General features: G+C 42.0%; 52 protein-coding genes and 1 pseudogene (2 of these 53 cut by a window edge). 48 read left to right on the top strand and 5 right to left on the bottom strand.

Annotated elements, in window-relative coordinates; genetic code table 11:
* From tig to yihA, 10 genes are all read left to right on the top strand, one after another.
* Positions 1–774, top strand: partial view of a trigger factor gene (gene tig, locus BAU14_RS13620; protein WP_161900652.1) — the 3' portion only. The gene continues 510 nt to the left of window position 1, outside the view; only the last 774 of its 1,284 coding nucleotides appear in the window; the start codon falls outside the window, past its left edge; the stop codon is at positions 772–774.
* Between the two features lie 105 nt (positions 775–879).
* Positions 880–1,605, top strand: coding sequence for an alpha/beta hydrolase (locus BAU14_RS13615; protein ID WP_161900651.1), 726 nt, complete (start codon positions 880–882; stop codon positions 1,603–1,605).
* A gap of 206 nt (positions 1,606–1,811) precedes the next feature.
* Entirely contained in the window at positions 1,812–2,285 is a 474-nt protein-coding gene (rimP, locus tag BAU14_RS13610; RefSeq protein WP_161900650.1) for a ribosome maturation factor RimP, read from the top strand.
* A 17-nt stretch (positions 2,286–2,302) separates the two neighbouring features.
* A complete protein-coding gene (gene nusA, locus BAU14_RS13605; RefSeq protein WP_161900649.1) occupies positions 2,303–3,619 on the top strand; it encodes a transcription termination factor NusA in 1,317 nt (438 codons plus the stop codon).
* Positions 3,620–3,631: 12 nt separating this feature from the next.
* Positions 3,632–3,928, top strand: a complete 297-nt coding sequence (gene rnpM / locus BAU14_RS13600) for an RNase P modulator RnpM (RefSeq protein ID WP_161900648.1) — start codon at positions 3,632–3,634, stop codon at positions 3,926–3,928.
* Positions 3,921–4,223 carry a YlxQ-related RNA-binding protein gene (locus BAU14_RS13595; protein ID WP_161900647.1) on the top strand — a complete coding sequence of 101 codons (303 nt, stop codon included), beginning with the start codon at positions 3,921–3,923 and terminating at the stop codon, positions 4,221–4,223. Before rnpM ends, BAU14_RS13595 begins: the two co-directional genes overlap by 8 nt.
* 109 nt (positions 4,224–4,332) lie before the next feature.
* Positions 4,333–7,182 (top strand): translation initiation factor IF-2, encoded by a 2,850-nt coding sequence (gene infB, locus BAU14_RS13590; protein WP_161900646.1) that lies wholly within the window; start codon positions 4,333–4,335, stop codon positions 7,180–7,182.
* A 133-nt stretch (positions 7,183–7,315) separates the two neighbouring features.
* Positions 7,316–7,663 (top strand): 30S ribosome-binding factor RbfA, encoded by a 348-nt coding sequence (rbfA, locus tag BAU14_RS13585; RefSeq protein ID WP_161900645.1) that lies wholly within the window; start codon positions 7,316–7,318, stop codon positions 7,661–7,663.
* 349 nt (positions 7,664–8,012) lie between these two features.
* A complete protein-coding gene (gene clpX / locus BAU14_RS13580; RefSeq protein ID WP_161900644.1) occupies positions 8,013–9,260 on the top strand; it encodes an ATP-dependent Clp protease ATP-binding subunit ClpX in 1,248 nt (415 codons plus the stop codon).
* A gap of 93 nt (positions 9,261–9,353) precedes the next feature.
* A complete protein-coding gene (gene yihA / locus BAU14_RS13575; RefSeq protein ID WP_161900643.1) occupies positions 9,354–9,941 on the top strand; it encodes a ribosome biogenesis GTP-binding protein YihA/YsxC in 588 nt (195 codons plus the stop codon).
* A gap of 43 nt (positions 9,942–9,984) precedes the next feature.
* Here yihA and BAU14_RS14300 read toward each other — a convergent pair whose 3' ends face one another.
* Positions 9,985–10,152, bottom strand: a complete 168-nt coding sequence (locus tag BAU14_RS14300; protein ID WP_202622238.1) for an SPJ_0845 family protein — start codon at positions 10,150–10,152, stop codon at positions 9,985–9,987.
* 206 nt (positions 10,153–10,358) lie between these two features.
* Here BAU14_RS14300 and BAU14_RS13570 point away from each other — a divergent pair, with 206 nt between their 5' ends.
* Both BAU14_RS13570 and BAU14_RS13565 read left to right on the top strand, forming a co-directional pair.
* Entirely contained in the window at positions 10,359–11,702 is a 1,344-nt protein-coding gene (locus BAU14_RS13570; RefSeq protein ID WP_161900642.1) for a hypothetical protein, read from the top strand.
* Positions 11,699–11,917 carry a hypothetical protein gene (locus BAU14_RS13565; protein WP_161900641.1) on the top strand — a complete coding sequence of 73 codons (219 nt, stop codon included), beginning with the start codon at positions 11,699–11,701 and terminating at the stop codon, positions 11,915–11,917. Before BAU14_RS13570 ends, BAU14_RS13565 begins: the two co-directional genes overlap by 4 nt.
* Before the next feature lie 116 nt (positions 11,918–12,033).
* Here BAU14_RS13565 and BAU14_RS13560 read toward each other — a convergent pair whose 3' ends face one another.
* From BAU14_RS13560 to BAU14_RS13550, 3 genes are all read right to left on the bottom strand, one after another.
* A complete protein-coding gene (locus BAU14_RS13560; RefSeq protein ID WP_161900640.1) occupies positions 12,034–13,965 on the bottom strand; it encodes a PTS fructose transporter subunit IIABC in 1,932 nt (643 codons plus the stop codon).
* Between the two features lie 102 nt (positions 13,966–14,067).
* Positions 14,068–14,985: a 1-phosphofructokinase gene (gene pfkB / locus BAU14_RS13555; RefSeq protein WP_161900639.1), complete on the bottom strand. Its 918-nt coding sequence runs from the start codon at positions 14,983–14,985 to the stop codon at positions 14,068–14,070.
* On the bottom strand, positions 14,982–15,737 hold the full coding sequence (locus BAU14_RS13550; RefSeq protein WP_161900638.1) for a DeoR/GlpR family DNA-binding transcription regulator: 756 nt from the start codon (positions 15,735–15,737) through the stop codon (positions 14,982–14,984). The genes pfkB and BAU14_RS13550 overlap by 4 nt, the downstream gene beginning before the upstream one ends.
* 210 nt (positions 15,738–15,947) lie before the next feature.
* Between BAU14_RS13550 and BAU14_RS13545 the strand changes: the two genes are divergently transcribed.
* Entirely contained in the window at positions 15,948–17,474 is a 1,527-nt protein-coding gene (locus BAU14_RS13545; RefSeq protein ID WP_161900637.1) for an alpha-amylase, read from the top strand.
* 375 nt (positions 17,475–17,849) lie between these two features.
* Here BAU14_RS13545 and BAU14_RS13540 read toward each other — a convergent pair whose 3' ends face one another.
* Entirely contained in the window at positions 17,850–19,385 is a 1,536-nt protein-coding gene (locus tag BAU14_RS13540; RefSeq protein WP_161900636.1) for a ClC family H(+)/Cl(-) exchange transporter, read from the bottom strand.
* A gap of 219 nt (positions 19,386–19,604) precedes the next feature.
* On the opposite strand from BAU14_RS13540, the gene pcrA reads away from it, so the two are divergent.
* The 35 genes and pseudogenes from pcrA to BAU14_RS13370 all read left to right on the top strand — a co-directional run.
* Positions 19,605–21,866, top strand: a complete 2,262-nt coding sequence (gene pcrA / locus BAU14_RS13535) for a DNA helicase PcrA (RefSeq protein WP_161900635.1) — start codon at positions 19,605–19,607, stop codon at positions 21,864–21,866.
* Between the two features lie 15 nt (positions 21,867–21,881).
* Complete coding sequence (gene ligA, locus BAU14_RS13530; protein ID WP_161900634.1) at positions 21,882–23,918, top strand: NAD-dependent DNA ligase LigA; 2,037 nt, start codon at positions 21,882–21,884, stop codon at positions 23,916–23,918.
* Positions 23,908–25,014, top strand: coding sequence for a CamS family sex pheromone protein (locus BAU14_RS13525; protein WP_161900633.1), 1,107 nt, complete (start codon positions 23,908–23,910; stop codon positions 25,012–25,014). The genes ligA and BAU14_RS13525 overlap by 11 nt, the downstream gene beginning before the upstream one ends.
* Positions 25,015–25,202: 188 nt before the next feature.
* Entirely contained in the window at positions 25,203–25,508 is a 306-nt protein-coding gene (gene gatC / locus BAU14_RS13520) for an Asp-tRNA(Asn)/Glu-tRNA(Gln) amidotransferase subunit GatC (protein WP_161900632.1), read from the top strand.
* Positions 25,508–26,977 (top strand): Asp-tRNA(Asn)/Glu-tRNA(Gln) amidotransferase subunit GatA, encoded by a 1,470-nt coding sequence (gatA, locus tag BAU14_RS13515; protein ID WP_161900631.1) that lies wholly within the window; start codon positions 25,508–25,510, stop codon positions 26,975–26,977. The genes gatC and gatA overlap by 1 nt, the downstream gene beginning before the upstream one ends.
* Positions 26,977–28,407, top strand: a complete 1,431-nt coding sequence (gene gatB, locus BAU14_RS13510; RefSeq protein ID WP_161900630.1) for an Asp-tRNA(Asn)/Glu-tRNA(Gln) amidotransferase subunit GatB — start codon at positions 26,977–26,979, stop codon at positions 28,405–28,407. The genes gatA and gatB overlap by 1 nt, the downstream gene beginning before the upstream one ends.
* A gap of 208 nt (positions 28,408–28,615) precedes the next feature.
* Complete coding sequence (locus BAU14_RS13505) at positions 28,616–29,671, top strand: diacylglycerol kinase (RefSeq protein WP_161900629.1); 1,056 nt, start codon at positions 28,616–28,618, stop codon at positions 29,669–29,671.
* Positions 29,672–29,866: 195 nt separating this feature from the next.
* Entirely contained in the window at positions 29,867–31,234 is a 1,368-nt protein-coding gene (rlmD, locus tag BAU14_RS13500) for a 23S rRNA (uracil(1939)-C(5))-methyltransferase RlmD (protein WP_161900748.1), read from the top strand.
* Positions 31,235–31,489: 255 nt separating this feature from the next.
* On the top strand, positions 31,490–35,374 hold the full coding sequence (locus tag BAU14_RS13495; RefSeq protein ID WP_161900628.1) for a SpaA isopeptide-forming pilin-related protein: 3,885 nt from the start codon (positions 31,490–31,492) through the stop codon (positions 35,372–35,374).
* 175 nt (positions 35,375–35,549) lie between these two features.
* Positions 35,550–35,864, top strand: a complete 315-nt coding sequence (locus tag BAU14_RS13490) for a YdcP family protein (RefSeq protein ID WP_161900627.1) — start codon at positions 35,550–35,552, stop codon at positions 35,862–35,864.
* Between the two features lie 20 nt (positions 35,865–35,884).
* Positions 35,885–36,268: a YdcP family protein gene (locus BAU14_RS13485; RefSeq protein WP_161900626.1), complete on the top strand. Its 384-nt coding sequence runs from the start codon at positions 35,885–35,887 to the stop codon at positions 36,266–36,268.
* Positions 36,269–36,329: 61 nt separating this feature from the next.
* On the top strand, positions 36,330–37,070 hold the full coding sequence (locus BAU14_RS13480) for a phospholipase D-like domain-containing protein (RefSeq protein WP_161900625.1): 741 nt from the start codon (positions 36,330–36,332) through the stop codon (positions 37,068–37,070).
* 109 nt (positions 37,071–37,179) lie between these two features.
* On the top strand, positions 37,180–38,142 hold the full coding sequence (locus BAU14_RS13475) for a DUF4365 domain-containing protein (RefSeq protein WP_161900624.1): 963 nt from the start codon (positions 37,180–37,182) through the stop codon (positions 38,140–38,142).
* A 3-nt stretch (positions 38,143–38,145) separates the two neighbouring features.
* Positions 38,146–38,544, top strand: a complete 399-nt coding sequence (locus BAU14_RS13470; protein WP_161900623.1) for a hypothetical protein — start codon at positions 38,146–38,148, stop codon at positions 38,542–38,544.
* Positions 38,545–38,728: 184 nt separating this feature from the next.
* Positions 38,729–40,126 carry an FtsK/SpoIIIE domain-containing protein gene (locus BAU14_RS13465; protein ID WP_161900747.1) on the top strand — a complete coding sequence of 466 codons (1,398 nt, stop codon included), beginning with the start codon at positions 38,729–38,731 and terminating at the stop codon, positions 40,124–40,126.
* A 169-nt stretch (positions 40,127–40,295) separates the two neighbouring features.
* Complete coding sequence (mobT, locus tag BAU14_RS13460; protein ID WP_420022097.1) at positions 40,296–41,492, top strand: MobT family relaxase; 1,197 nt, start codon at positions 40,296–40,298, stop codon at positions 41,490–41,492.
* A gap of 62 nt (positions 41,493–41,554) precedes the next feature.
* Positions 41,555–41,689 (top strand): DUF3789 domain-containing protein, encoded by a 135-nt coding sequence (locus BAU14_RS14550; RefSeq protein WP_161900621.1) that lies wholly within the window; start codon positions 41,555–41,557, stop codon positions 41,687–41,689.
* Positions 41,686–41,907, top strand: coding sequence for a hypothetical protein (locus tag BAU14_RS13450; protein WP_161900620.1), 222 nt, complete (start codon positions 41,686–41,688; stop codon positions 41,905–41,907). The genes BAU14_RS14550 and BAU14_RS13450 overlap by 4 nt, the downstream gene beginning before the upstream one ends.
* Before the next feature lie 13 nt (positions 41,908–41,920).
* Positions 41,921–42,421 (top strand): antirestriction protein ArdA, encoded by a 501-nt coding sequence (locus tag BAU14_RS13445; RefSeq protein WP_161900619.1) that lies wholly within the window; start codon positions 41,921–41,923, stop codon positions 42,419–42,421.
* A 58-nt stretch (positions 42,422–42,479) separates the two neighbouring features.
* Complete coding sequence (locus BAU14_RS13440; RefSeq protein ID WP_161900618.1) at positions 42,480–43,118, top strand: DUF6037 family protein; 639 nt, start codon at positions 42,480–42,482, stop codon at positions 43,116–43,118.
* 79 nt (positions 43,119–43,197) lie between these two features.
* Positions 43,198–43,593: a conjugal transfer protein gene (locus tag BAU14_RS13435; RefSeq protein ID WP_161900617.1), complete on the top strand. Its 396-nt coding sequence runs from the start codon at positions 43,198–43,200 to the stop codon at positions 43,591–43,593.
* Positions 43,577–46,027: an ATP-binding protein gene (locus tag BAU14_RS13430; protein WP_161900616.1), complete on the top strand. Its 2,451-nt coding sequence runs from the start codon at positions 43,577–43,579 to the stop codon at positions 46,025–46,027. The genes BAU14_RS13435 and BAU14_RS13430 overlap by 17 nt, the downstream gene beginning before the upstream one ends.
* Before the next feature lie 161 nt (positions 46,028–46,188).
* Positions 46,189–48,315, top strand: coding sequence for a CD3337/EF1877 family mobilome membrane protein (locus BAU14_RS13425; protein WP_237580478.1), 2,127 nt, complete (start codon positions 46,189–46,191; stop codon positions 48,313–48,315).
* Positions 48,312–49,319: a lysozyme family protein gene (locus BAU14_RS13420; RefSeq protein ID WP_161900615.1), complete on the top strand. Its 1,008-nt coding sequence runs from the start codon at positions 48,312–48,314 to the stop codon at positions 49,317–49,319. Before BAU14_RS13425 ends, BAU14_RS13420 begins: the two co-directional genes overlap by 4 nt.
* A 16-nt stretch (positions 49,320–49,335) precedes the next feature.
* The gene (locus tag BAU14_RS13415) at positions 49,336–50,253 is read left to right on the top strand and encodes a conjugal transfer protein (RefSeq protein ID WP_161900614.1); all 918 of its coding nucleotides are present in this window, start codon (positions 49,336–49,338) and stop codon (positions 50,251–50,253) included.
* A 62-nt stretch (positions 50,254–50,315) separates the two neighbouring features.
* Positions 50,316–50,870: a TetR/AcrR family transcriptional regulator gene (locus tag BAU14_RS13410; protein WP_202622237.1), complete on the top strand. Its 555-nt coding sequence runs from the start codon at positions 50,316–50,318 to the stop codon at positions 50,868–50,870.
* A 20-nt stretch (positions 50,871–50,890) separates the two neighbouring features.
* Entirely contained in the window at positions 50,891–51,616 is a 726-nt protein-coding gene (locus BAU14_RS13405; protein ID WP_161900613.1) for a class I SAM-dependent methyltransferase, read from the top strand.
* Between the two features lie 15 nt (positions 51,617–51,631).
* On the top strand, positions 51,632–51,832 hold the full coding sequence (locus BAU14_RS13400; protein ID WP_420022094.1) for a cysteine-rich KTR domain-containing protein: 201 nt from the start codon (positions 51,632–51,634) through the stop codon (positions 51,830–51,832).
* Between the two features lie 290 nt (positions 51,833–52,122).
* Positions 52,123–52,551, top strand: coding sequence for a sigma-70 family RNA polymerase sigma factor (locus BAU14_RS13395; RefSeq protein ID WP_161900612.1), 429 nt, complete (start codon positions 52,123–52,125; stop codon positions 52,549–52,551).
* Positions 52,544–52,771 (top strand): helix-turn-helix domain-containing protein, encoded by a 228-nt coding sequence (locus BAU14_RS13390; protein ID WP_161900611.1) that lies wholly within the window; start codon positions 52,544–52,546, stop codon positions 52,769–52,771. Before BAU14_RS13395 ends, BAU14_RS13390 begins: the two co-directional genes overlap by 8 nt.
* A gap of 409 nt (positions 52,772–53,180) precedes the next feature.
* Positions 53,181–53,327, top strand: a complete 147-nt coding sequence (locus BAU14_RS13385) for an SHOCT domain-containing protein (protein WP_161900610.1) — start codon at positions 53,181–53,183, stop codon at positions 53,325–53,327.
* Between the two features lie 66 nt (positions 53,328–53,393).
* Positions 53,394–55,205 (top strand): recombinase family protein, encoded by a 1,812-nt coding sequence (locus BAU14_RS13380; protein WP_161900609.1) that lies wholly within the window; start codon positions 53,394–53,396, stop codon positions 55,203–55,205.
* Positions 55,206–55,417: 212 nt separating this feature from the next.
* Positions 55,418–55,912, top strand: a pseudogene (locus BAU14_RS14480) (recombinase family protein); the annotation flags it as partial.
* Positions 55,913–55,930: 18 nt separating this feature from the next.
* Entirely contained in the window at positions 55,931–56,548 is a 618-nt protein-coding gene (locus tag BAU14_RS14475) for a zinc ribbon domain-containing protein (RefSeq protein ID WP_337248039.1), read from the top strand.
* Between the two features lie 134 nt (positions 56,549–56,682).
* Positions 56,683–57,671, top strand: partial view of an AAA family ATPase gene (locus BAU14_RS13370; RefSeq protein ID WP_161900608.1) — the beginning only. 2,647 nt of this gene lie beyond the right edge of the window; 989 of the gene's 3,636 nt are visible here — the first part of the coding sequence; it begins with the start codon at positions 56,683–56,685; its stop codon lies beyond the right edge, outside the window.

Raw genomic sequence — 57,671 nt, 5'->3', positions numbered from 1 at the left:
GAAGGCTTTGTTGATGGCACGGCTTTTGAAGGCGGCAAAGGCGAAAACTATTCTTTGGAATTGGGCTCGGGCCAATTTATTCCAGGGTTTGAAGAACAATTGGTTGGTAAGAAAGCTGGCGAAGATGCAGAAGTAACTGTTACCTTCCCTGAAGACTACCAAGCAGAAGATTTAGCTGGGAAAGAAGCAATTTTTAACGTGACTATGCACGAAGTCAAAGGCAAAGAGCTTCCTGAATTGGATGATGAATTTGCAAAAGACGTCGATGATTCCGTTGAAACATTGGATGAATTGAAAGAAAAATATCGTAAAGAACTGACTGAAGCGAAAGAAAAAGGCGCTGAAGATGCTCGTGACGAAGAAGCAATCAAAAAAGCGGTTGAAAATGCTGAAGTTGTTGAATTGCCTCATGTGATGGTTCATGACGAAGTTCACCGTTCAATGGATGAATTCTTGAACAATATGCAACGTCAAGGAATCTCTCCTGAACTTTACTACCAATTGACAGGTTCGACTGAAGAAGATCTGCACAAACAATTTGAAGGCGAAGCTGGAACTCGTGTGAAAACGAATCTGGTAATCGAAGCAATTGCTGCTGCTGAAGGTATCGAAGCAACTGAAGAAGATATCGCCAGCGAAATCAAAGAATTGGCAGAAGCTTACAACATGCCAGAAGAACAGATTAAACGCGTGTTGACTGAAGATATGCTGAAACATGACATTAAAATGAAGAAAGCTGTTGAACTGGTAACCGGGACAGCAGTTGAAAAATAAGTTTTGCGAAACCGCCGACGCTTGCTGTCGGCAGTTTTTTTGACTTATCAGTTGGCGAAAGCATGAGATTGTCGGTATACTGGGGATGAAAGCAGGTGTCGGAAAATGAAGAAACGGACCAAAGTAATCAGCGGTGTGCTGGCAGGTGTAGGAGCGCTTGCTGTGGGAGGAGCCTTTTTATTGCAGCGAAACATCAAAGAACCTTCTGAAAAGGCCCAACAAGCAAAACGCGAGGCTTTGAAACAAAATGAGGGCTGGTATTTTCCAAGCTTAAGTGATGAACTGCCTTTGGTCATTTTTTATCCAGGGGCTCTAATTGATGTGGCGGCTTACAGCATTTGGGCAGCAGAACTAGCTGATGACGGGTACCCGGTCTTTTTAGTGACGATGCCTTTTGAACTGGCGATGTTGGCTCCGCAGCGGGCAGAGCAAGTCTTGGCTCGTTTTCCCCAAAGAGAGTACGTGATTGGCGGCCACTCACTGGGGGGCTATACTGCATCGAAATTTGCTGTTGAGCGTCTGGAAGAAAAGGATTCGCAGCTGAAAGGAATCTTTTATTTGGCCAGCTATACCGAGGAGGCTCCGATTTTAAAAGACAGCGAACTCGCTTCTCTGGTAGTAACCGGTTCACAAGACGAAGACATCAAGGAAAAGAATGTATTGGCTAAAAAGGCTGCCTATCCGAAAAACAGTCAATTTGTCTCCATTAACGGAGGGGACCATCTGGGCTTTGCCAGTGTAGCCGGTCATCAAGAAAAAGGATTATCAGAAAGCCAGCAACAAAAACAAGTTGCGGAAACTTTAAAGAAGTGGCTGTCGACGCTTCGATAAACGAGCAGATTTTATAAAGAAAAAGTAAATCAGAACTGCTTAAATCCGCGAAATAACAAGAAAAACGGTGGGAATGGTTGAGCTTTCAGAAAAAATGTGCTATAGTTTACAACGGTAATGATACTTTGTGGAGTGAGGGATTTTTTCCCTCACTCTTTTTAATGAAAAGCGTCGTTTACGAAATATGCAAAAGGAGGCGAAGTCAATTGAGCAGCGTGATCGAAACGGTGACCGGATTGGTAACACCGATTTTGGAGGAAAAGCATTTTGAATTGGTGGATATCGAATTTTTGAAAGAAGGCAAAAGTTGGTTTTTACGAGTGTTTATTGATAAAGAAGGCGGTATCGATATCGAAGAGTGCGCCTATGTCAGTGAACGCTTGAGCGAAGAATTGGATGCCTGTGACCCGGATCCCATACCCCAAGCGTACTTCTTGGAGGTGTCGTCTCCCGGAGCTGAACGGCCTTTGAAAAAAGAAAGTGATTACGAGCGGGCACAAGGAGAGTATATCCATGTCTCTTTGTATCAACCCGTGGACGGAGAAAAGCACTACGAAGGAACTTTGGCATCTTTTACTCCGGAAGAATTGACATTGAAGGTGAAGATCAAAACGAGAGTCAAAGAAGTGACAATTGATCGCAAAAATATCGCCAAGGCTCGTTTAGCCATTCAGTTTTAAGACGGAGGAATCAGACAATGAGTAAAGAAATGTTGAACGCATTGGACGCTTTGGAAGCGGAAAAAGGCGTGTCAAAAGAGATCGTCATTGAAGCGCTGGAAGCCGCGTTGGTTTCTGCCTACAAGCGTCATTACGGTCAAGCCCAAAACGTTGAAGTGGAATTCAACCAGAAAAAAGGCGATATCCATGTATATTCAGTCAAAGAAGTAACCGAAGAAGTGATGGATTCACAATTGGAAGTTTCTTTGAAAGAGGCATTGAAAATCAATCCGGCCTATGAGATTGGTGACAAAATTCGTTTTGAAGTAACACCGAAAGATTTTGGCCGAATCGCTGCCCAAACAGCTAAACAAGTGATCTTGCAACGGGTACGTGAAGCGGAACGAAATATCATTTATGAAGAATTTTCTCAATATGAAAAAGACATCATGCAAGGGATTGTGGAACGTCAAGATAACCGCTATATCTATGTAAACTTAGGCAAGATTGAAGCGGTTCTCTCTAAACAAGACCAGATGCCGAATGAATTTTATCAACCGCACGATCGGATCAAAGTGTATGTTTCCCGCGTGGACAATACCTCAAAAGGCCCACAGGTTTTCGTGAGCCGTAGCCATCCGGATCTTTTGCGCCGTCTTTTTGAACAAGAAGTTCCAGAAGTTTATGATGGTATCGTTGAAATCGTCAGTATCGCGCGTGAAGCCGGTGATCGCTCCAAGGTTGCCGTACGTTCCAATGACCCAAATGTGGATCCAGTAGGTACGTGTGTTGGTCCCAAAGGCTCTCGGGTCCAAGCAATCGTCAATGAATTGAAAGGCGAAAACATGGATATTGTGGAGTGGGATGAGGATCCAGCGATTTTTATTGCCAACTCTCTCAATCCAGCTGAAGCGGTAGATGTCATCTTTGACTTGGAAAATCCTAAAGCCTGCACTGTAGTGGTGCCAGATTATCAATTGTCTTTGGCTATCGGTAAACGGGGCCAAAATGCGCGCTTGGCAGCCAAATTGACTGGTTTCAAGATTGATATCAAGTCTGAATCCGATATGGAAGATTTCTATGCGAAGCTGGAAGAAGGCGACTACATTGATGCTGGTGAAGAATTTGAATCACTAGAAGAAGCGCTTCAAGAAGATGTTCAAGACGAAGCAATCGTTGCTTCTGATTTGACTAGCGACGAATACGAAGCAATCGCTTTTGAAGATGGAAAAACCGTAGCAGACGCCACAGAAGAAGTAACCGCAGATCTAGCAGCCGAAGAAGAAGCCGTCGCTGAATCAGAAGCCGCTGAACTGGATGCGGAAGTTGCCGCAGACGAAGATGAGGAAGTCTAAGAGGTGACCGCGATGAAAAAACGCAAAGTACCTTTAAGAAAATCCGTCGTATCCGGCGAAATGCTCCCCAAAAAGGAGCTCATTCGGATTACTCGTTCCAAAGAAGGCGCCGTTGCCATTGATCCTACCGGTAAATTGCCTGGAAGAGGAGCCTATGTTGCAATTGAGCCTGATGAGGTTCAGAAGGCGTGGGATAAACGAATTTTAGACCGCGTGCTGGAAACAGAGCTGACAGATGCTTTTTATCAAGAGCTGTTGGATTATGTCAGCCATCAAAAAGCACGGCGGGAGTTGTTTGGAAATGAATGAAGAGAGATTGTTGAATATGCTTGGGCTGGCAATGCGGGCCGGTAAGCTGGTGACTGGTGAAGAAGCGGTAGTGAAAGAAATCCGTTCTCAAAGCACCAACCTGGTCTTTGTTGCCCAAGATGCAGGGAAGAATACCCATAAAAAAATTCAAGACAAAAGCAACTATTATGAGGTCGCCTTTTTTGACGGGCTCACCCAAGCTGCTATCAGTCATGCGATTGGTCGTCCGCGGACAGCGGTCGCAGTGATGGACCAGGGGTTTGCCAAGAAGATGAAGGAATTGATCCAAGGTTAGTTAGGCTGCAACAGTCAGCTGTGCACACATCTCAATTCTAATGAGTCGAGGTGCTGTACAACATGCTGGTAATCTGCCGTTGCGGCACATTTACGAGGAAGGTGATTGCATGGGGAAAAAACGAATTTATGAACTTGCAAAAGAAATCGATCGATCCAGTAAGGAACTTGTGGATAAAGCACAAGCACTGGGCTTTGATGTGAAAAATCATATGGGAGCTATTTCCGATAACGAAGAAAAACAGCTGCGACAAGCAGTGTCAGGAGGAAACACTTCCAAACCCGCACCAAAAGCACCAGCTAACGATCCCAAACCTGCAACCCAACAACCTGCTAACCAAACAAACGATGCTCAGGAAAAACCAGAGCATAAAAAATTCGTAACTCAACGGAATAATCCAAAATTCCAGAATCGTAACAAAGATACGCGCAGCCAAGGTGGCCAAAACCAAGGCAATCGCCAAGGCGGCCAAGGTAACCAAAACCGTCAAGGTGGTTATCAAAGCAATCAGAACAATCAAAATCGCCAAGGTGGTCAGAACCAAAACCGTGGTGGCAATCAACAAAACCGCAGCGGTCAAAACCAAGGCAACCAAAGCCGTCAAGGTGGCCAAAGTACTCAAGGTAATCAAAACCGTCAAGGAGGCTACCAAGGCAACGCAAATAATCAAAACCGTCAAAGCGGCCCAAACCGCAACCAACGACGGGATCGTAACGATCGCAATGACCGTCGTGATCAACAGCCTCGCACCCAAACCGCGCAACAGGCACAGCGTCCACAAGGGGCTGCTAAAATGAGTGCGCTGGAACGGGCAAAAAATCGGGCCGCTGAAATCGAGAATGAAGCACAACAACAGCGCCAACGTCAGCAACGTCGCAGCGAACAACCAAAAACTGCTGATAATAAGCCAAAACAGCAAGAGCGGCGTACGCAAAATAGCCAAGCACCTGTTAAAAAGGCCCCCGCTATTCCAGCAGTTCCAAAAGAAGTGTTGCAACAGCAGACGGAACAACCTAAACAAACAGATGCAAAACCGAAAAAAGAATTCCGTGATAAGAAAGACAAATTTGAATCACGGGAACGCAGCTTCGGTGGTGGCAACAATTATAATAATAACCGCCGAAACAAGAAAAAAGGTAAAAAAGGGAAACAGCAAGTTGCACAAAAACCTGCTGTGCCACCGCGTAAGTTCCGTGAGTTGCCAGAAGTATTGGAATATACAGAAGGCATGAACGTTGCTGAAATCGCTAAAAAAATCTATCGTGAACCTGCTGAAATCATCAAGAAACTTTTCTTGATGGGTGTGATGGTCAACCAAAACCAACCATTGGATAAAGATACAATCGAATTGTTGGCAACAGACTATGGCATCGAAGCACAAGAAAAAGTGCAGGTTGATATTGCTGATATCGATAAATTCTTTGAGCCTGAAGAAGTCAACGAAGAAAACCTGGTTCCACGTCCACCGGTAGTAACTATCATGGGGCACGTCGACCACGGGAAAACGACTTTGTTGGATACGTTGCGTCACAGTCGTGTAACGAGTGGTGAAGCTGGCGGGATCACACAGCATATCGGTGCCTATCAAATTGATATCGATGGAAAACCAATCACCTTCTTGGATACACCAGGGCACGCGGCCTTTACTAGTATGCGGGCGCGAGGAGCTTCTATTACGGATATCACTATCTTGGTAGTTGCCGCCGATGATGGTGTGATGCCACAAACCATCGAAGCAATCAACCACGCCAAAGCAGCTGGTGTGCCAATCATCGTTGCAGTCAACAAGATTGATAAACCAGGGGCAAATCCTGATCATGTTATGCAAGAGCTTAGTGAATATGAGTTGATCCCAGAAGCTTGGGGCGGCGACACGATCTTCGTACAAATTTCCGCGAAATTCGGTCAAAATATCGAAGAATTGCTGGAAATGATCTTGCTGGTAGCAGAAGTAGAAGATTTGAAGGCAGATCCAACTGCACGGGCAATCGGTACAGTAATTGAAGCCCGATTGGATAAAGGAAAAGGACCAGTGGCAACCTTACTGGTTCAAAATGGTACGTTGAAAGTCGGCGATCCAATCGTTGTCGGAAATACCTTTGGTCGTGTCCGGGTAATGACAAATGATATCGGACGTCGGGACAAAACAGCCGGTCCTGCAACTCCAGTAGAAATTACCGGTTTGAACGATGTGCCGCAAGCCGGCGATCACTTTGTTGTCTTTGAAGATGAGAAGACAGCACGGGCAGCCGGTGAAGAACGGGCAAAACGGGCAATGGTGGAACAACGAGCATCTTCTAGCCGCGTGACTTTGGACAACTTGTTCGAGTCATTGAAAGAAGGCGAGCTCAAAGAAGTTAATGTCATCATCAAAGCAGACGTTCAAGGTTCTGCCGAAGCATTGGGAGCATCCTTGAAGAAAATCGACGTGGAGGGTGTTCGTGTCAATATCGTCCATTCTGCAGTCGGTGCGATTAACGAAAGCGATGTGACGTTGGCGGCAGCTTCAAATGCCATCATCATCGGCTTTAACGTACGGCCTACACCACAAGCTAAACAACAGGCTGAAGGTGAACAGGTTGACATTCGCTTGCACCGCATCATCTATAAAGCGATTGAAGAAATCGAAACAGCGATGAAAGGGATGCTGGATCCTGAGTTTGAAGAAAAAATCACTGGTCAAATGGTGGTACGTGAAACTTACAAAGTATCCAAAGTCGGAACTATCGCCGGTTGTTTCGTTACAGATGGCTTCATTCGTCGCGACAGCGGTGTCCGTGTGATCCGTGACGGTATCGTAATCTATGAAGGTCAATTGGCCAGCTTGAAACGCTTCAAAGACGATGTGAAAGAAGTTCGTCAAGGTTTCGAATGTGGTGCAATGATCGAGAAATTCAATGATTTGAAAGCAGATGACGTAATCGAAGCTTACATCATGGAAGAAATCAAACAAGATTAAACTTGATAAGCTTGATTTGAGGACAGAAAATCAAGTAGGTCTGGCGTCCAAATGTGACGCCAGTACCTATTCCTTGAATAGCTGCCTTGCGTTGTTTGATAGAATTTGTAAATTAAGAGTGGAGGCATGACCTATGGCGAATTACCGTGATCGTCGTGTTGCCCACGAAATTTTACGGGAAGTCAACGACATTTTGCGTAAACGTGTCCGGGATCCTCGGGTCCAAGACGTGACCATCACAGATGTGCGGGTCACAGGTGACCTGCAGCAGGCCACGATTTACTATAGCATTCTGTCGGATTTGGCATCTGAACGGGAAAAGGCTCAAAAAGGTTTGGAAAAAGCCAGTGGTCTGATCCGCAGAGAATTGGGTCAGCGGTTAAGTTTGTATAAAACCCCTGAACTGTTCTTTGAAGTCGATGCATCCGTACAATACGGCAACAAGATCGACCAAATGCTTCGAGACCTGAACAAAGAGTAACGAAGCAAAAATTTCGGCTTACTAAAGGACAGTCCTAATTAAGCCTTGAAAAAAGTCCCGATAAGAGGGGCTTTTTTCATTGCCAAAAAACTATGGCGTAAAAAAATTCCGTTTGCGGGCCAGTTGTTGAAAGTAGAAGAAATCTGCTGAAAGATTGCCAGCTTATCAAGCAAAAAAAGATTAAATAACTCTTATCTGAAGAGGGCCGCTGTCTTAAAGTCTTTTGCTTTTGACCGTTGTGTGATATGATTTATTAAGACTGTTTTGAATCAATCTATTCCACTCGTGGCGGAGCCTGGAAGAAATACAACGAACTTTCTAAATGAAGTTCGTCCAAGGAGTGAAAACCATGTACGATAATCCTAACAGCAATGACACAGTGCGTTGTTCATTCTGTGGCAAGACCCAAGAAGAAGTGCGAAAAATCGTGGCTGGTCCGGGTGTCTATATTTGTAACGAGTGTATCGATCTGTGTAAAGAGATCATTGATGAACAGCTTTATGAAGATGCTGTTCGTGAGTTTATGGAAGTCCCGAAACCGCAAGAAATCCTGGCTATTTTGAATGAGTATGTCATCGGTCAGGAACGGGCCAAAAAAGCGTTGGCAGTGGCCGTTTATAATCATTACAAGCGAGTTAATGCCGAAACCACTTCCACAGATGATGTGGAACTACAAAAAAGTAATATCTGCTTGATTGGACCAACTGGTTCTGGTAAGACCTTTTTGGCGCAGACATTGGCTCGCTCACTGAATGTTCCGTTTGCGATTGCCGATGCGACCAGCTTGACAGAAGCCGGTTATGTGGGAGAAGACGTAGAAAATATTCTGTTGAAACTCTTGCAAGCTGCAGACTACAATGTAGAACGGGCCGAAAAAGGAATCATCTACATCGATGAAATCGACAAAATCGCCCGTAAGAGTGAAAATGTGTCTATTACTCGTGATGTTTCCGGCGAAGGGGTGCAGCAAGCACTTTTGAAGATCCTGGAAGGAACAGAAGCCAGCGTTCCTCCTCAAGGTGGGCGCAAGCATCCTCATCAGGAAATGATTCAAATCGATACAACCAATATCCTTTTCATCGTAGGCGGAGCTTTTGACGGTATCGAAACCATCGTTAAAAATCGCATGGGTGAAAAAACTATCGGCTTCGGTACCGACAACAAGAAATTTGCTGAAGGCGAAAGCATCATGAAGCATATCATTCCAGAGGATTTATTGAAATTTGGTTTGATTCCGGAATTCATTGGTCGACTGCCGGTGATGGCAGCGTTGGATAAATTGACCAACGAGGATTTGGTCCGAATTTTGACAGAACCTAAAAATGCGCTTGTGAAGCAGTACAAAAAGCTGTTGGAGCTCGATGAGACTGCCTTGGAATTTGAACCGGAAGCTTTGAAGGCAATCGCCGATAAAGCAATCGAACGTAATACTGGTGCCCGCGGACTGCGGTCCATCATTGAAGATATCATGATGGATGTTATGTTTGATGTACCTTCTGATGAAACTATCGCGAAAGTCGTAATCACCAAAGAAGCGGTAACAGAAGGGGCACAACCAAAAATCGTCTTTGCCGAAGAAGAAAAAAAAGCCGGCTGATTCGCCGACAATGATTTGACGGGATACAAGTCGCTGGATTTGTATCCCTTCTTTTCGTTAGCAGTGACAGTCTTAAGAAAGGATACCCTTACCATGAAAGTTCACAATGCCGAAATCGTGATCAGTGCCGTTTCTCCGGCGCAATATCCAGCAGGAGACTTGCCGGAGATTGCTTTAGCAGGTCGATCAAATGTTGGCAAATCTTCCTTTATCAATACGCTGATTGATCGTAAAAATCTAGCTCGTACATCCTCCAAGCCTGGTAAGACGCAGACCTTGAATTTTTACCTAATCGAAAACAGCCTCCATTTTGTTGACGTTCCGGGATATGGCTACGCGAAGGTTTCCAAAACTGAGCGGGCGAAATGGGGCCAGATGATTGAGACCTATTTGACCAATCGGGAACAATTGAAAGCCGTGGTGTCACTAGTAGACCTGCGCCATGCTCCCTCCCAAGAAGATATCCAGATGTATCAGTTTTTAAAATACTATGAGCTGCCGGTGATTTTGGTAGCTACTAAGGGAGATAAGATCCCCAGAGGAAAATGGAACAAACACGAATCTGTGATTAAAAAAGCGTTGGAATTCGACCCTGCGGACACGTTTATCATCTTTTCTTCTGTGACAAAAGAAGGCAAAGACAAGGCCTGGCAGGCTATCGAAGCAGCAATTAAAAAATAAAAATGTTAATTCTCTTTTTCAAAAACAAAAAACTGACCCGCAATCATGACGGGTCAGTTTTTTTTGTTTCTTCTGTTTTTGATTCCGGTTCTAAGAAACGTTTGAGTGCAGCTTCTTTCTCTTTGTTTTTATCTGCCTTTTGCTCAGGCAGCATAGCAAACTCTTCAAATTTTCGGTCCAAAGAATCGTCTCGCTGAAATTTCAATCCCATTGCCTTCACCTCCGCCAACCAAGTTTATCACGACAGTGACCAACCATACAATATCTCAATCCAGGAATCCAAGAGATAATGCTTTTTTAATGATTTCGAAAAAAATAGCTGCTTACAATTTACGTTTTTTTGGAGCAGCTATGCTTTGCTTTTGATAATATATTGGTTATAATAAGGTTATAGAAAAATTAGAATAGGGTGAGGGTATGAAAAAGGAGGAAAAGCTGCTTTTAAGCATCCAGTATCGTTTGTTGGAAGAACAGGCGATTCGAAAACATATTCAGGACTGGCTGGTTTTTGTACGCATCTTGTTTGAACCAAAGAAGATGTGTATCGATGAGACAAAACAGGAGCTCTTTTCGTTAACTCGTTGTCTCAAGCTCTTGAAATCAGCCGGCGACAAAGAAGATCTTACCCTTCATGTATCCGATGATGAGAATGAAGCGAGTTTTCGTCTGGTAGCCGGCAATCTTCTGGAGCGCCATCTGTTGACTAAAGGATTATTCAAAAGGAATCAAAAATTGATTTTGGATTATACCGAGGTTCAGATGAAAACAAAAGGGTTGTTCGGCTATTTACGGTCTTATGACGAGTACTTGCATCATAACGTCGATACACCTGATAAGCGATTACGTTTTCAAACAGCGGAAGAGATTAGTTGTTTACCTAAGATTATACGACCTCATGGAGACCTGGTGATCGATTGCAATCAATTTCCTGGTTACGACATCTTCTACAAAGGCTATTGCCTAACCTCCTGTTGGCGCATGTATTTCAGCCGTTACTATCACAAAGTTATTCCACTGGCTGTCATCGAGGACGTCCAACAGGTGGAGCAGGTGCGTCGTATCGCGCCAGATGTTATTTTAGTAGAGCTGTATCGTGACCCGTTTCATTGGGATCGAGAGTGTAATTTGCACTATCAGCGCATGTTTCGAGATCAGCTGGGAGTCGATCAGCTGGCTTGGGATAATGGGATTGGAATATTGAGAGAGCCCTTCATTGAATACGCTTACTCCGATAATATGATTCAGACGGTACAATATCAAAATGATCGACTGCAGCCGACTGAGAAAAAAGCAGCTACCCATTTTGTGACCAGAACGTTTGATTTGGTGCGAGATCAACAGCAAGTGAAGCGCGTGCGGGGAACATTGAATGCACAGGCTTATTTCCCTTGGGTGGATGAACAGCGAATGAAGATGATGAACTATCTCGTTTTAAATCCTGGCTATGCATTGGATGACGGACTACAAGCCTACATGTTTTACATTAGGAACTATCTAGAGATCGAAATCGACCCCAAAGATGGTCGTTACCACGAATACCTGGTGGTTTTGAATATTTATCTGCCAGATGAACACGCACAGGCGATTCCTTATCAACAATTAAAACAAGAAATGGCAGATATCAAGTTTTCTCGCCTGAAAAAGCGCAGAGGTGAGCGTTACTTTGACTTAAAAAAAGGTAAAAATCACTTGCGGGTTAATTTTTTACAAGCTTCATCAATGCCACAATTGGAAAATATAATGGGGGGATCAGGAGGATGAAAGAAGACAAAGTGTTCAAAAAAATTATGTTGCCAACAGCTGGGTTACTCATAGTGCTCTGTGTTTTACCTGATTTTTATTGGAAGGTACCGGTTTGTCTATTCTTTCTTCTAACTGGTGTGCTGATGAGTGTCTTTCTCAGCTGGTATGAACCAAAAGCAGCCGAAGTACGAGTGAAAGCACAAGAAAAGCAGCAGCAAAGAAGCCGTCATTGATGGATAAAATACGAGAAGATAGAGTCCGGTGTCGCAAAAGATACCGGCTTTTTTTGGCTATACAAAAAAATAGTCAAAAAATCCGAAGAGGAAAATCCCCTTCGGATCAAACTGTGTTATTTGGCATCTGCCAGTGGTTTTTTCAATAGACCGAAAATCACGCCAGAAATTAATGCGCCGGCAGCAATTAATAAGAGATAGACGATGGGACGGCTCAAGAGTGGCACAACGAAGATTCCGCCATGAGGAGCCATCAAGCGAATACCTAGGCCGCCAACAAAACCACCGGTGATAGCAGAACCAATCATGAAGCTTGGAATTGCCCGCAATGGATCAGAAGCAGCAAATGGAATCGCACCTTCTGTTACAAAGGACAGTCCCATGATGATGTTGGTTAAACCAGCGTCTTGTTGTTCTTTGGTGAATTTGTTCTTGAACAAGCGAGTAGCTACGAAGATGGCCAATGGAGGGACCATCCCACCGGCCATTACTGAGGCCATGACGATAGATCCGCCTTCAGCGACAGTGTTGGCAATGGTCGCAGTACCGAAAACATAAGCCGCTTTATTGATTGGGCCACCAAGGTCAGTTGCCATCATTCCAGCCAACAGGGCACCCAAAAGAGCAGCGTTTGTTCCTCCCAAGCTGTTTAAGAAGTCGTTTAGTCCGCTATTGATGGCGCTCATCGGTATATTGATTAAAAGCATCAAGAAGCCCGTGATCAAGAGACCAAAGAAAGGATAGAAGAGGATTGCTTTGATACCTTCCAATGATTTTGGCAACCCGCTGAGGATCTTACGCAAGAAGACAATCACGTATCCTCCCAGGAAACCACCGATTAAAGCGCCGAGGAAACCGGCACCGCCGCTATTTGCTAAGGCACCCGCAGCAAAACCGACTACCAAGCCGGGACGATCGGAGATACTGGAAGCAATGAACCCAGCTAAGACTGGCAACATAAAACCAAATGCCGCTTGACCGATATCATTGAACCATTTGGCTTGTTCATTGAAAGAACCTAACTTGCTCAGTGCATCATGAGGGACCCCCATAAAGTTATCAATCATAAAGGAAATAGCAATCATGATCCCACCGGCAATAACAAATGGCAACATGTGGGAGACGCCGTTCATGAGATCTTTGTAGATCCGTTGACCAATTGTTCCGTCTGCGGCGCTTTCACCAGAGTCACCTGCTGCAGAGCCGTCACCGCGAAAGACCGGCGCTTTACCGCTCAAGGCTTCGTTAATGAGTTCTTCTGGTTTTCTGATGCCGTCTGATACGGGACGATTAACCAATGGCTTGCCGTCGAATCGATTCATTTCAACTTTTTTATCGGCAGCCACGATAATCCCATCTGCTCTGGCGATATCTTCAGCTGTCAGCCGGTTTTTGATTCCTTCTGAGCCATTGGTTTCGACTTTGATATCGACACCCATTTCTTTGGCTTGTTTTTTCAACGCATCTTCTGCCATATACGTGTGGGCAATCCCGGTGGGACAAGCTGTGACAGCCACGATATAACGACGATTGAAGTCCTTTAACTCGTTTTCAGCTGTTTCTTGTGCTTCGGCTTTTTCTTCTGCTTCTTTTTGAGCTTCAGCTTCTGTGAATAATTGCTGGACTTGATCTGGTGTTTGGGCACCTTTTAGTTTTTCTACAAAGTCATGATTGATCAGTAGACGACTCAAGGCAGCCAATGCTTGTAAATGAGTATCGTTGGCACCCTCAGGAGCGGCAATCATGAAAAACAGATAGGTGGGTTGACCATCTAGTGACTGATAATCAACTCCTTTTTGACTTTTGGCAAAAAGGACAGTTGCTTCTTTGACGGCTGCATTTTTGGCATGGGGCATAGCAATTCCATCACCGAGGCCGGTAGAGGTTTGTGCTTCTCGAGCTAAAATGCCATCCTTGTAAGTCTTGATATCGCTGATACGGCCGACATCATACATTTTTTGAACCATTTCATCGATGACGCCTTGTTTGTCAGTGGCTTGCAGGTCCATAATCATGGCATCTTTTAACATTAAATCTTTGATGTTCATGTAGCAGTTCCTCCTTTTGATCATAGGCAGCGGAGTTATCTTTCAAACCACCGCATTGTAGTAACACAGAATAATAATTTCTTTTCTCTGAACAGCTCAGAGTTATTCACTGATTTTAGTCACGATGACTTCATCCAAAAGGGAATCAATCATCTCTCGGGTAGCCAAATCGTCAGAAAAAGCAGTGCCGCTACCACAGGCAACCCCCATTTTAAAGGCAGTCAACGGATCAGAACTCTTTTCGTATGCGCCGATAAATCCAGCAATCATGGAATCGCCGGCACCAACTGAATTTTTCAGTGGCCGCTTTAATACATTGGATTGATACACACCGGCATCGGTGAAGAGGAGCGCTCCGTCGCCGGCCATGGAAATGATGACGTGGCGAGCGCCATCCGCCAATAAACGCTTGCCGTAAGGAATAATGTCAGCAATACTGTTGAAGGATGTGTCATACAAGTCGGCAAGTTCGTGATTATTTGGTTTGACTAAGAGGGGTTCTGATGACAAAGCATCTGCCAAATCTTGTCCGGTGGTATCGATGACAAAATCGGCATCTTTTTCTTTAACGATTGCAATCAGTTCCTGGTAAAAGCCTTTGCGTAAGCTGCTGGGGGCGCTGCCAGATAAAATGACGATATCGCCTTTTTGAACGTTGCTGAGTTGTTGTTTTAACAGCTGAATCTCTTGATTGGTGATTTCCGGGCCACCACCGTTAATCTCTGTCTCTGTGGCAGATTTCAACTTGATATTGATTCGCGTGTCGTCGCCAATTTCCGTGAAGTCACAATCAAGTCCTTCTTTTTGCAAAGCTTCCTTGATAAAGGTACCGGTAAATCCACCGAGAAAGCCCAGGACAGTAGAAGAGGCGTCTAAGCGCTTCAAGATGCGGGAGACATTGATTCCTTTGCCGCCGGGGAATTTGAAATCCTTTGTCATCCGGTTGACCGTTCCCGGTTGAAAGTCAGTGACGTGGACGATATAGTCGATGGATGGATTTAAAGTAACTGTGTAGATCATTTTTTTACCTCCGTTATACTGGTTTGTTCATGGTAGGCATTTTTGTTAGGTAGCGCCAAACGGTCAGTAACAATCACAACATCTTTAAGTGAAGCAAATTTTGTGAAGGTAATCTGCTCGAATTTGGAGGAGTCAGCCAGCAAAATCGCAAGTTCTGACTGCTGACAAGCTGCCTTTTTCAATAATGCTTCTTCTGGATCGGGAGTGGTGAGACCTGCGTTTAGTTCGACTCCGTTGGTACCGATAAATGCTTTAGTGAAACGAAAGGGTGCCAACTGTTGGATCGCGGTATAGCCGAAAGTCGCTTGTGTCGATAACTTAATGCTGCCTCCCAAAATAATGGTTTCAATATTGCGATCAATCAGGCGGGCGGCATGCTGGACGGAGTTGGTCACGACTTTGATGTGTAAATTTTGAGGCAGATAGTTGATAACCTCTAACGTCGTGCTACCGGCATCCAAATAGATGACATCATCCTTGTGAATCAGTGCAGCAGCATAGGCGGCAATTGCGCGTTTTTCCGCGGTGTGTTCAGTCGCTTTTTGCTGCATGTCCGGTTCCAACATGAAGCGTTGAATTTTTTTGGCACCACCGTGGATTCGTTCCAATAAATGCTGGTCCTCCAGGTCTTGGAGATCCCGTCGAATTGTGGACTCAGACGCATCCAGCTTTTGGGTGAGCTCTTGCAATTTGACGATATTTTTTTCTTGGATTAGTTGGAGTATTTTTTGCTGACGTTCTTCTGTAAGCATTTACAATCCTCCCTTCGCTAGTATAATATCATGTCATTCATTCAAATGCAATCAAAATCATTCAAAATCGTTCAAGAAGGATCGTTTTTTGTCATTGAAAACGCTATATCTATAGGCTGTGTGAAAGGAAAACGGCTTTTGTTTGACAGGTTGTTAGCGTCTTTGGCTTAATGGAATATAAGGAAATAGTTTTACAAAGGAGGATATGCTATGAAAAACGAAACAATTTTGCAGGCTTTTCAATGGGAATTACCAGCAGATCATCAACATTGGCAATTGTTGACTAAAAAGGCAGAAGAATTTAATAGATTGGGGATCACTTCTCTCTGGTTGCCGCCAGCTTCGAAAGGATCAGCTGGCGCGGAAGATGTTGGTTATGGTACCTACGATTTATACGATTTGGGAGAGTTCGATCAAAAAGGCTCAGTCCCTACCAAATATGGTACTAAAGATGACTATTTGAAAATGATTGATGCGCTTCAACAATCTGGAATTAAAGTCTACGCAGACATTGTCTTTAATCATTTTTTGGGAGCTGATGAAACAGAGGAAGTATCAGCAGTTAAATATAATTGGGACGATCGGAACCAACAAATCGGTGGTGAAGAACTGATTGAAGCTTGGACGAGATTTACTTTTCCCGGTCGCAAAGGCGTTTATAACGACTATGTCTGGACTTGGAAGAATTTTTCCGGTGTTGATTATGACGCCCGAACGAAAGATCACGCGGTGTTTAATCTGGGGGATAAAGGTTGGGTAGAAGCCAATGAAGTAGACAATGAAAATGGTAATTTTGATTACTTGATGGGCTGCAACTTGGATATGGAATATGAGGAAACGAATCTACAGCTGGATAACTGGGGCAAATGGTTTATGGAGACCACAGGAATTGATGGATTTCGTTTAGATGCAGTCAAACACATTCAGTTTGATTATTTTGTTGACTGGTTATTACGTCGTCGAGAAGAAAAAAATGGTGAACTATTTGTGGTTGGAGAGTACTGGGCAGATGAAGTGGATAAGTTGGAAAATTACTTGGACCTTTCTGGAAATTTAATCAACCTTTTTGATGTACCTCTGCATTTCAATTTTTATCGAGCGGCCAGCAGCATGGGGGCCTTTGATATGCGGCAGATTTTTGACCAGACCTTGTTACAATCTCGCCCTGATTATGCCGTGACTTTTGTAGACAATCATGACACACAAAAAGGGCAGAGCTTAGAGTCTTGGGTAGAAGGCTGGTTTAAGACGCATGCCTATGCTCTCATCCTTCTGCGAAAAGCGGGTACGCCAACGGTCTTTTGGGGTGATCTCTATGGAATTCCATCACAAGATATAGATCCTGTAGGTAGAGAGCTGCTGGTCTTACTTTTACTGCGGAAAAACTTAGCTTATGGCAATGAAGTCGACTATTTCAACGATGCGGATCAAATCGGGTGGGTACGAACTGGAGATTTCGATCACGAAGATTCTGGCTATGCTGTGGTAATGACCAATGCTGCTGGAGGAGAGTTAGAAATGACAATAAGTGCAGTTCATGCCGGTAACACCTTCGTAGATGCATTGGGAAACAATGATGCCAAAATTATTTTGGATGAAAATGGCCGTGGTGTTTTCCCAGTCAATGATGGTCAAATTTCTGTATATGTCAACGAAGCAATTGTCTCACGCATACAAGATGTTGATGAGCTGCTCCAAATACCTTCATATGACGTGACAGAAAATGAAAATCAGTGAGGCATTGGACTGAGTACATTGAGGAATCGGTTTAGTGGCGTTTTCAAATAAGGATTGAGTGACTGTTCATCTCTGCGGGCGGGCTGAAGTACTAGGCTGAGTAACAGGAAGTCATTTGCCATAAACGTAGTCTCTTAGCAATTAGTTGCCGACAATTGGTGAGCTTTAGTCAGTCGAAGGAAGCGGCTATTCTTTGAAAGAGAATTAAATGACGCTGACCTGGCTTGACAAAATCAAAACTATTCAGGCTTGAAATGGATATCACAGAAAAGAGAGACCACTTCTATTCTTTTGGAAGTAGTCTCTCTTTTCTAGTGGGCTTTTGCGAAGGGTGGACAAGGAGTTACTACAATCTCATTATTTGAAGGATGACGACTATTTTAACGCAGGTCTGTCCAAAGCTGTGATTTCTTGATAGACATTTCGAGCATGGCGAGTATCCGTCAAAATCCTTAGCAGATCACCTACTTGGATAATTGTATCTCCATGGACCAATACTTCTTGTTCCCCCCTTTGGATTGAGATCAATAGCATATCTTTAGGCCAGCGGAAGTCCCTCACTTGCGTTCCATCGAGGACACTTTCGGCATGAACTGCATATTCTAAAACAACTTTTTCGCCTTTAATATCAGAAGGTTTTGTTTCAACCAAGCGTTCCAGCAGAGTCTCGTAAATGGGGCTACCCCCTAGTAAATCGACGACGATATAAGCAATCAGGGCTACCAAACCTAATGGCATCAAGTGATTTAACGAACCCACCATCTCGGTGACCAAAATGATTGCTGTTAAGGGAGCTTTACCGATAGCAGCAAAGTAGCCGGCCATGGCGATGATCACAAAGTTTTTGGCGAAAATAGGATCCATCCCCAAATACATGACTGCAAATTGACCGAAAAAGGCACCGATAATGCCACCTAATGTCAAAATCGGTAAAAAGATACCCCCTGGAAGAGCTGCGCCGTAAGAGACCATCGAAAAAACAAAGCGCAAAAGAAAGAGGAACAATAAAACAGTCAAGGACGGCAAGTGCAGGCCAAATCCTAGGACAATCTGATTGCCGCCGCCTAGGGTTTCTCTCCAGAAATAGCCAATTGGAATTACTAGGAGAAAAGGGACAAGCCCGTGGAGATAATCAGGAAGGGGCAGTTTTTGATACCACTGATTCAAGCGTAAAAGAACAATTTGATAAAATCGGCCTAAAAGACCCAAAACGATTCCCAATAAGAGCAAAAGCCAATAATTTTTTAACGGTAGTGAAGAAATCTGACCCATGTGGAGCACAGGCTGTAGGCCAAAGATGGTCATTGAAACGAAATTAGCAACAATAGCAGAAGTAAAAGAGGTCAGCCAAACTAATGGAGAAAAGTTGTGGTGGACTTCCTCCACGATAAATAATAAAGCAGCCACAGGGGCGTTGAAAGCCGCTGCCAAGCCGGCACTGGCGCCACTGGACAACAAAATCTTAGTTTCCGAACGATCTGCCCCGGTGAATTCAGCAAATCCTTGTCCGACACTGGCGCCCAATTGAATCGACGGCCCCTCGCGACCAAGAAAAAGCCCCATGCCGACTCCCAAAACCCCGCCAACAAATTTTTTCCATAAAACTGAAAACCAATTGACCGTCAAGGCATCTTGCAACTGCCCTTCAACTTGGGGAATACCGCTACCTTTGATAGTTGGATCAGATTTTGCTAATCGGCCTACCACAACTGCGCAAAGGATACTAATCAAAATCCAAGGCAACAAAAGCAGCGGTTTTTGATGAAAATAGCCATAGAGATGAAACACCGCCGCTCCCAATTCTTCGATGGCTAAACGAAACATACTGACTACGATACCGGCAATGATACCGACTGCGGTACCTTTCATTAAATAGGTGATACGTGTTTTATCGACACGAGTGACTTCCATGGAAAACATCCTTTTTATAAGCTTTTCTATTAATGTAGTCCGTTTCTTTTCAGTTGACAAGTGGGAGTGGGAATTTCAAAAAGATTTTCAGTCAATTTTTTATTAACTTTTAGGGGCTAGCCGTTTTATCAATAAGGGGGTAATGCTATAATTGAAGGGATTGAAAAATAGACGACTGCTTAAGGGCAGCGACTGTTTGTAAATGAAAGGAAGTTTTTGATGACAGCCAATGTATTTCTAAAAGGGATGAATCCCAAACAGGCGGAGGCCGTCCAGGCAACAGAAGGGCCTCTTTTGATCATGGCCGGCGCCGGCAGTGGTAAGACCCGTGTCTTGACCCATCGAATCGCTTATTTAATTGAAGAAAAAGAGGTCAACCCATGGAATATTTTGGCAATCACATTTACCAATAAAGCGGCGCGAGAAATGAAAGAGCGGGTTAGCGGTTTGTTGGGCGCCGGCGGAGAGGATGTCTGGATCTCGACGTTTCATTCCATGTGTGTGCGAATCCTGCGGCGAGACGTGGATCATATTGGCTACTCACGTAATTTTACGATTATTGACAGCTCCGAACAGCTGACATTGATGAAACGAGTCGTAAAAGAATTGAATATCGATCCCAAAAAATACGATCCTCGCTCGATGCTCGGGGCAATTTCCAATGCAAAAAATGAGCTTTTGACCCCAGAAGACTATGCCGCTATGCAGGGCAGTTTTTTTGAACAGTTGGTGGCCAAATGTTACGACTTGTATCAAAAGGAACTGCGACGCAACCAATGTATGGATTTTGACGATTTGATTATGATCACGATTCGCTTGTTTAAAGACAATGAAGAAATTCTAAATTATTATCAGCGTAAATTCCATTATATCCATGTAGATGAATACCAAGATACCAACCATGCCCAATACACATTGGTGAATATGTTGGCAGCCAAGTTCCGTAATTTGTGTGTAGTGGGGGATGCCGATCAAAGTATTTATGGTTGGCGTGGCGCCGATATGCAAAATATCCTGGACTTTGAAAAGGATTATCCCGATGCCCAGACGATCTTATTGGAACAAAATTATCGTTCGACTAAAACAATTCTAGCTGCGGCAAACCAGGTGATTGCTAACAATACCAACCGTAAAGCTAAAAATCTGTGGACGGAAAACAACGACGGTGAAAAGATCACTTATTATCGTGGCGATAGCGAGCGAGATGAAGGGCGTTTCATCGTTTCTGAAATTCAAAAACAACAACGGGAGAAAAAACGTAAATATGGCGACTTTGCGGTGCTTTATCGCACTAACGCCCAATCTCGTGTGGTGGAAGAAACGCTGCTAAAAGCCAATATCCCTTACAAAATGGTGGGGGGCCATAAGTTCTACGATCGCAAAGAAATCAAAGATATTTTGGCTTATCTGCAAGTAATTGCCAATCCTGCCGACTCGCTGAGCTTTGCCCGAATCGTCAATACTCCCAAACGCGGCATCGGTCAGACCTCGCTTGAACGTCTGCGGGAGTTTGCCGATACCCATGATCTTTCACTATTGGAAGCATCCTTAAATGTCGCTTTGTCGCCTCTGAGTGGGAAAGCGGCAAAAGAGCTTGCGGAATTTGGTGAGCTCATTGATGGTTTTAACCAGATGATTCCTTATTTGACAGTAACGGAGCTGACGAAAGAAGTATTAGCGAAGTCTGGCTATGAAGAAGATCTCAAGCGGCAAAATACGTTGGAGTCTCAAAACCGCTTAGAAAACTTGGAAGAGTTTATTTCTGTCACACAAGAGTTTGATAAGACTTTTGCGGCGACTCAAGAAGACGAGGCCGAATCTGCTGAAGATAAGCTGACAATCTTTTTGAACGATTTGGCATTGATTTCTGATGTAGACAGCTACGAAGAAGAAGCCAGCGAGGTCACACTGATGACTCTTCATGCGGCGAAAGGATTGGAATTTCCGGTAGTCTTTTTAGTCGGATTAGAAGAAGGTGTCTTTCCTTTGTCTCGAGCGCTGATGGAAGAAAATGAGCTTGAAGAAGAACGGCGCTTGGCCTATGTAGGGATTACCCGGGCTGAAGAGGAGCTTTTTTTAACCAATGCCCTATCCCGCACACTTTACGGGAAGACCCAATACAATCGTCCTTCACGCTTTGTCAAAGAGATTGAAGAAGAATTGTTGGCCAACAAAGGCAATGCTGCACCCACGGGATTTGGTAGTTCCACAGGAGCTTCAGGGGGCAGCGGCACCTTTTCACCAAAGACTTTTAAAGCGGAGTATAAACAAGCCGCCACACGAGGCGTTTCCAGTAAACAAGAAACAGCTGCAGCAGGTGAAAACTGGCAAGTCGGTGATAAGGTTCAACATAAAAAGTGGGGCCAAGGAACAGTGGTTCGCGTAGGTGGCAGCTCAAAAGATGTCGAATTAGACGTGGCCTTTCCTTCTCAGGGAATCAAACGATTGTTAGCGGCTTTTGCGCCGATTGAAAAAATCTAGAAAGGGTGGCGGGTTTTGACTGAAGAAAAAGAGCAGACTATTAAAGAGCGGGTTTCTCAGCTGCAGCAGCAGTTGAACCGCTATGCTTATGAATACTATGTGCAGGATCAGCCTACTGTAGAAGATTATGTTTACGATAAGCTCTACGGGGAACTGACGGCATTGGAAGCAGCACATCCTGAATTAATCACTCCTGACTCTCCTACCCAAAGAGTCGGCGGGATGGTTCTCAAAGGGTTTGAAAAAGTCGTCCACGATGTACCGCTATACAGCCTAAATGATGTCTTTACTCGCAGCGAAATCGAAGCTTTTGATGAGCGAGTTAAACGAGCGTTGGGCGATCAGGTGAGCTATGTTTGTGAATTGAAAATTGATGGGTTATCTATTTCGTTAAAATACCAAGACGGTTTTTTTGTCCAAGGCGCCACACGTGGTGATGGGACCGTCGGGGAAAATATCACTGAAAACCTAAAGACGGTTCGTTCAATTCCGATGCGTTTGGCAGAGCCTTTGACGATTGAAGTCCGGGGTGAATGTTTCATGCCAAAAGCTTCCTTTGTAAGGTTGAACAATGAAAGAGAAGAGGCGGGCCAAGGGGTCTTTGCAAATCCCCGTAATGCCGCCGCCGGTAGCTTGCGCCAGTTGGATACAGGAGTGACTGCGAAACGAAATTTGGATACTTTCTTGTACACGGTGGCAGATTTTGGGCCATTGGAAGCAGACAGTCAGAGCCGCGCACTGGCAGAGTTGGACCGAATAGGGTTTCATACCAATCCGGAACGCCGTGTCTGTCAAACCGTCGCTGAGATTTGGGAATACATCCAAGAGTATCACGAAAAGCGGATTCAATTGCCTTACGAGATTGACGGGGTTGTTATCAAGGTCAATGATTTCCATCAGCAAGATGAGTTGGGCTTTACCGTGAAAGCACCGCGATGGGCTGCGGCATATAAGTTTCCTCCAGAGGAAGCCCATACCAAATTAGAAACGATCGAGTGGACCGTGGGACGTACCGGTGTGGTAACGCCTACTGCGGTAATGACGCCGGTATTTATCGCTGGTTCAACTGTCAGCCGCGCCAGTCTCCACAACATGGATTATATTGAAGCCAAGGACATTCGCCTCAATGATACCGTTGTCTTATATAAAGCAGGGGATATCATTCCTGAGGTTGCCCAAGTAGTTTTGGAAGAACGACCTGCGGACAGCACGCCTTACCAAGCGCCAAGTCATTGTCCTGAATGTGAGAGTGAGCTGGTTCATTTAGATGATGAAGTTGCCTTACGATGCATCAATCCCAAGTGTCCAGCTCAGCTGAAAGAAGGGCTAGCCCATTTTGTCTCTCGAAATGCGATGAATATCGATGGCTTGGGCCCACGAGTACTAAATCAAATGTACGACAAAAAGTTGGTAAAGGACGTCGCAGATTTGTACCAGCTTACGGAAGCGCAACTTCTGACATTAGATAAGATCAAAGAAAAATCGGCGGACAATTTGCTGCGGGCCATCGATGCCAGTCGGGAAAACTCGCTGGAACGGCTGCTCTTTGGTTTGGGGATTCGTCATGTGGGAGCCAAAGCTGCTAAGATTTTGGCAGAAAACTTTGGCGAGATGGAACAGTTGGCTCACGCAGAAAAAGACGCAATTATCGCATTGGATACCATGGGTGAGATTATTGCCGACAGCGTGGTGACTTATTTTGCCAATCACGAGGTTCATGAGCTGATTGCGGAATTAAAAACCGCCGGCGTCAATATGATCTATAAAGGGCCCCGTCTTCAAGATGTTGCTCAAATAGAATCACCTTTTTCCCGGAAGACCATCGTTTTGACCGGCAAATTGACCCACTTTACCAGAGAAGAAGCCAAAGAACGTATCGAAGCCCTTGGTGGCAAAGTCACTGGCAGTGTTTCCAAGAAAACCGATATCGTTGTTGCCGGTGAAGAAGCCGGCAGTAAATTGACCAAAGCGCAAAATCTGGGTGTCGAGATTTGGGATGAAGCTCAGATGGTAACAGCAATAGAAGGGAGCAACACAACCGATGAAAACTAAAAAAATGCTGGCGTTGGGTCTTTGTTTGTTGAGTTTGAGTGCCTGCGGAAATTTGGAGATGGGAATCTCTAAGGTAGACGAAGGCGAAAAGACGGAAAGCGGTAGTATCACCACTGGTCGGGTGGACAACTCCGTTTATCAGGCAATTATGCCGGATGGACATTATGAAACAAGCGCTGCTCGAGAGGCCGTTGCTAGCTTAAACAGTGGTTACAATCAAGGAAACTTTGAAAACGGGTTGCTGCGACTGTCTCATCAAACCTTTTCACCAGATAAATACTTCTTCCAAGAAGGACAACAGCTGGACTACGACACACTCACCAGTTGGCTAGCTCGTAATTCCGATGACAATAATCAGGGATTGAATCCAGCTGATACGGCGCAGCCTTTGATTTTACAACAGATTTTGGAACACGATTTTCTTGAAGAAGATGGGAAAACTTTAGGTGGCATCAGCTTGGGCTTTGCCTTTAATTCGGTTTACTATCGTCAAGATGGTGACAGTGAAATTGCCACCAACGTTTCCAGAGAAGAAATTATGGCTAATGCTCGTAAATCCGTGAATGCTGTATTGACTAGAATGCGTAAAACAAAGGGTCTGGAAAAAATTCCTATCGTTGTCAGTTTGTTTGAACAGGCAGCAAAAGATGATATCGCCGGTGGGAAATACATCTATACAGCAGTAGCTAAAGATGGCGCCACAACAATTGATCAGTTTGATCAGGTCAACGAAGAATACGTCTCGCTGCCAATTATCGGAGGCGGCGACAATGCGGCGACTCGCGATGGTGTCGCCAATAAATTCACCAGTTTCAGAAATTCGATTCAAAACTTTTTCCCGAACCTGACGGGGGTGACTGCTACCGGCTATTATGCAGATGATCAGCTACAAACACTAACGATCAAAGTGGATTCCAAGTACTATACCAAGACAGAAGTCACCAGCTTTACTCAATATATTGGTAAGCAAGTAGAGTCAATTTTTGATGGTGTCAGCGGGCAAGTAGAAGTTCAGATTCTGTCAGTAGAAGGACCGCAGGCATTTGTCTCTCGCAAAGCCGGACAAAAGGAAATCATCTCTTATATTTTCAATTAAGCTGAAATTAATCCTTGAAATATTGCGAAAGTTATTTCATTATAAGGAGAAAGACTGGAACAGACCCCTTTATAGACAAAGCCTACGATTGGCAGCAATCAACTTTCAAAGGAGCATTGTTTGTTTCAGTGAGAACATTTGATGTTCGTGAGGATTCGTGCGCTCTTTGCACAGAAAGCGGGGAAATTATGGCAATTACTGAAGAACAAGTCAAACACGTTGCAAAACTTGCGAAGCTCAAGTTTTCCGACGACGAATTACAGGATTTTACCGATCAATTAGGGAAAATCATCGATATGGTGGAATTGTTGGAAGAAGTGGACACAGCGGGTGTTCCTTTTACTTCAAACGTGGTGGAAACCGTTAACGTGATGCGTCCTGACCGGGCCCAAGCGGGTATGAACAGAGACGAATTGATGAGAAATGTTCCCGAAAAAGAAGACGGCTTTATCAAAGTGCCGGCAATCATCGATAACGGGGAGGCAGGCGCCTAATGACGAAATTATATGACAAAACAATCGAAGAACTGCACAATCTTTTGGTATCCAAAGAAATCACAGCTGTCGATTTGACACAAGCAACCATCGATCGGATTCAAGAGACTGACGAACAAGTGAACGCTTTTATTACGCTTGCTGATGAAAAAGCACTGCAACTGGCAAAAGCGCTGGATGAAAAAGGAATCACAGAAACTAATCCGCTGGCAGGGATTCCTATTGGGATCAAAGACAATATCGTGACCAAAGATATTCTCACGACAGCTGCTTCCAAAATCTTGTACAATTTTGACCCAATCTACGATGCTACCGTCATGGAAAAAGTGTATGGTGCGGATTTTGTCCCAGTCGGAAAACTAAACATGGATGAATTTGCTATGGGGGGGTCTACCGAAACTTCCTATTTCAAGAAAACTAAAAACGCCTGGGATCAGACCAAAGTTCCCGGCGGTTCATCTGGTGGCTCAGCAGCCGCTGTGGCAGCAGGACAAGTCCCAGTATCATTGGGTTCTGACACGGGTGGTTCAATTCGTCAGCCCGCTGCGTTTAATGGGATTGTAGGCATGAAGCCGACATATGGTCGTGTTTCCCGCTTTGGCTTGATTGCCTTTGCCTCTTCATTGGATCAAATCGGACCGATGACGCGTACCGTAAAAGACAATGCCCTGACTTTAAATGCTATCGCAGGCTATGATGAAAAAGACGGTACCTCATCAGGTATCTCTGTGCCAGACTTTACTGAAGGATTAACCGGAGATATCAAAGGCATGAAAATCGGCTTGCCTAAAGAATATCTAGGCGAAGGAGTACAAGCAGGGGTTCGTGAAGCTATTTTGAAAGCCGCCGACACTTTCCGGGCGCTGGGAGCAACAGTCGAAGAAGTCAGCTTGCCTCATTCAAAATACGGTGTGGCGGTTTACTATATTATTGCCTCTTCTGAAGCCAGCTCAAATCTGCAACGCTTTGACGGCATCCGTTATGGCTATCGTTCTGAAGATGTGAAAAATTTAGAAGATGTGTATGTCAATTCTCGTAGCGAAGGTTTTGGCGATGAAGTAAAACGACGCATCATGTTGGGAACTTTCTCGTTGAGTGCTGGCTATTACGATGCTTATTTCAAAAAAGCTGGCCAAGTTCGGACATTGATTAAACAAGATTTTGAAAAAGTTTTCCATGACTATGATCTAATCATTGGCCCGGCTTCACCAACAGTAGCATTTGGTATCGGAGAAAATATCAATGATCCGATTACTATGTATATGAGTGATATCCTGACAATTCCGGTAAACTTAGCCGGCCTGCCTGGGATGAGTATTCCGGCTGGTTTTTCTGAAGGTCTACCAGTAGGCTTACAAGTTATCGGAAAAGCCTTTGATGAAGCAACAATGTATAAAGCAGCGTATGCCTTTGAACAGGCGACTGATTTCCATACGAAAAAACCAGTGATTTTAGGGGGGAACGACTAATGAACTTTGAAACAGTCATCGGGCTGGAAGTCCACGTGGAATTAAAAACCAACTCTAAAATCTTTTCACCGGCGCCGGCTCACTTTGGTGCAGAACCAAACAGTAACACCAACGTCATCGACTGGGGATACCCTGGGGTTCTGCCAGTTATGAACAAAGCAGCTATCGAATTTGGGATGAAGGCAGCTCTGGCATTGAATTGCGAAATTTCCCACGATACGCATTTTGACCGGAAAAATTACTTCTATCCTGACAATCCCAAAGCCTATCAAATCTCACAATTTGATCAGCCGATTGGCCATGATGGATGGATTGAGATTGAAGTAGAGGGCAAGAAGAAAAAGATTCGTATTGAACGGGTTCACTTGGAAGAAGATGCCGGTAAAAATATGCACGGGATCGGTGGCTATTCCTATGTCGACTTGAACCGTCAAGGCACGCCTTTGATCGAAATCGTATCAGAAGCGGACATGCGTTCTCCTGAAGAAGCTTATGCGTATCTGGAAGCCTTGCGTTCAATCATTCAGTTTACTGAGGTTTCTGATGTCAAGATGGAAGAAGGCTCCATGCGTTGTGATGCCAATATTTCTTTGCGTCCCTATGGGCAAGAAGAATTCGGGACCAAAACGGAATTGAAAAACCTGAACTCTATGAGCTTTGTTCGCAAAGGGCTGGCTTTTGAAGAAAAACGTCAAGCCAAAGTCTTGTTGTCTGGTGGGGAAATCCAACAAGAAACTCGCCGTTTTGATGAAACGACAAACAAGACAATCTTAATGCGTGTCAAAGAAGGCTCAAGCGATTATCGCTACTTCCCTGAACCGGATATTCCTCGTTTTGTCATTGATGACGAATGGATTCAGCGAGTGAAAGCAACACTGCCTGAGCTGCCTGCTTCTCGGCGCCTACGCTATGTTGAGGAAATGGGATTGCCTGAATACGATGCGAAAGTCTTGACGTTGACCAAAGAAATGTCTGATTTCTTTGAAGAAACGTTATCCGCCGGAGCAGATGCCAAACAAGCCTCCAACTGGTTGATGGGTGAAGTCTCCGCTTATCTCAATAGTGAAAAACTGGAACTGGGAGAAACCAAGCTGACACCTGAAAACCTGGCAGGGATGATCACATTGATTTCAGACGGAACCATCAGTTCCAAGATTGCCAAAACAGTCTTCAAAGAATTGATTGAAAACGGTGGTGATGCTAAAGCAGTCGTTGAGAAAAAAGGGTTGGTACAACTTTCTGATCCAGCACAACTGTTACCAATCATCAATGAGGTTCTTGACAACAATGCGCAATCCGTGGAAGACTTCAAAAACGGGAAAGACCGTGCTGTCGGGTTCTTAGTTGGCCAAATCATGAAAGCCACTAAAGGAAAAGCCAATCCGGGGGTTGTCAATAAGCTGTTGCAAGAAGAATTGGCCAAACGCTAAAAAAAGAGTGCATCCTCTGTAAATCAAGAGGATCTTGTAGAAACGGTCTGTGCCGCGATTGGCACAGACCGTTGTGTTATGCTAAAATTTAGGAGAACGGCAACTGCACCATAAGCCCATGAAATGAATAGACACGAAAAAGTCTCGGTGAAAAAGCTGGACTGTCATTTGCGTGCCTTCTGAAATAACCTGGAAAGGAGCGGTCTTGATGAAACGAGCCCGTGTTATTTACAATCCCACCTCCGGAAAAGAGATCATGAAACAAAATCTGGCAGATATTTTGGATGTTTTGGAGCGTGCCGGCTTTGAAACCAGCGCGTATGCGACAACACCAGAACCAAATTCCGCCGTTAAGGAAGCGCGCCGTGCCGGTCTAGCAGGATTTGACTTGATTGTTGCTGCCGGAGGAGACGGTACAATCAATGAAGTTGTCAACGGTATTGCCCCGTTGGAAAAACGACCGAAGATGGCGATTATCCCGGCCGGGACAACCAACGACTACGCCCGGGCTTTAAAAGTTCCTCGTAACAACGTCAAAGCCGCAGCCGAGGTCATCTTGAAAAAACAGACGGTCAAAATGGATATTGGTAAGACAGACCACGACTATTTTATCAATATTGCGGCGGGTGGGCATTTGACGGAGCTGACGTATGATGTCCCTTCAGAGCTGAAAAGTGTCTTTGGTTATCTTGCGTATTTAGCCAAAGGGGCCGAATTATTGCCGCGGGTCAAACCGATTCCTATGAAGTTAGTCTATGATGAAGGGGTCTATGAAGGCAATGCCTCCATGTTTTTCCTGGGTCTAACCAACTCAGTAGGCGGCTTCGAGCAAATTGCTCCGGATGCTAAACTGGATGACGGAAAATTTTCACTGATTGTTGTGAAAACGGCCAATGTTTTTGAAATCGTACACCTGGTAGCCCTCATGATGAACGGTGGAAAACACATCAAAGATCCTCGTTTGTTGTATACAAAGACCTCAAAATTAGAAGTTGTTCCTAAAACGGAGGATCGGCTGATGATCAATCTAGATGGGGAGTATGGTGGTGATGCGCCAATGACCTTTACCAATCTTCATCAACATATCGAAATGTATGCCAACCTGGATGATATACCAGACGAAGCAGTGGTAGGCATGGATGAAGCAGACAGAGACTTTGATATTGTCAGTAAGGAATTTATCCAGGAAGTTGAGCACCTGTCTCAAGAGGATTTGGATGGCGATGGCAAAATTGCTGATGATAAACAATCTCCGAAGCAATAGTAATCACAATGACACGCAAGCAAAGCAGGAAATGAAGGTGAAATCGCCACTTTGGTTTCACCTTTTTTTGTGTGAGTTCTAAGATTTGTCGGAGTAAAGGTAGCGGAAAGCTGTGATTGCTTTAAGAGGCTCTGAAAAAGGTTGTAACCGGGAGTGGTTTCCCGTATGATGTACGAAGAAAGTCGAGGGATCAATGTGAAAGAATACCCAGTGAAGAAAAATCAAGAATTAACGGTTACTGTGACCGATTTATCCCATGAAGGAATGGGGATTGCCAAAGTCGACAATTACCTGTTGTTTATTGAAAATGCGCTGCCACAAGAAGTCGTTAAAATCAAAGTATTGAAGGTAGGCAACAAATTCGGCTTTGCCAAAGTACTCAGCTACGAAGAAAAGAGTTCAGCTCGAGTAGAAACCGTCAATGAAGATCTGCTGCGGACAGGGATTGCACCGTTAAGCCATTTGCAATATGAAAGTCAGTTGCTTTTCAAACAAGAACAAGTCGCCAACAACATGCGCAAAATCGCTGGTATGCCAGATGTTCCGGTTCTGCCGGCTATCGGCATGACTAAGCCTGAGCACTACCGCAACAAGGCTCAGATTCCCGTGCGTAAGATTGATGGGAAGTTGGCTACCGGTTTTTACCGGAAAAACAGCCATGATATGATTCCGATTGATGATTTTTACATTCAAGATGAAGCCATTGATAAAGCAATCATAAAAGTTCGGGAAATCTTAGAACGCTTTGGTGTCAAAGCGTATAACGAGACTGCTCATGAAGGATTCCTGCGACATATCGTTATTCGCCGTGGACATTACAGCCATGAAATGATGGTGGTTCTCGTGACCCGTAAAGCGAAATTCTTCAAAGGCGAAACAATCGCCAGCGTTATTGCTGAAGAATTGCCGGAAGTTGTTTCCGTAATCCAAAACATCAACGAAGAACGCACCAACGTGATTTTGGGGAACCAAGAAGTCGTTCTTTACGGCAAAGGCTACATTGAAGATCGTTTGCTGGGAAAAACATTCCGTATTTCAGCCCCTTCATTTTATCAGGTGAATACGCAACAAGCAGAAGTTTTGTACGAAACCGCGTTTGATTTTGCCCAATTGAAGCCAGAAGATGTAGTGATCGATGCCTATTCTGGTATCGGCACCATCGGCTTGTCAGTAGCAGATCGAGTAGATCACGTTTACGGCGTCGAATCAATTCCTGAAGCGGTTGCCGATGCGAAGATCAATGCAGAAATCAACGGCATCAAAAACACGACTTATCTTGTGGGAAAAGCCGAAAAAGTCATGACCCAATGGGCTAGAGAAGGTCTGAAACCAGATGTGATTTTCGTGGATCCGCCAAGAAAGGGATTGGACGCTCGTTTCATCGAAGCGGCAGTAACCGTGGCTCCAAAACGAATCGTTTATGTCTCTTGCAACCCTGCCACTTTGGCAAGAGATTTGAAACTGTTTGGTGAACAAGGCTATACTACTAAAAAAATCCAGCCGGTGGATCTGTTTCCTCAGACTTATCACGTCGAGACAATAGTGTTGCTACAACGACACTAAGGCTGGAAATCCTTAATTTTAGGCAGTTTTACAAACATATCGTCTTCACAGGTGAGGGGGATAAAATACGAAATAAGGAGATTCGAGACTACATCAATGTGTCGGTAGTCATAGACCTAGTAAGTGGGAACACAAAAAATAAAAACTAAATATTGGAGTAGATAGTATCTATTTACTCGCCAAAATAAGGCGTTTCTGTAAAAGGAAGCGTCTTTTTTTGTACCCAAAATCAAAAGAAAGAGAAAGGAATTGAGTATGAATCAAATCAAAACAAAAGTATTGAGCCTTATCATGGTTGCCGTAACTCTATGTGGAGCGTTGCTCTCCAATCCGTTACCAGTCCATGCCAGCTCGAACATCTTAGACACCAGCACAAAGACTGGCTACTCCTATCACGGTGTTAGTCCTTATGCTGGTGAACAACAATTCAGTAACTTTAGCATTATGAAGCTAAACGGTCAGCCTGTGTTCTGTGTAGAATCTCACGTCATGGCAGTAGACGGCGGTGGCTACGTTCCAGAAACATTAGTGAACAGTAAGAAAGACCTCTTAGCGAAAATCGCTTATTACGGCTACACCAATACCAGCCGTACCAATGTTGATTATGCCACAACCCAGATTATGATATGGGAAACCTTGGGCGATAGATACATTTCCTCATCTGTGCCAAATTATCAAGGACGTAAAGCTGACATCATGGCAAAGGTGAATAAACATGATACCCTACCATCATTCAACGGTCAGTCGGTATCGGTAACGGTTGGTGATAGTATCACCCTAACGGATTCCAACGGTGTCCTAAAAGACATGACCTTGGAATCCAATGGTGCAAATGCCACGGCGAACCACAGCGGAAACACCTTGAAGATTACACCAAGTAAAAACTCTAATGATGGTACTATCACATTCCGCAAAGTACCTCAAAATGAAGTTGGTACTTCCGTTGTCTATAAGAAGTCCAATTCTCAATCCTTGGCGAAGTTCTATCTGGCTGACGGCAAAAAAGCGTCGGTTAAGGTTGATGTTATCCATCTTGGAAATGTCCAAGCCAAAAAGATTGACGAAGATACTGGTAAAGCCTTACCTAATGCTAAGTTAAAGTTTGAATACAACGGCACATCTAAAGAGATCGCGACGGATTCAAACGGACTGGCTACCATCAAGGATATAAAAGAGGGAACAACGGTTACCATCACCGAAGTAACCGCTCCAAATGGTTACGTTAATAAAGGTGAAATCAAAAAGGTAGTTATCAGACCAAATACCACGGTATCAGTAACCTTAAACAATAAGGAACAGCTTGGACAAGTCATGCTCTCTAAGACTGGTAAAGAGTTTGGTTCTTCCATGCTCAATCAATATTACTCGTTACAAGGTGCGGTCTATGGCATTTACAACGTAGATGGTACAAAGGTTTCTACTATGACAACTGACGTATATGGGAAAGCCATTTCCTCACCTTTGAAATTAGGCAAATACTATGCGTTGGAATCCAAAGCACCAGCAGGATATTTGTTGAATCCAAGCAAGATTCCATTTGAACTAAAATATGCAGGTCAGACAGTGGAAATTGCTTCTACTGCTATCGCCCAAGAAGAACAGGAACAAAAGGGAAATGCAACGATTATCAAAGAGGATTCTAAAACTGGTTCAACACCCCAAGGTGGGGCAAAGCTAGACGGTGCTATCTATGAGTTACGCTGTAAAGCCAATGATGAAGTGGTAAAAACAGTCACTATCAAAGATGGAAAAGCCGTTGTCAAAGGCATATACCTTGATGATTATTACTGGATTGAAACCGAAGCACCAGAGGGTTACTTACTTGATGAAACAAAACATCACTTCACCTTAAAGTATGCAGGTCAGAACGAAGAAACCACCGTCGAAACCGTAACTGTCAAAGAAACGGTTATCACTGGTGGCTTTGATTTAGTGAAGTTTGGTAACTACGACTGGAAAGGCACACTTGCCAACCTATTGAACAAAAAAGAAATCAAGCCACTGGAAAATGTGGAATTCTCGGTATTTAGTGATACCACTGGAAAACTGGTTCAGAAAGGTTTAACCGACAAAGAGGGTTATTTGAAGTTTACAGACTTGCCTTATGACAGCTACACCGTCAAGGAAACCAAAACACCAGAGGGCTACGAGCCAGCCAAAGACTTCAAGGTGACGATTCGTGAGCAGAACGAAACCCACCACTATGCCATTGAGAATAAAGTCATTGAGGAAAAGTTGAAAGTTGTCAAAGTAGACGCTGAAACTGGTAAAACCATTCCAAGAAGTGACGCTGGCTTCCAGATTAAAAATCTTCAAACTGGTAAGCTGGTATCTATGCCGAAATTCAATGAAGATGGCGACACCGATACATTCTTTACCAATGATGAGGGTTACTTGATTACACCAGAATCATTAGCCTATGGTGATTACGAATTAATCGAAGTCCAAGCACCAGAGGGTTACTTATTAGCCAAAGAACCAGTGAAGTTTAAAGTTGATGGTTCTAATGATGGCTTAATTGAGATTCGCTTTGAAGATAAATCCCAAAAAGGTGTTGCCGTTTTAACTAAGACTGGACAGACACCGATTGATGTTAAGGTCAAAGATTCTGATTATGGCAAAGTCTATGAATTTGTCTATGAATATAAACCAGTAGCAGGTGTTACTTACCGCCTTGAAGCCGTAGAAGATATTAAAACCAATGACGGTACTATCCGAGTAAAGAAAGGTGAAACCGTTGGAACAGTCACAACAGATGAAAACGGCGAATGGACATCACCAGAGTTATACCTTGGGAAATACCAAGCGATTGAAGTATCAGCTCCGAATGGCTTTATCCTTGATACAACACCAATTTCATTTGAACTGAAATACGCAGGTCAATTAGTGGAACTGACTTCTACTTCCCTTACGGCGACCAACGATTTCCAATCCTTAGACATTCAGTTATTCAAGAATGAGGAATCAATCGCTACATGGAATAACAACAATCCAGAGCTTGAAGTGATTCAAGGAAACAACAAGGTCTTTGGTATCTTCACTCGTGAAGCACAAAGCCTATCGGATTCTTTACGAGTGCCTGCCAACGCCTTAGTTGCCTACCAAGCAGTCAAAGATGGAAAAGCAGTTTTCGAGCTGAAACTTCCACAGGGAAAATACTACATGAAAGAGTTAGATTCTGGTGATTCTCATATCTCTAGTGATACCGAGTATGACTTTGAATTTACGGCTGAAAATAACCACGCCACATTCCCTATCCATATCTACCAAGATACGGTGGTTTATGGTCGTGAAACCATGCAAAAGATTACTCGTAGCCCTATCTTAAACAAGCTACATTTCAACCAGTTCACGATTAAGAAAGTCAATGAGCGAGCAGTATTTGATGAGAATACACTTGTCTATGATTATGACGCTTTAGGAACTGGTGCAATATTTACGCTGGAAAATACCGACGGTGCTATTTTACAAGAAGTTACTATCACCAAAGATGGCTTAGGTATCTTCGAGCAGATTCCAGTCGGTACATTCTTCTTGAAAGAAAAAGCCCCATCATCTGACGACTTCCTCGTATCAGATGAAGTGATTCGCATTGAATCCACCAAAGACGGTATCAAAGCCTTTAATGAGAAAAACGAATTGCTTGGGGAACAACCAGCTACTACAGAGGAAACCGAAGCAACCATTCTGTTTGAGCTAAAAAACCACCTTATCAAAGGTACAGCAGAACTGGAAAAGAAAGATGTTTCCACTGGTGAATTACTACCAGATACAGGCGTTCGTATCTTAGATAAAGACAAAAATGTTCTTATCGAGGGTCGCACGGACGAAAACGGTGTATTCCGCTTCAAGGAATTACCAAAAGGCATTTACTACTTCCAAGAGTTTGACGCACCAGAGGGTTATCGGTTAGACGAAACCCTTATGCAATTTGAAATCAAGGAACATGGAGAGGTGGTGAAATGTGAAATGACGAACCAGAAAATTGAAATACCGAAAACACCAGAAACCCCAACGCAAAATTCATTCCCTAAAACTGGTGATACAACCAATATCGCTTTGGCGGTGATTGGATTGGCATTATCCGCAACTGTGATGGGCGTGGTCTACTTCCGTCGCAAAAAAGCAAAAGCTGAATAATGAGAAACGACTTAACGCAAGGATCAGTCATAAACAATGACTACCCCTTGCGTTTTTCGATTTAGAAAGCTGGTGAAAGATGAATCCGATACGTTCTCCGACAGCACAACGCCTGTCATTAAAAACTGAATACAAATAACAACTAAAACAATAGAAAGAAAAGAGGTAAAAATTTATGGAACTAAAACACGTAATTCCGAACATGGAAAAGACATTTGGACAATTAGAATACGCTGGTGAGGGTAAGGTAGAACAACGCCGTATCAATGGCAAGCCGACCATTCTCTCACGAAGCTACAACTTATATTCCACGATTCAGCGAGCAGACGACATTGTGGTTATCTTACCTGCTGAAGCTGGCGAGAAACACTTTGAAGCCGAGGACAAAATCCGCTTGATTAACCCTAAGATTACAGCCGAGGGCTATAAGATTGGTACTCGTGGATTCACAAATTACATTATGCACGCCGACGATATGGTGAAAGAATAAGAAAGGATAGGTAAAAATATATGAGATTAGCACAAGGAATCGTTATTGAAAAAGTAGAAACATTTGGAATATTGAAGTTCTCCGCATTACGCCGTGAGGTCAAAGTCGTTGATGATGAGGGCAATGTGACCGAGCAGGTCAAGGAACGTACTTATGACCTCAAATCCAAAGGACAAGGACGCATGATTCAAGTGAGTATTCCTGCCGAAGCTGGCGAGAAAAACTTTGACTACAACGCCGAGGTAGAGCTTATCACTCCAGTAGCAGACACCGTAGCAACTGCTACGTTCCAAGGGGCAGACGTGGATTGGTATATCAAGGCAGATGATATTATCTTGAAAAAGCCTGCTGGAAATCAACCACAGCCACCGAAGCAGAATCCAGATAAAAACAGTGTGAAATAAGAGCTATTCAAAACTTAATGGGGTTGATATAATAAATGAAAAAGAAATTTAGGAGTATAGAATGAATGGACAAGATTTCAAAAAATTATTAATTGATACTGTAAAAGCTGATGATAACCCTAATAAAGAACAGATATTACCTCTCTTGGAATTGGTAACTGTTCGTAATGAACAAACGGGCGAATTTACCAGAAATTTATGGAATCACTGTAAAGAATATATTTATTTATGTATCATTCCCCAGAAAGTAGTTGAACTCAAAAAGTACAAAGACTATTTGTTTGATATTTGTGATAGTATTTATCCTCCAAATGATGATTATGAATTTTGGGGATTAGATATTCGACCAGGAGAACTTCCAAATGATGATAGTTTAAGTCAAATCGTTCTGTTTGAGAACATACAAAAACAAATTGTTGATGAAATAAAAAATGCAAAATATGTAATCTGGATTGCTATGGCATGGTTTACTGACCCTATATTGTATAAAGAACTACTAAAGAAAAAAAAACAAGGACTTACTATTGAGATTATTCTTGATGATAATGAGAAAAATCGTAATTCAGGAATTGATTTAGATAAAGAGTTCCCTACCCATTGGGTAACAATAAAATCTTTATACAAGAATATAATGCACAATAAATTTTGTATCATAGACTTTCAAACTGTTATTCATGGTACTTTTAATTGGACAAAAGCCGCTAACTTCAATAAAGAAACAATTGCTGTTGTGAAAAACAGAACAACAGCCGAAACATTTGCTGATGAATTTATGAGCATCAAAAGGAAAATTCTATCGTAATAAAATATTAATCGTTACAGGACTTGATTCTAAGAATTTAAAGAAAGCATGTGAATTATAGGCGACGTGTTGGTTTGTTTTATAGCGATTATTGAAAAGGAGATTATTTATGGCAAATTCAACTGAACGAGAGGGTGTGTATCATTGTGGGAAAATTGCTGCACGCAATAACTGGATGTTTCGAGAGCAACCAGTTGATGACGTTGGTATTGATGCTCATATGGAGTTGACGGAATCTTCTGGTGAAGCAAAGCAACTTCTTGCTTTGCAAATAAAATCGGGGGCAAGTTGGTTTAAAGAAAAAAAGGATGATTATATAATTTTCCGTGATATTAATGATAGACAATACAATTATTGGACGACGAACTCTTTACCTTGTATTGTTGTTTTATATAACCCTGATGATAATATGTGCATTTGGCAAAAGTTAACAACTGAAACTATTGAGAAAACTAAAGGTGGGAAAGGGAAGGGGTTTTTTGTTAAAGTTCCTTTAGCTCAAGTTTTCTTAAATGCTTCGTCAAATAAAGAGCTTATTTCTTTTACCAAATTGCCAGAGCACGTTGCAAATTACAACTTTTTGCTGTCTCAAAAAAAATTTATGAACATCATTCAAGCGGGTGGCACAATCAAACTGCATTCAACGGAGTGGATAAACAAGAGTAGTGGCAGAGGAGCCACAGAATTAATTGTTGATGATGGAAAAAGCATTGAGGAATATTCGTATCCATATTGGTTTCCCTTTACGCCGTATACTATGGTTTTTCCAAAACTATTCCCGTGGGCAGATTTTTCTGCCGACGAGGATTTTTTTGAGGAAGATGACGAAACATTGTGGCGTGAATATCACTGTCATTATGATAAAGAAGATGATGAGTGGTTGGTTGTGGGAGATACATTTGAAGATTTTCGTGAAAAATTAGACCCAATGCGTAGCATTAACCATGCAGGAGAAGTTGCCGAATATATGTTGGTACTTACCTTAAATGAGTTGGGCAAATCATTTTTAAATGTCGATAAATTTGTTTCACAAAATCAACCTTATACTGATGCAAGAGCGAAAGGAGAATGAATAATGAAAAAAATTAAACTCAATGAAAATGCGGGAAAAATGACTTCAATTGATGGATACAGACTTAATCCGACTGAAAAGTATGTGATTAACATTGAAGAGGAAATGGAATTTCAATCAGCGACGATGATGGCATTTCAGATAATGGGACCTCCGCCCGCACTTAAAAATTATCATGCATGGCTATTTGAAAATAATTTCAGTGTAGAGGCACCTAATCCGTCGAATGATTTTGTCGCTCAATATTATGGAGTTAAACCACTTTGGAAAACTCGGTATTCACAAGGTATTGTTGTTAAAGCTGAGAATGAGAGCGACTATTTCATTGTTATGGAGTGTAGCAGGGAAAATAAAGGATACAAGTATACAAATGTCATTGTTACTCTAGGTGGTTGTTTATGATTAAAAACTATATTTATATAAAATTTTAGCCTTTTATGTATGAGCATTAGCAAGAATACTTATGATTTTCTTGTACGCTAAAAAAGACTAGAGCAAGTTCTAACTTTCATACTGTGAAAGTCACTTTTATTAAACAAGCAGTTTAACCCCTGCTTGTTTTTTTATCCAGAAAGGAGGAACCTCTATTTTCAAATACAAAGGCAAGCGAATACGAGCCAGTGACAAAAGCCTAGTTTACAACACTGCACTAGCAGGATTCAGTTTTTTATTTCTGCTAGTGATGATACCGTTTCATCTATCGGCACTTATGGCGGTGGATTGGAATAGCGTTACAGTTGATAGCCTTATTAAACAACTTCATAGACCGTACTTCTGGGGTAGTGTAATCACTACCCTTTTTGTATGTCTAATTATCGGCTTTCTTTACTACCGATACCGCATTGATTCTGTAAAGCAACTGGAACACCGCCAAAAGTTGGCTCTTATGATTCTTCAAAATGGCTGGTATGAATCCGAGCAAATTCAAGATGATGGCTTCTTCAAAGACCTGCCAAGCTCTAAGACCAAAGAAAAAATCAGCCACTTCCCCAAGATGTACTACTACTTGAAAGATGGGCTTATCCATATCAACGTGGAAATCACAATGGGGAAATACCAAGACCAGCTTTTACAGTTAGAAAAGAAGCTGGAAACAGGCTTATTCTGTGAGCTGGTTGATAAAGAATTAAAGGAATCTTATGTGGAATACACCTTGCTGTATGATACTATTAACAGCCGTATCACCATTGATGAAGTGGTCGCTAAAGGTGGTCGCTTAAAACTCATGGATAACGTCTATTGGGCGTATGATTCACTACCTCATATGTTAATCGCTGGTGGTACTGGTGGCGGTAAGACCTACTTTATCCTTACCATTATCGAAGCACTATTGCGTACTGATTCCAAGCTGTATGTTCTTGACCCAAAGAACGCTGACTTGGCAGACCTTGAAACAGTGATAGATAATGTCTACTATCGCAAAGACGATATGATGGCGTGTATTGACCGCTTTTATAACGATATGCTGGCTCGTAGTGAGGAAATGAAGCGACACCCCAACTATAAGACTGGTGAAAACTATGCTTACTTAGGTTTGCCAGCGAACTTTCTAATCTTTGATGAATACGTCGCCTTTATGGATATGCTGGGAAAAGAAAGTACCAAGGTGGTCGATAAGTTAAAACAGATCGTCATGCTTGGACGACAAGCAGGATTCTTTTTAATCTTAGCGTGCCAGCGTCCAGACGCAAAGTATCTCGGCGACGGGATTCGTGACCAGTTCAATTTCCGTGTTGCCCTTGGTCGTATGAGTGAGCTAGGCTATGGCATGATGTTTGGTTCAGATGTGCAAAAGCAGTTTTTCCTAAAACCCATCAAAGGGCGTGGCTATGTAGATGTTGGAACAAGTGTAATCAGCGAATTTTACACCCCACTTGTACCAAAGAAATACGACTTCCTAAAAAACATAGGAAACCTAACCACCAGAACGCCGACTGTGCCAGTGGCGGACGAAGTGCAAGCCACAGGTGCAGACGAGCGTTGACTTGGTGTGGCGTAAGCCACGCCAAGCGACTAGCCCCCTATACCTAACAGGGGGGCACAAAAACAATAAGAAACAGCAATAGAATAGCGAAAATCCCTTGGCTTTATCAAGGATTTAGCGAATGTATGTAAGGTGTGAATTAGCTCTCAATAGTTCACACCTTTTTTTGATTGGAGGAATGCGATTGAAACAATCCCCTTGGATTGAAGAATTAAAGGAAAAGCGACTGGCTTATGGCATATCGCAAAATAAGCTGGCTATCGCCTCTGGTATATCCAGAGAATATCTTAACAAGATTGAGAACCACAAAGTAGAGGTGGATTCCAAACTAAAGGAACTGATTCTACAAAAGTTGGAATACTTCAATCCAGATAACCCCTTAGAAATGTTATTCGACTATGTGCGGATTCGATTCCCCACAGATAACGTCGCCTTTGTCATTCATGATATTTTACGGCTGAACATTGACTACATGATTCATGAGGATTTTGGCTACTACTCCTATCCAGAGCATTACCGCTTCGGTGATGTCATGGTGCTTTGTTCCCACGACTTAACCAAAGGCGTGTTGCTGGAACTCAAAGGAAAAGGTTGTCGCCAGTATGAAAACTTCTTGCTGGCACAGCACCGTAACTGGTATGACTTCTTCCGTGATTGCTTAAATGTCAAAGCCGTATTCAAACGAGTAGACCTTGCCATCAACGATAAGGTCGGAATCTTGGATATTCCAGAACTGGCAAAAAAGTGTGACGAAGAAGAATGTATCTCCGTCTTTCGTAGCTTCAAGAACTATCGTAGCGGTGGGTTAGTCCACCGTGACGAAAAGCCAGATATGGGAAATACCCTTTACATTGGTTCACTAAAAAGTGAGGTCTACTTCTGTATCTATGAAAAGGACTACGAACAATACGTGAAGAATGATATTCCTCTTGATGAAGCGGACGTAAAAAACCGCTTTGAGATTCGCTTGAAAAATGAGCGAGCCAGTAAAGCCATTGAGGATTTATTGAAATTTGAAAATGCGGAACGAACGGCATTTAAGATTATCAATCGGTATCTGCGTTTTACGGATAAAGACGATACCAAACGTCGTAGCGACTGGCAGACAAATGAACGCTGGGAATGGTTCATTGGTAAGAATCGAGGTGAATTACGCTTAACTACCAAACCAGAGCCATACAGCTATGAGCGGACGCTCAACTGGCTACGCCATCAAGTAGCACCCACGCTTAAAGTAACCAGTATTCTTGATGTGTTAAATGAAACCAATGTCCTACCAGAAATGATAAAGGAAGCCAAACTCACCGAGAAACACGAGAAACTAATTGAACAACAAAATCTGTCCGCCGAGGAGGTGATTGTCTAGCGGATAGCGTAACTTGCGACTTCTAACTTAGAGGTCGCTTTTTTGATGGAAAGGAGAATTTTATGTGGCTATTGATTAGCCGTTTTCTACTTATTGGATTAGGTGTTCTCATTGGCGTTACATTGATGAGCCTAATGCAGATTAGTAAACAAGCAGACAAGCAACTAGAAGGAATTCAAAGGAGGAATGAAGAATGAATTTTGGACAAAATCTTTACAACTGGTTTTTAAACAATGCTCAATCGCTGGTACTTTTAGCAATCGTGGTGATTGGTCTGTACTTAGGCTTCAAGCGTGAGTTCTCAAAGCTGATTGGTTTTGTGATTATCGCCTTGATTGCCGTAGGTCTTGTATTCAACGCTGGCGGTGTGAAAGATGTACTACTTCGTCTATTCAACCAGATTATCGGTGCGTAGGAGGTGGCACAAAATGGAAATGCAAGTTTATGTTGCCAATCTTGGCAAGTACAACGAGGGTGAACTGGTAGGAGCATGGTTCACCCCACCTATTGATTACGAAGAAATGGAAGAACGTATCGGCTTAAATGGTGAGTATGAGGAATACGCCATTCACGATTACGAACTGCCCTTTGAAATCAGCGAGTACACTTCTATCAGTGAAATCAACCGCCTATGTGAACTGGTGATGGAATTAGAGGGTTCGCCTATCCTTGATGAACTAAAAGAGATTCAAGGTATGTGGTTTGGCTCTTTGGAAGAACTGCTGGAACACGTAGATGATATTCAATGTTACAGCGATTGTGATTCTATGGAAGATATTGCTCGCTACTACGTGGAAGAAACTGGACAGCTTGGAGAAGTACCAAGCAACCTACAAAACTATATCGACTATCAATCTCTTGGTCGTGACATGGAAATCGAGGGCAATTATCTTGTTACCTCTCATGGTGTCTTTGAATACTGTGCCTGACTTATAAAAATCCGTGTTATAATATAACTACTATATTACATTCGGAAAGGAAGATTATATGTCATATGTATTTGGTAATTTAAAACTTTTGTTTGAAGATATGAAAGATAAACAATGGGTAATTGATGCTTTTGATTTCTCTTATAAAAAAAAGCGATATGTTGTTTTGGTAAAAAGAATTGAAGCTGGAGAAAATCCACCACCATACTCATTAGTGAAACTAGAATTTCTAAATGAAAAAGATTTTTCAGAAAGTCTAGTTACCTATGCTAATTCAGTGAGGTTATTAACTGATATAGATAATGTCAAGAATTTTTTTGGTGTTGAAAACAACCCTAACTCTGGAGATTTTGAAACACAATTTTATAATTGCTTGGCTGAATTTATACCTGATTCAGTAAGTAATAATAAAACTCAAATTCAAAAAAAGGCTATGGTATCATCTCTCAGTAAAAGTGATTCTGAAGACCCTAATAAAATATATTGTTACGCAGTTAGGAGAAATGCAGTCAAACAAGATGGAGCACTTGGTCAAAGAAGTCCATTTAATGATAATAAGACGAAAATATTGCGACCTGTTTTGTATGACAAACTCCTTAAAGAAACTAATTTAAGTTTTATGTATTCAACAGATCCTAATGACCTAAAAAGTGATGGTGAAATTATCGCAAATTGGATTAAGAACAAAAATAAATAACAACATTCTCTAAAGAGCAATCCACTATTGCAGTCGATTGCTCTTTTTCTATGTAAAAAAACAGAAAGGACGTGATGAAATGAAGAAAATCAAAAGCTATACCTCTATCTGGTCGGTGGAAAAAGTCATTTATGCCATCAATGATTTACAGCTCCCTTTTCCTGTCACCTTTACCCAAATGACATGGTTTGTGGTATCACTATTCCTAGTGATACTCTTTGGGAATTTACCGCCGTTATCCATGATTGACGGTGCATTATTAAAATATGCTGGAATCCCTGTTGGACTGACATGGTTCATGAGCCAGAAAACCTTTGATGGTAAAAAGCCCTATGGATTCCTTAAATCTATTATCACCTATATGGTGAAACCAAAGGTCACTTACGCAGGTAAACCTGTGAAACTACACAATCAACGGTTAGATGAAACCATCACCATAGTAAGGAGTGAAATGTATTATGGCGTACCCAATTAAGTATATAGAGAATAACCTGGTATTCAACCATGACGGCGAGTGCTTCGCCTACTATGAGTTGATACCTTACAATTACAGCTTTTTAAGTCCAGATGAAAAGTACCAAGTCCATGACAACTTCCGTCAGCTTATCGCCCAAAATCGTGATGGAAAAATCCATGCCTTACAACTGGCGACGGAATCCAGTATTCGAGCGACGCAGGAACGCTCCAAGCAGGAAGTCACTGGACGGCTAAAAGATGTAGCCCACAAAAAAATAGATGAACAGACCGAAGCGTTAGTTTCTATGATTGGTGACAATCAAGTAGACTATCGCTTTTTTATTGGCTTCAAGTTATTGCTAAACGACCAAGAAGTATCTATCAAAAGTATTGGTGCGGAAATCAAGAAAGCCTTTGAAGAATTTATTCACGGTGTCAATCACAAGCTGATGGGCGATTTTGTATCTATGAGCAATGATGAAATTGACCGCTTTTCTAAGATGGAACACTTACTGGAAAGTAAAATATCCAGACGGTTCAAAATCCGTAAGCTGGACAAAAACGACTTTGGTTACATCATTGAACACCTTTACGGTCAAACTGGTACACCGTATGAGGAATACGAATATCACCTGCCGAAACGGTATAAAGACAAACAAGTGCTGGTGAAAAAGTATGACATTCTAAAACCGACACGTTGTTTGATTGAGGAAAATCAGCGGTACTTACGGTTGGAACATGAGGACATGACAACCTACGTTGCCTATTTCACCATTAATTCCATTGTGGGTGAGCTGGACTTCCCAAGTAGTGAAATCTTTTACTACCAGCAACAACAATTCACCTTCCCAATCGACACCAGTATGAACGTGGAAATCGTCGCCAACAAGAAAGCCTTAACGACAGTTCGTAATAAGAAAAAGGAACTGAAAGACTTAGATAGCCACGCTTGGGAAAGTGACAATGAAACCAGCTCTAATGTAGTGGACGCTTTGGATTCGGTGAACGAACTGGAAAGTAACTTAGACCAAAGCAAAGAATCCATGTATAAATTGAGCTATGTTATCCGAGTGTCCGCAAAGGATCTCGACGAGTTGAAAAGACGGTGTGATGAAGTCAAAGACTTCTACGACGACTTATCAATCAAACTCGTGCGTCCCTTTGGCGATATGTTAGGACTACACGGTGAATTTATCCCAGCGTCCAAGCGATACTTAAATGACTATATCCAGTATGTGACTTCTGATTTTTTGGCTGGACTTGGTTTTGGAGCGACGCAAATGTTAGGAGAAACCGAGGGAATCTATGTCGGTTATAACCTTGATACTGGACGCAATATTTACTTAAAACCAAGCCTTGCCAGCCAAGGGGTAAAAGGTTCAGTTACTAACGCTCTAGCGTCAGCGTTTCTTGGTTCGCTTGGTGGCGGTAAATCCTTTAGTAACAATATGCTGGTCTACTACGCCGTATTATTCGGCGGTCAAGCGGTGATTGTTGACCCCAAAGCCGAACGTGGCAACTGGAAAGAAACCTTACCAGAAATCGCCCATGAAATTAATATCGTGAACCTTACCAGTGACGAGGAAAACAAAGGACTACTTGACCCTTATGTAATTTTGAAACGCAAGAAAGATTCCGAAAGTCTGGCGATTGATATTCTCACATTTCTAACGGGTATCTCTAGCCGTGATAGTGAGAAATTCCCCGTGCTTAGAAAAGCCATTCGTAACGTCACCCAGAGTAACCAGCGTGGCTTACTACTGGTAATTGACCAACTTCGCAAAGAAGATACCACCATCAGTAACAGCATTGCCGACCATATCGAAAGTTTTGTGGACTATGACTTTGCACACCTGCTCTTTAGTGATGGGAACGTCAAACAATCCATCAGCTTAGAAAAGCAACTAAACATCATTCAAGTAGCGGACTTGGTGTTGCCAGACGCAGACACTTCTTTTGAGGAATACACAACAATGGAATTATTAAGCGTGGCAATGCTGATTGTCATTAGTACCTTTGCCCTAGATTTTATTCACTCTGACCGTTCCATCTTTAAAATCGTAGACCTTGACGAAGCGTGGAGCTTCTTACAAGTCGCCCAAGGAAAGACCCTATCCATGAAGCTAGTCCGAGCTGGACGAGCCATGAACGCTGGGGTCTATTTTGTTACCCAAAATGCGGACGATTTACTGGACGAGAAGATGAAAAACAATATTGGTCTGAAATTTGCGTTCCGTTCCACGGACTTAGTGGAAATCAAGAAAACGCTAGAGTTCTTCGGCGTGGATAAGGAAGATGAAAGTAACCAGAAACGCTTGCGTGAATTGGAAAACGGACAATGCCTTATCAGTGACCTTTATGGTCGTGTGGGCGTTATGCAGTTCCACCCAATCTTTGAAGAGCTACTCCATGCCTTTGACACCAGACCACCAGTGAGAAATGAGGTGGAATAATGACAGACAAAGAAAGTAAACGAAAGGAACGATTGATTAAACGACAGAAAAAAGCTCAAAAGAAAGCCGAGAAAAAGCAGGCACGAAAGCAACAGCCCTTGCCTAAGAAGATTTTGAGATTCGCAAGTTTAGCGGTAGTCGCCATAGTTGCCGTTATCTTTATGCTTGCCAGCGTTGGTACGGTAGTTCATGCGACTGGCTTAGTGGACGATACCATCAATACCGCCAATGAGTATTCCAAGTATGGGCTATCCAACTATCAACTCGATTTTTATGTTGATAATAGCTGGGGCTGGTTGCCGTGGAACTGGTCGGACGGTTTAGGCAAGTCAGTAATGTATGGCTTGTATGCCATCACCAATTTTATCTGGACAATCTCACTGTATTTATCTAATGCCACAGGCTACTTGGTACAAGAAGCATATAGTTTAGACTTTGTAGGCAAGACCGCTGATTCAATCGGTAAAAATATTCAAACCATTGCAGGCGTGACACGAGCTGGATTTTCAAGTTCTGGCTTTTATGTGGGATTCCTGCTTATCTTGATTCTGGTTCTAGGAATCTACGTTGCTTACACAGGACTATTGAAGCGTGAAACCACTAAGGCAGTCCGAGCAGTCTTAAACTTTGTGGTGGTCTTTATCGTATCGGCTTCATTCATTGCCTATGCTCCAGACTACATTGGCAAGATTAACGACTTTTCCAAAGATGTGAGTAATGCCAGCCTTGATGTAGGTACAAAGATTGTTTTACCAGATACCAACAGCCAAGGCAAAGATAGCGTCGATATGATTCGTGACAGCTTGTTTTCGGTACAAGTGAAACAACCGTGGCTACTTTTACAGTTTGGTTCAACCAACGTTGACGCTCTTGGTGCTGATCGGGTAGAGAATTTATTATCGACCAGTCCAGACACCAACAACGGCGAAGATAGAGAAGATATTGTCATTGAGGAAATCGAGGATAAGGACAATAAGAATCTTACTATCACCAATACCATTTCCAGACTTGGTACGGTATTCTTCCTCTTTATCTTCAATATCGGAATCTCGATATTTGTATTCCTGCTGACTGGAATCATGATATTTTCGCAGGTGCTTTTTATCATCTTTGCCATGTTCCTACCGATAAGTTTTCTGCTAAGTATGATTCCAAGTTTTGAGGGTATGAGCAAACGAGCGATAACGAAGCTATTCAATGTGATTATGACACGAGCTGGTATCACCCTAATTATTACCGTAGCATTTAGTATCTCCACTATGCTTTATAGTATCTCTGCCAGCTCACCATTTTTTATGATTATGTTCTTACAGATAGTCACGTTTGCTGGTATCTACTTCAAGCTAGGTGACATCATGAGTATGTTTGCTCTACAAGGCAACGATTCCCAAAATGTCGGTCGGCGTATGTTCCGTAGACCTCGTATGTTTATGAACCGTCAAGCAAGGAAGTTACAACGAAGCGTCAATCACGCCATTGGGAAATCCCCAAGTAGTAAAGCACCCAAAGATACCACGGCGAAAACTACAAAAGCCAACCATGAACGAACCAACGGCTCTACCGATGGTAGCTCAACGACAAGGGGAAATCCAACGAAGCCAACAACTGAACCTCGCTCTATGGGGCAAAAAGTCGGCGAGAAAACAGGTCAAGTCATGGACACTAAAAATCGTGTAGTAGATAAAGCCAAGGATATGACCGAGCAAGTGAAAAATACTCCTACCAATGTGAAGTATGCACTTCATAAAGGCAAACGTGACCTTGTGCAAAATGCGTCGGACTTTACCCAATCGGTGACGGAAACCAGAAAGCAAAAACAGGAAGAACGAGCCGAAAACCGTAACCAGAAACGAGCTAATCTTGCACAAAAACGCCTTGAACTGGGTAAGGCGAAGCAGGATAAAGATAAGACTGAACCGATGTATTCAATGCGTCAACGAGAGTATCAGCGTGACTATGAGAATCGTAATAAACCAGTTCCAGCTACCACTGATACTAGAACCAAACCAGCGACTACGGAAACTAAACCGACTAGACCTGTAACGGCGACACCACCAACGCCAAAAACGGAAAGCACTGGTCGGACACCAACTATTAGCCGTGAGAATGTGCAGGTGGACAAACACCCACCAAAACCACCAGTGATTAAGAACCGTTCATCTGATAATCGGACGATACCGGCAAAGGAATCAACTAGAGTAACCAATGTAAAGGAGAACCAATCTACTACGAAGCAGACAACTAGAACGACGAAGAAAACCAAAACCACCAGAGGGCGTAAGAAATGAAGCTAAAATATGTGGCTATCTCTGGTGTGGTATTCTCCCTATTCTTTGGTTTACTGTTTTTTATGGTGGTGGTATTTGCGGATTCTGACGATAGTTCTAGCGGTGGCTTTGATTTAGAAAATGGTGGTCTGAACGTATCAGCGGAAGTGTTAAAACACAAACCTATGGTGGTGAAATATTGCAAGGAGTACGGCATTGAAGAATACGTCAATTACATTCTGGCAATTATGCAGGTGGAATCTGGCGGTACTGCCGAAGATGTCATGCAATCCAGTGAATCCCTTGGGCTACCACCTAACAGTTTGAGTACCGAGGAATCCATCAAACAAGGCTGTAAGTATTTCAGCGAATTGTTAGCCAGTGCCGAAAGTCTTGGCTGTGATATTGATTCTGTTATTCAAAGTTATAACTATGGTGGTGGATTCTTAAACTATGTAGCAAAGAACGGTAAGAAATACACCTTTGCACTAGCAGAGAGTTTTTCAAGGGATAAGGCTGGTGGTAAGAAAGTGGATTATCCAAACCCAATCGCAATCCCCATCAATGGGGGCTGGCGGTACAACTACGGCAATATGTTTTATGTCATGTTGGTAAAACAGTATTTATCACCAGCCCACTTTGACGATGAAACCGTCCAAGCCATTATGAATGAAGCTCTAAAATATGAGGGCTATCCGTATGTCTTTGGTGGTGCGTCACCAAGTACCAGCTTTGATTGTTCTGGTATTGTTCAGTGGTGTTATGGCAAGGCTGGAATCCAGTTACCTCGTGTCGCACAAGCTCAATATGACGCAACAACCCACATACCCATGTCCGAAGCCAAAGCTGGTGACTTGGTATTTTTCCACTCTACCTATAATGCAGGTAGTTATGTCACGCACGTAGGTATTTATGTAGGCGATAACCAAATGTTTCACGCAGGTGATCCGATTGGTTATGCCGATTTGAACAGTAGTTATTGGCAAGCTCATTTAATTGGAGCTGGTCGAGTGATAAACCGATAAGAAAGGATTTGATAAGATGAAACTAAAAATAGAACGAACCAAAAAAGAACCGAAACCGAAGAAACAAAAAAAGCCCCACACTGTAAAGGTGGGAACGCATAAGAAGCTGACAATCGCTTTGTGGGTACTGCTGATTGGAAGTATTAGCTTTGGCGTGTATAAGAACTTCACCGCTATTGATATGCACACTGTCCATGAGAAAGAAGTCATTGAAAAGCAGATAGTCGACACCAATAAGGTTGAAAGCTACGTGGAATCTTTCGCTAGCGAATATTTCTCGTGGCAACAAAGTCAAGAATCCATTGATAAGAGAAACGAACGCTTAAAGCATTATCTGACCGAAGATTTACAGCTCTTAAATACCGATATGGTACGAGTGGATATTCCAACCAGCTCTGCCGTTAGAAAAGTTCAGATATGGAATGTAGAGGAAGTAAACGACACCGACTTCAAAGTGCTATTCTCGGTGGAACATCAATTAACCGAGGGTGAAACTAAGAAGAATGTGCTATCTACCTATACCGTAGTTGTTCACATGGATAAGGCTGGTGATATGGTGATTGTGGAAAACCCAACTATGAATAGCAAACCAGAAAAATCCAACTTCAAACCAAAGCAGGTAGAAAGTGACGGTACAGTGGACGCTATGATGAGTGAAGAAATCAATGGCTTCTTGGAAACGTTCTTCAAGCTCTATCCTAAAGCTACCGATAAGGAGTTGGCGTACTACGTTAGCAATAATGCCTTGCCTACCATCAACAAGGACTATGTATTTGTGGAGCTGGTGAATCCTGTCTACGCTATGAAAGATAACAAAGTGACAGTGATTGTGACCGTGAAATATTTAGACCAAGAAACTAAGATAACACAGTTCTCACAATATGAATTGGTATTAGAAAAACGAGTAAATTGGTTAGTTATTGACTCCAACTAAAACACGTGATAGAATAGGTAACATAAGTTGCGTAACTTATGTTACCTTAAAGGAGAATATTAATGCCACCAAAACCAGTTATTTCCAAAAAAAACATTATTGATGTAGCAATTCAATTAATTAGAGAAGATGGGATGAAAAGTATAAACGCTCGTAGTCTAGCAAGTTCACTTAATTGTTCAACAAAGCCACTATTTCGTATATATAAAAATATGGAAGAATTAAAAGACGAAATAATTATTGAATTGAACCGATATTATGATTCTTTTATGGATTGTAGAATGAATCAAGAAAATAGGTTATTAAGTCAAGGAATAGCTTATATTGAATTTGCAAGACAGGAAAAAAATATCTTCAGTACACTTTTTATGAACAGAACGCTAGAGGGTTCGTCTTTGGAAGACATTATTAATGCAGATTGGAACAGAGAATCGATTGAGAATGCCCAAAAAGTAACAGGATTGTCATTAAAGAATACAGAAACTCTATTTATTAATATTTGGCTTTATTCGCATGGGGTTGCTACACAAATAGTAACAAATGGTATAGATATTTCACAGGAACACGTAAGTGACTTACTTACACAGGCTTTCATAAATTTTTCAAAATCAAACTAATTATTAAGGGAGAGAATTTTATGCTGAAAAGCAAGATACGAACACATGAAGAACAAGTTGAGTATATGTCTGAATTGAAGGATTGGTTGCAAAAAGAACATGATACACCACCCGAAAAGATGGCAGATTTCTTTTCTAGCCGAATTGACATATACGATAAGGTACATCTTGAGCACTGGTCAAAGGAATACGAACATATCGGTGAATTCTTTGATGGAAATATTGATACTCTTTTAGATATAGGCTGTGGTACAGGTTTAGAATTAAACTCAATTTATCGGAAATATCCGAAGATAAAAGTCACAGGTATAGATTTATCGGAAGATATGCTTAATCAGTTGAGAGCTAAGTATAACAATAAGGATATTAACTTGATAGCTGACGATTATTTTGAACACTCATTAAAAAAAGAAGTCTATGACGTTGCTTTGTCAGTCCAAACTTTACATCATTTCAAATATGAAAAAAAGAAAAAAATTTATGGGAAACTTTTCAACACAATCAAAGCTGGCGGATATTATATTGAATGTGATTATATGGCTAGTTGTATTGAAGAAGAACAATTATGTTTAGAGCTATATGAATACAAGCATAATAAATTCAATATTCCAGAGGACGAATTTATCCATGTTGATATTCCCTTAACACTCGAACATCAGATAGAACTATTGAAATCTGCGGGTTTTTCAGATGTGAGTGTTTTATATGAAAATGGTGGAACAAAGATAATAAGAGCTAATAAATAATATGGAGAAAACAATATGAAAATAGGTTTTGACGATATGGAATGGATTTTATGTCCAATATGTAAAAATAAAACAAGAATAAAGATTCGTGAAGATACACGGTTGAGTAATTTTCCTTTATACTGCCCAAAGTGTAAGCAAGAATGTTTGATAGAAATAAATAAATTTAAGATTACAATCATAAAAGAGCCAGATGCTAAGACGCAGAGCCGATAACTACGAAGTTGAAACATACTTCCAGTTATCGGCTTTTTTGATTGATGGACATAAAAAAGATACACAGTTATTGGTGTAGTGGCAACAAGGAGGAGCTACTATGCCTGTGTGCGAAGTGATTATAGTTAAAGTTGAATACAAGTTTCAGATACACATTTTTTCCGCAAGGATCGAATGTGTATTTTTTTTGAAACTTTTTTCTGATTTTTCGATATTTTACCCCCTCCCGTCAGTGATAGGAGTGAGCAAAGGATAGCTCTCCTTTGCAAAGCGGAAAGGGGGTGAATCTTATGGCGAATACTTCTGATTATGAAAAGATTATCGAACATCAATTTGATAGCTTCTGTAAAACAGTCTTACGGAATCAAGCAAGAACTATTTACGAAGATAATCGACGCTGGCAAAAACGCTTCATTTCTTTAGAAGCTCTGACACCAGATGATTTAGCAAAGCTATGTAGTCTGGATAACTACGAAGCCGAATGTATCTTCTTTACAGCGTTTGATTACGAGATACCGATTGAAAATATTCTGATTGCGCAGGCAATTGAATCACTTTCAAAAAGACGGCAAGACATTATCCTGCTTTCGTATTTTCTGGATATGAAAGAAATGGACATTGCTTCAATGATGAATCTTGCTCAAAGTACCGTGCATTACCACAAGGAAAATGCTCTGGACGAGTTACGGAAATTTATGGAGGAACACACAAATGAATAAGCAGAACGTATTACCATTCCCAATCATTGTGTTGGCGGTTCAAGGCGACGTTATGGCTATGAACCAGATTTTAAAGCACTTGGAACATTACATGATTAAGCTCTCACAGAAAACCTTGTTTGATGAATTTGGCAATCCCTACATTCATGTAGAGCCAGAAATCAAACGGGCATTAGAAACCAAGCTAATTGTGGCGGTTCTCAATTTTGAGCTAATTTAACAATTATCCTCTCCCCATGTATCGAGAAAATGCGTTGGTGCATGGGGAACTCTTAAAAATTATTTGTCTATCAAGTTCCACAAGCCATTGTGATCCTTGATAGGCAAATAAACGCCGATTCGCTCTTTGACAACTGAATAGCATAGCCAGACACATTCAATCTGTAATAAGCTGTGTAAGCAAATACGTCATGACTTCTTTTGAACGAGCGACAACTATTTGACCTACAATCTTCAATCTTGGAAATTGAAGTAGCCATGATTTATAGATTGCCATAATGATACTCCTACCTTGAACGCTTCACCGCATTGGGTAGCTACTCCGAGTTTGAGCAGAGGTGAAATTCCTGTGGGTTCTCCTAGACCATCTGGCTATGTATGAAGACTACTAAAATGAAAGGAGCTGATTTATGAAAATGCAGTTGTTAGAATATAGTATGCAATTAGCTATGTTAAAACAGCTTTACAATAAAGGTCTAATAAGTGACAAGGAATATCAGAAGATGGAACAACGACTAAAAAAGGACTATGGGATTGTTTCTAATATTACTGCTTGAATTGTGTCTTGATTCGCATTATAATAAACGCTATAAAGGGAATACAAAAAAGAGAGGTGATGGTATATGACAGAAATAGAAATTATCAAAGCGAATCGTACAATAACAGATAGAAACAAAACCCATAGTCTACAATTATTAAGAGTAGGAGCGTATTGTCGTGTTAGTACCGATTCCGAAGACCAGCTAAACAGCTATAAGTCACAAGTTACCTATTATACAAATCTTATCAAGAAGAACAAAGATTGGGTATTTGCTGATATTTATGCTGATGAAGCTATCACAGGAACACAAGTTGATAAGCGGACAGGTTTTCAACGGCTGATTAACGATTGTATGAATGGCGAACTGGATATGGTGATAACCAAGTCTATTTCAAGGTTTGCTAGGAATACACTTGATACATTGAAATACGTTCGTATGCTAAAGGAAAGGAATATTGCAGTCTATTTTGAAGATGAAAAAATCAATACCTTAACTATGGACGGCGAATTGTTACTTGTAGTTCTAAGTTCAGTGGCACAACAGGAAGTAGAAAATATATCTGCCAATGTTAAAAAAGGTTTGAAAATGAAGATGAGCAGTGGTGAGTTGGTTGGATTCCAAGGTTGCCTTGGTTATGATTATCACCCAGAGGATAAAAGTATCACTGTCAATGAAGAAGAAGCTGTAATCGTAAAATATATTTTTAATAGATATATTGAGGGAGCAGGCGGAAGCGTGATTGGTAGAGAGCTTGAAAATCTTGGATATAAGACAAAGCGTGGTAGTAGTAACTGGGCTGAATCAACGGTCTTAGGAATTATCAAAAATGAAAAGTACAAAGGAGATATATTACTGGGTAAGACATTCACAGTTGACCCTATCTCTAAACGCCGACTTGCCAATTATGGTGAAGAAGACCAATTTTATTTGAGAAATCATCACGAACCAATTATCACAGAGGAAGTTTTTGAGAAAACTCAAGAGATACTAAAGAAGCGTAGTATTCCGAGAGGATCACACGCTTCAAATGACGGAATTGTAAAACGTCAAAAATATAGTCGCAAATATGCCTTTAGTTGTATGCTGGAATGTGGATTTTGCGGTGGAACACTTACACGAAGAAAATGGCACAGCAGTAGCCAGTATAGAAAAGATATTTGGCAATGTGTTGTATCTACGAAAAAGGGAAAGAAACATTGTCCTCATAGTAAGGGAATCCCAGAAGAAGCCATAGAGAAAGCCTTTGTTGAAAGCTATCGCCAGTTGTGCAATGGCAATAAGGATATAATGGAAGATTTCTTGAAAAAGTTAGACGAAACACTGAATGAAAGTAGTGTCGAGAAGCAATTCAAGAAAATTCAAAAGAAAATTGCGACCTTAGATAAGAAAAAGAGTAATCTTGTTGATATGAGATTAGATGAAAAAATCGACAAAGAAACTTACGAGATGAAATTCACTGAAATAACCTTGAAGCTAGATGAATTATTAAAGGAACGTACATCATTAGAAAATTCCTTGGATAACGAACATACTATGAAAAAGCGGTTGGCTGAATTTAGAAAGACGTTGCAAAACAACCAAGTCCTTGATGAATTTGACCGCTATGTTTTTGAAAGCATTGTAGAAAAAGTAATTGTGGGTGGTATCGAAGAAGATGGCACGATTGACCCTCACAAACTCGTATTCATATATAAAACAGGATTGACAGACAGCCAAGATGGCGGTAAGTTTAAACCGAAACGAAAGAATGCGAAGAAGTCAAATGACACAGTTACCACGGATTCTAATTTGTGTTCACAAGCAAGTGACGAGGATAATAAACTGTGTTCACATGCTAGTAACCACACACATCGAGTGTGTAGCTCTGCTCACTCGTGTGGAACGTTGATATAATAAGGTTTGAGCTGCTATGGATAATTCTGTAGTAGCTCTTTTTTGGTGTAAAAAAGACAATTTAAGGGCTAACCATAGAGTTGACAGAAATGCTTTTAAGCTTTGAGTTGACAGGTTTTACACTGTAGAGTTGACAGCTTAGATGATTTTGATAACGGTTACGTGATATAATATATTATCGAACTTTCAAGGGAGACATGATCATGAAGTAGATTTTTATTTTTTCAGATACACAGAAAGACAATATTTCATATTTTGAGCGTGAGCCTGCAATTTTGATTTCGATGAGTCGAAGTGACTTTCCATATTTGAAAGAACAGGATTTCGCAAATTATCCAGCTGTTTATGTTTTGATAGGAGGGAACAAACGATATGTTGGACAGGCTGCCGGGCAATCAATCTCACTTCGGCTATCGCAGCATTTTCTCAAAGAAGACAAAGCTTGGGTTGAATCTGTTTTGTTCTTTGCAAGAGCTGATGGCATATTGACTGGTGGAAAACGAAAACTCTGGCGGGGAGAAGCCGTCAGATTGATTCTTAGAAACGAGAAGTACATGGGGGATGCTTTACTTCAAAAAACTTACACGACTGATTTCCTGACGAAGAAACGAGTAAAGAATGATGGGAGTTATGCGCAGCAGTATTACGTTGAAAACAGTCATCCAGCGATTATTCCACGTGTCATCTTTATACAGGCTCAGCAAGAGCTCGACCGGCGTAAATCGATGAAAAATAAACAGTCACAGTGCTTTTCAGGAAAGTATGCTTTATCCGGAATTACAGTTTGTGGTGACTGTGGCAATGCGTATCGCAGAGTTCATTGGAAGAATCGTGGAACCGTCTGGCGATGCAAATCCAGAGTTGATAAACGAGAACATAATTGCAATGGACGAACAATTTATGAGAAAGACCTACATGAGGCTATTATCAAGGCAATTAATGAAACATTAGTCGTTCGTGATGCTTTTCTTCAACAATTAAATGACAATATCAACTCAGTTATGACTGATGGATTAACTGACCGATTGGGAGAACTAGACTGTCAGTTGAAAGAGCTTGAAGCTGAAATTATTAGCCTGGCAGTTGGCGGTCAGGGTTACGATGAATTGGCAAGTAAGATCCTGGCATTAAGGGATGAACGAGATGCGGTTTCAAAAGAAATTGCCACGGATGCCAATATGAAACAACGGATTGATGAAATGGAAGATTTTGTAAAAGGACATGATGCCATCGTTGAGTACAGTGAAGTGCTTGTCCGACGCTTGATTGAGAAGGTGACCATTTTTGAAAAGAACATTGTCATTGATTTCAAGAGTGGGGTGAGTGTGACTGTAGACTTATAAATTATGGAAAATCAAGTGCTTACGGACTTCCGTGAGCATTTTTTTGTTTTGTACGTTTTATAATTTAAAGAGTTCGTATATAGTCTCGTGATATAATTATAGATATGATTAGATAGCATGGGAGGATGAATTAATTGGCTAAAAAGTACGTTCAACATTTCTCTACAAGGATTCCGTGGAAAGATAATGGCTTTACCGGAAAAGTTGATAATAATCCCAAACTTAATATTGCTGCACAAGTTATACCTAATATTTCTGATTCCCGTGATTTGGAGTTTGAGGAAACCAATAAAGGGAAGAGATATCAAGATATTGGTCCAATAAAAATGCAGAGCTGGATCACTGAAAACGCAGCATTCATGAGCGAAGAACCAATGTTGCTGAAAATGAATCACCCTTATAAAAAAGGAAATCAAAAATTTAAGCATTTTGAAGAAACAGTATTCAAAGCGGAACCATATTCTTTTTTATTGCGCCCTTTTTCATGGACGCTAAAAGATAATGCTGCAGAGAAGTCCACACGATATCATTTCTATTTTGATTTAGATAAAACAAATAGTATGCTGGAATGGGAAAGCGCTTGGGTATCTCACGGAGGATCACAAAAAGGTATATTTGATTATTTCTTTTCAGGTATCCAGCCCAATGAATCATTAATCTTTCCGTATTTCAAACAAGTTCCATTTATTGACGACAATAGGAAAATTATTGCCGGCATTGGAAACTTGACTCAAAAAGTGAGTATTCACGAATATGAAACTGATGGTTCTAGCAAAGAAAAAAACTATATTTGGGAAACAAACGCGACTCATTCAATACGCGAAAATTCACAGCAAGGCTTTTTGATGCCGTATGTTGAAATTGCGCAATATGCAAAAGAACATCCAGAATTTGATGTGGGAAATGTCACTATATTTGAAGCTGAAGGTTTTAGAGATGAATTTTCTTATGCAGCTGAATGGGTTAGTTATGATGCAGCAATAGATGTTCTTAATCAAGCACAAAAGGTGCTACATAACCTAAAACCACTCAAATTAAAATCTATAGATGAAAAATGGATAGATCATCAGTTGGAATATGTTTCCTCACAATTAGAAAATGTATGGAAACAACGTGGCGTTCA

This window comes from Candidatus Enterococcus leclercqii, assembly GCF_009933135.1.
GTDB lineage: Bacteria > Bacillota > Bacilli > Lactobacillales > Enterococcaceae > Enterococcus_C > Enterococcus_C leclercqii.
The sequence above is the reverse complement of the archived record's forward strand: the minus strand, read 5'-3'. Positions and strand labels throughout refer to the sequence as shown.

Excerpts from the sequence above, each read along its gene's own strand:
- clpX (WP_161900644.1), top strand. The coding sequence starts at position 8,013 with ATGTACGATAATCCTAACAGCAATGACACAGTGCGTTGTTCATTCTGT.
- BAU14_RS13440 (WP_161900618.1), top strand. The coding sequence starts at position 42,480 with ATGTCATATGTATTTGGTAATTTAAAACTTTTGTTTGAAGATATGAAA.
- BAU14_RS14300 (WP_202622238.1), bottom strand. The coding sequence starts at position 10,152 with ATGGGATTGAAATTTCAGCGAGACGATTCTTTGGACCGAAAATTTGAA.
- BAU14_RS13565 (WP_161900641.1), top strand. The coding sequence starts at position 11,699 with ATGAAAGAAGACAAAGTGTTCAAAAAAATTATGTTGCCAACAGCTGGG.
- BAU14_RS13525 (WP_161900633.1), top strand. The coding sequence starts at position 23,908 with ATGAAAACTAAAAAAATGCTGGCGTTGGGTCTTTGTTTGTTGAGTTTG.
- BAU14_RS13395 (WP_161900612.1), top strand. The coding sequence starts at position 52,123 with ATGGCGAATACTTCTGATTATGAAAAGATTATCGAACATCAATTTGAT.
- rbfA (WP_161900645.1), top strand. The coding sequence starts at position 7,316 with ATGGCGAATTACCGTGATCGTCGTGTTGCCCACGAAATTTTACGGGAA.
- nusA (WP_161900649.1), top strand. The coding sequence starts at position 2,303 with ATGAGTAAAGAAATGTTGAACGCATTGGACGCTTTGGAAGCGGAAAAA.
- BAU14_RS13480 (WP_161900625.1), top strand. The coding sequence starts at position 36,330 with ATGAATGGACAAGATTTCAAAAAATTATTAATTGATACTGTAAAAGCT.
- BAU14_RS13430 (WP_161900616.1), top strand. The coding sequence starts at position 43,577 with ATGGCGTACCCAATTAAGTATATAGAGAATAACCTGGTATTCAACCAT.
- BAU14_RS13545 (WP_161900637.1), top strand. The coding sequence starts at position 15,948 with ATGAAAAACGAAACAATTTTGCAGGCTTTTCAATGGGAATTACCAGCA.
- rnpM (WP_161900648.1), top strand. The coding sequence starts at position 3,632 with ATGAAAAAACGCAAAGTACCTTTAAGAAAATCCGTCGTATCCGGCGAA.
- pcrA (WP_161900635.1), top strand. The coding sequence starts at position 19,605 with ATGACAGCCAATGTATTTCTAAAAGGGATGAATCCCAAACAGGCGGAG.
- BAU14_RS13540 (WP_161900636.1), bottom strand. The coding sequence starts at position 19,385 with ATGGAAGTCACTCGTGTCGATAAAACACGTATCACCTATTTAATGAAA.
- BAU14_RS13475 (WP_161900624.1), top strand. The coding sequence starts at position 37,180 with ATGGCAAATTCAACTGAACGAGAGGGTGTGTATCATTGTGGGAAAATT.
- BAU14_RS13380 (WP_161900609.1), top strand. The coding sequence starts at position 53,394 with ATGACAGAAATAGAAATTATCAAAGCGAATCGTACAATAACAGATAGA.
- BAU14_RS13490 (WP_161900627.1), top strand. The coding sequence starts at position 35,550 with ATGGAACTAAAACACGTAATTCCGAACATGGAAAAGACATTTGGACAA.
- BAU14_RS13410 (WP_202622237.1), top strand. The coding sequence starts at position 50,316 with ATGCCACCAAAACCAGTTATTTCCAAAAAAAACATTATTGATGTAGCA.
- BAU14_RS13505 (WP_161900629.1), top strand. The coding sequence starts at position 28,616 with ATGAAACGAGCCCGTGTTATTTACAATCCCACCTCCGGAAAAGAGATC.
- gatB (WP_161900630.1), top strand. The coding sequence starts at position 26,977 with ATGAACTTTGAAACAGTCATCGGGCTGGAAGTCCACGTGGAATTAAAA.
- BAU14_RS13385 (WP_161900610.1), top strand. The coding sequence starts at position 53,181 with ATGAAAATGCAGTTGTTAGAATATAGTATGCAATTAGCTATGTTAAAA.
- BAU14_RS13390 (WP_161900611.1), top strand. The coding sequence starts at position 52,544 with ATGAATAAGCAGAACGTATTACCATTCCCAATCATTGTGTTGGCGGTT.
- BAU14_RS13560 (WP_161900640.1), bottom strand. The coding sequence starts at position 13,965 with ATGAACATCAAAGATTTAATGTTAAAAGATGCCATGATTATGGACCTG.
- BAU14_RS13420 (WP_161900615.1), top strand. The coding sequence starts at position 48,312 with ATGAAGCTAAAATATGTGGCTATCTCTGGTGTGGTATTCTCCCTATTC.
- BAU14_RS14550 (WP_161900621.1), top strand. The coding sequence starts at position 41,555 with ATGTGGCTATTGATTAGCCGTTTTCTACTTATTGGATTAGGTGTTCTC.
- BAU14_RS13425 (WP_237580478.1), top strand. The coding sequence starts at position 46,189 with ATGCTTGCCAGCGTTGGTACGGTAGTTCATGCGACTGGCTTAGTGGAC.
- BAU14_RS13615 (WP_161900651.1), top strand. The coding sequence starts at position 880 with ATGAAGAAACGGACCAAAGTAATCAGCGGTGTGCTGGCAGGTGTAGGA.
- BAU14_RS13445 (WP_161900619.1), top strand. The coding sequence starts at position 41,921 with ATGGAAATGCAAGTTTATGTTGCCAATCTTGGCAAGTACAACGAGGGT.
- BAU14_RS13495 (WP_161900628.1), top strand. The coding sequence starts at position 31,490 with ATGAATCAAATCAAAACAAAAGTATTGAGCCTTATCATGGTTGCCGTA.
- BAU14_RS13485 (WP_161900626.1), top strand. The coding sequence starts at position 35,885 with ATGAGATTAGCACAAGGAATCGTTATTGAAAAAGTAGAAACATTTGGA.
- BAU14_RS13570 (WP_161900642.1), top strand. The coding sequence starts at position 10,359 with ATGAAAAAGGAGGAAAAGCTGCTTTTAAGCATCCAGTATCGTTTGTTG.
- BAU14_RS13400 (WP_420022094.1), top strand. The coding sequence starts at position 51,632 with ATGAAAATAGGTTTTGACGATATGGAATGGATTTTATGTCCAATATGT.
- pfkB (WP_161900639.1), bottom strand. The coding sequence starts at position 14,985 with ATGATCTACACAGTTACTTTAAATCCATCCATCGACTATATCGTCCAC.
- infB (WP_161900646.1), top strand. The coding sequence starts at position 4,333 with ATGGGGAAAAAACGAATTTATGAACTTGCAAAAGAAATCGATCGATCC.
- BAU14_RS13435 (WP_161900617.1), top strand. The coding sequence starts at position 43,198 with ATGAAGAAAATCAAAAGCTATACCTCTATCTGGTCGGTGGAAAAAGTC.
- BAU14_RS13550 (WP_161900638.1), bottom strand. The coding sequence starts at position 15,737 with ATGCTTACAGAAGAACGTCAGCAAAAAATACTCCAACTAATCCAAGAA.
- BAU14_RS13470 (WP_161900623.1), top strand. The coding sequence starts at position 38,146 with ATGAAAAAAATTAAACTCAATGAAAATGCGGGAAAAATGACTTCAATT.
- yihA (WP_161900643.1), top strand. The coding sequence starts at position 9,354 with ATGAAAGTTCACAATGCCGAAATCGTGATCAGTGCCGTTTCTCCGGCG.
- BAU14_RS13415 (WP_161900614.1), top strand. The coding sequence starts at position 49,336 with ATGAAACTAAAAATAGAACGAACCAAAAAAGAACCGAAACCGAAGAAA.
- BAU14_RS13595 (WP_161900647.1), top strand. The coding sequence starts at position 3,921 with ATGAATGAAGAGAGATTGTTGAATATGCTTGGGCTGGCAATGCGGGCC.
- gatA (WP_161900631.1), top strand. The coding sequence starts at position 25,508 with ATGACGAAATTATATGACAAAACAATCGAAGAACTGCACAATCTTTTG.
- gatC (WP_161900632.1), top strand. The coding sequence starts at position 25,203 with ATGGCAATTACTGAAGAACAAGTCAAACACGTTGCAAAACTTGCGAAG.
- BAU14_RS13405 (WP_161900613.1), top strand. The coding sequence starts at position 50,891 with ATGCTGAAAAGCAAGATACGAACACATGAAGAACAAGTTGAGTATATG.
- BAU14_RS13450 (WP_161900620.1), top strand. The coding sequence starts at position 41,686 with ATGAATTTTGGACAAAATCTTTACAACTGGTTTTTAAACAATGCTCAA.
- BAU14_RS14475 (WP_337248039.1), top strand. The coding sequence starts at position 55,931 with ATGAAAAATAAACAGTCACAGTGCTTTTCAGGAAAGTATGCTTTATCC.